This is a genomic window from Shewanella halifaxensis HAW-EB4 (genome assembly GCF_000019185.1).
In the GTDB taxonomy this organism is placed as follows: Bacteria; Pseudomonadota; Gammaproteobacteria; order Enterobacterales; family Shewanellaceae; genus Shewanella; species Shewanella halifaxensis.
In genome coordinates this window covers 3632210-3689880 of sequence record NC_010334.1, presented here as the reverse complement: position 1 = coordinate 3689880, position 57671 = coordinate 3632210, and the positions used below count along the sequence as shown (strand labels likewise).

The following is a 57671-nucleotide window of genomic DNA, read 5'->3' as shown; positions in this document are numbered from 1 at the left end:
GACGATGACCATTATCATGGCGGTAGTGTGTCGTTTGCCTCGCTAATACTGCTGCTTGGCTTGGTTTGTTTCAGAAGCGGAGCCTCGAGAGTTTATAAGTAGCCTGGCTTGACGCTTGCTGGTTCATCAAAGAGTGCTTAGGCGAGAGTTAAAAGGCGGCTCTCTCCTAACTGTGGTGCAGGAGTTCAGCGCAAGATTTGAGCATCCGTTATAGAAGAAGCTGACATGGAAGGAACGGATATGAATGGAGGTTGCATAGAAGTGCGTCAGGCTGAAGAGGCGATAACTAAGGTAAATGTTATCGGCAATAGCACCGATACGGTGCTCTGGCTATGGGAGATTTAGTGGCAGCATCGGGACGATGCCAAACCTTACAAGGTGAGGTGATTCGGGTAATAGAGCTGCTAGCTTGGGAAGCTCAAGCTAACCTTAATTGGGGCGCTAGCTTCGATGAGAGGTTAGTGTTCTTATGAAGGGCTTTCCTGTCATCGAGTTTCCCATTAGCAAAAATCTTCTCTATTGAGACTAGGCTGTCTATTGAGGCAGATATTAACCACCTCGCTCATTTTGTATTACCAACAGAACTCGACAGTCGTATTTACAGTGACGAACTGCCCTATATTAAAGATGATCTGTAAGATCGCCTTGCAGGGCATCTTGTGAGTTACTGTCGTCACTCGCCAAATCTATTGCCGTTAAAGGCTCCTTCCATATAGTCTGTGCGCGAAAGCTCGAGTGGAAAACATAAATACACTTTTTATATTTTGACTAAATTATCAACATATTTTTATATGGTCTGATATCAAGTGAGAAATAAGGCTGATTTTCGCACTGAAAATTTGTGACGTTGATCACCTATCTTATTGGTTTTAAAGTGTTACCCATGCATTTACTTTGTAAACTTTAACGATAAAAGCAAGTTAAAACAATCACAAGCAAGCATCTAATTGTATCGGTGCTGAAACAAGTATTGAAAAGATAATAAGAATCGTTATCATCTCGCCGCATAATATTAAAGTGGGGTTATTTGATGAGACATTTCCGTTATTCGGTGTTAGCAATTGCTTGTGCATCGACATTTTTAGCAACCAATGTTTACGCTGAGCAAACAGATGAATCGCTCGATAATGTTGAGCGTATTACTGTCTATGGGCGTCAAAATCAGGTTGTCATGAATTCAGGTTTAGCGACCAAGTCCGATATGTCGCTGATGGAGACACCTGCAGCGGTAGTTATTGTCGATCAAGAATTGATTCAGGCTCAGGCTTTGACCAATCTACAAGATTTAGTGCGTAACATCAGTGGTGTGACTCAAGCGGGTAATAACTATGGTATAGGTGATAACTTGGTTATTCGCGGGCTTGGGGCGAACTACACCTACGATGGTATGTATGGTGGAGCTGGGCTTGGCAACACTTTTAACCCTACGCGCTCGCTAACTAATGTCGAATCGGTTGAGGTGCTAAAAGGTCCGGCGACAGGCCTTTACGGTATGGGCAGCGCAGGGGGCGTGATTAACTTAATAGAGAAGAAGCCGCAATTCGAATCAAAGCATGTATTTACCGCTGAAGTCGGCCAATGGAATACTCATTCTTTAGAAGTCGATAGCACTGCGGCGATAACTGATGATTTAGCCTACCGCGTCGTCGCTAAAACGGCTCGTAGCGATGGCTACCGGGAGATCGGTACCGATCGTGATGAAATATACACTTCGCTTAAGTATGTGCTAGATGATAGCCAAGATCTGATGTTGTCGGCGAGCTATATAAGAGACGCGATTGCAGTAGACTCAATTGGTCATCCTATTCGCATTTTTAACTCAGCCTCAGTTGGCGGTAAAACCGCTGGTGAAGTGACTTGGGAGGATTTAATTAATGATCCAAACAACGCTGGAATTCAGCTAACAGAGGCCCAGCGTAAACAGTTAGCAGACTCGTTAGCCTCAAATGATGGTTTAACTCCCTACGCATTTGGCAATGCAGGCATTATTTCACCAATGGCCAAGGATAATGAGGGCGAAGAGCTGCGTTTTAAGCTGACCCATAATATCTACTTCACTGATAACCTATTTTTGAATCAACAATTGCAGTATCGCGATTACACCTCAGGCTTTGCCCGCCAAACCGGTGCTTACAACTATGTGTATTGGGACCGCAGAGGTGCGATTAATGCCGACCCACGAGCCCCACTGGTAGAAGATGGAGTGCTTTATCCCTTTGCGGCGCGCCGCCAAGAGTATCGTAAAGTTGATGCCGATGAATCATCTTGGCAGTATTTTGCCGATCTTCGTTATGACTTCCAAATAGGTGATATTGATAATGAATTGTTGATTAATGCCAATTTTGAGGATAGAAACATTGCGTTCAAGCAATACTCAATTTATGACGCTGATAAAGTTATCAAGAATAAAGCGGGTGAGGTGATCTACCAAGGCCGTCTGCCGTACATTTATGATATCCGTAATCCTAATTGGGCTGAAGGTAGCTTCGAAGATCATGATCCGCTACTAACCAGCAACTACGACAAGAAAGTCAGTGCTTGGGGCGTGGGTGTGCAGCATGTGGGCTATTTAGGTTATGGCTTTACTTCTCGCATTGGCGTAGCGTTTAATCAAATAAAACAAGCCTATGAGCACTTAGGTGTCGACTCTAGATACAGTGCAAGCCGCGCGCAGCCAACACCAGAAGCCGATACTACAGACGATGGCATGACCTATAATTTGGGTTTGACTTACATGCCAACCGACGATTTGTCGTTTTTTGTTAACCACTCGAAAGGGCGCACGGCCTATAGCATTCTTGGCAGCATTGCCGGAAACGATACTGATAGAGATGACAGCGAATCGGTCAGTGATGACTTAGGGATGCGCTTTAAAGCCTTTGACGATCAAATGTTGACTTCAATTGTGTTTTTTAAGAGTTCACGTACTAATTTGCAATACAGTAATGTGGATTATGAAGAAGGCGTGTCTGGGCCGAGCGTACCTAAGTATTTCTACAATGGCAGCGAAGAAACCACCGGTGTTGAACTGGATATGAATGCTCACCTTAATGAGCAGTGGATGGTTAACGTTAATGCGGTTTATCAAGATGCCCGCGACAAGAAAGATCCTAACCGCTCTAGCTATGATACCCGCCAAAAAGGCGTACCTTATGTCTCGGCAAGTGCTTGGGTAACCTATGGGGCTGATTGGTTCTCACTTGCGAGTCCAATTAACATCAGTCTTGGCGGTAAGTATGTTGATGACAGAAGTACCAATTCAACCTCATTTGGTATTCCTGACGGCTATGTATCAAGTTATACCGTGCTGGATAGCGCCATTAGTTATGATGTTGACAACTGGAAGCTGCAGCTAAATGTGAACAACTTATTTAATGAAGAGTATTACAGTAAAGCTATGTTCCTAGGCGGTATGCCGGGCGAAGAGCGCAATGCCAAGCTGACTCTGAGCTATCGTTTATAGATCCAGAACCAGACTCAGCGTGATTTTAACCCAATAAAAAATGCAGCCTAGGCTGCATTTTTTATTGGGTTATATCATCAAGCTACGCATTAGAACTGATAGTTCACGCTAACGTTGAAGTAGCGACCCGGCTGGGTAAAGTCTTCTTTTTCTAAATCCATGCTAGCACCTAGCAAGAATACCGATTGACCTGCAACATCGGCGTAATCGATATATTCTTTGTCAAACAAGTTATATACGCCAGCTCTTAGTTTCCAGTTATCGTTAACTCTTAAACCAAAGGTGAGATCCATGACGGCGTAACCGCTTGTACCGTAGACTTCATTAAATTGCTCTTTAGGAATACAGATCCCCATCGCGCAGATATCCTCCTCGGCTAGCTCGATATCATTGGTACGGCTCATATCATCCGCCCAGCGAACAACTGCGCCAAAATCGGCTTCCATATCGGCAATGTCGGTATACCAGTTAACACCTGCGGTCCCTTTGAGTGGACTGACACTGTTAAGGTAGTCACCATTTTCATCTTCACCATAGGTGTAAGAGATGTTACCCCATAGCTCAACGCTATCGGTTAGCCAATGATTGAGCTGAGCTTCAGCGCCGTACAAGATCACTTCATCGCGGTTGTAGTACTGGTACTTAAATTCCATTGGTTCCATAACAGGAGGCCAACCAGGAGTAATCACAGGAGGTTTAAAGCTCACATACTGCCAGTCGATAAAATCTTTTGCCAGAGTATAGAAGGCGGTTAGCTCATAATTGGTGTCACTATGATTACCACGAACACCGATCTCCCAAGTATGTGACTGCTCAGACTCCAGCTCATAGTTGGCCTGAATAAACACATCAGTCATCGAGCCTGCATCGACTTCCAACTCACCCCATTTTTGATCCGGCGTTGGCATTTTGTAGCCATAGGCATATTGACCATAAACGCTTACAGAATCTGATAATTGATAGACTAAGCCCAGTTTAGGCGACCAGAAACTATCATTCATTGGCTCAAAATTAGCTTCTTCGTATTTATCCCCTAAGCCTTCTTTAGCTTGGTTCTTATCAGGAGTGTTACTGAAATAGTCATAACGCAAACCCGCGATCAAGTTCAAATCGCCATCAAGCAGGGTGATATCATCCTGTACAAAAATGCCTAGGCGCTGGCTGTCGGTGGTGGCAAAGGTAAAGGGGGTCGTTGTCTCGCCCGTAACGGTATCATTGACTGTGCGATGACGTGACATAGTGGAAAACTCATAGTCCAGACCATAGGTGATCTGATGACCATAGCTATCGCCGCCCACATACTTACTGAAGGTGCTGTTGACCCCGATACGTTGATCTTCAAAGCTGTAATCGCGGATTTCGCTCAAACCGTAAAAAGTGCTAGCTTTGTTCCACTCAAAATAGTCTCTATGCTCTAGCTGTTCGGTTTGGCCAAAATAGGCCGTTACCGTTAGGGTGTCATGCATTTGAGTCGGTTTACTTGAGACCAACTGCAGGGCACCATTAATGACTTGAGTGTCGCGGTTGGTATCGATATTTTCCTCAAGAACATTATCTTTATCGAATTCGTATTCCCAGCGTTTAAGGGTCTGCTCTAGATAATCTAGGGTCAGCTGCACAGAGGTGTACTCGTTGAAATGGTACTTGCTCTTAAACAGTACACTGTCTTGCACTAGATCGCTGTCTGGCTGCGTGTCATAAAAATTAGGCAGTTCTTCACCTTCACGGTGCTGATAGGTCAGTAGGTTTTCAAAGCCACCGTAGGCTGCTGCACTGGTAAAACCGGCTGCGTATTCGTCGTTAATGCCCGCATATCCAGCATTAACAGACATATAATAGTCATCACCCATTAGGTAGTCACTTGCGTCTTTGGTGCGCATCACAACCACGCCACCCAATGCATCAGAGCCATACATGGTCGATGCTGCGGCCTTAACCACTTCAACTTGCTTTAGGCTTTGTACTTCGGTAAGACCGCGTCCGGTGCCTTCGGCTCCAGGCCCTAGTGGTGATGCATACTGGTTGTTAACGCGTACGCCATCTTTTACCATCATCACGCGGTTGCCACCGATACCACGAATAGTCACAGTGGTCGGTTTACCCGCACCGCCTTTAATACCGATGGCAGACTCATTTCTAAATAAACTACCAAAGTCATTACTCATGCTTTTTTCAATAGCTTCTTCATCAATGACCACAATCGAGCCGGCAACCTGTTCAATTTCCTGCTCCATACGCGAACCTGAAATAACGATTACCTCGTGCATTTGTGCACTGGCCTGCTGGTTTGATTGAGTCTCTACCGTGGCTTCTTGAGCCTGAGCATTGAGGGCTGTACTTACAGCTATCGCCAGTACACTAACTTTGAGCTTATTCATGACGCACCTTAACTTTTCACCAAATGAGAATTATTCTCCTTTTGAACGCGCGTTATCTTATACTCTAATTTAGGTAGGGTCTCGTTTCTATTGAGGGAATTAACAAGCTTTAACGGACAAAAAAACAAATCTTGAAAGTGGATCACATTTATCTTTTTCTTCACAAAAACAGGCGGTTATTAATTAGTCTGGCAGCTCATTGTTCTTAACAATTGTATTGAGTTGTTACCCTTTGCTGCCAAGAGTCTCCTCTTGGCATGATTAACTCAATACAGGGTAATTTAGCGTTCACTGGTTTATATATGTTGACACTGTGTTAACTTGGTCTACTAAGGGATGGTAAATGCGTACACAATGGCGTAGCCGAAAAATAAGAGAGATAAATCATGAGATTACTAACAGCCTCTTTGCTTACACTACTTATTAGTTGTAGCTGGACCACTTGTTATGCCACAGGTTTAGCCGACTCTACGGCTAAGGCGATGCCTAACCTTGAAGCCTTATATTTGTACCTGCATCAAAACCCCGAACTCTCTTACCAAGAAAAAGACAGTAGCGCTCGTATAGCGATAGAGTTAGCAAGTTTGGGTTTCCAAGTTACTGAAAATTTTGGTGGTTATGGCGTCGTGGCCATATTAAGAAATGGTGAGGGGCCAACAGTGATGATAAGGGCTGACACCGACGGCCTGCCGATTACCGAGGAAACGGGTAAAACCTATGCCTCTAAAGTCACTACTTTGGATGCCAATAACAATGAGGTCGGGGTGATGCATGGTTGTGGTCATGACATACATATGACCAGTCTTGTGGGCACCGCTCAGCAACTTGTGGCCAATAAAGCGCATTGGCAAGGCACCTTGATGATGGTGGCACAGCCTGCCGAGGAGGTGGGCGGCGGCGCAAAAGCCATGTTAAAGCAGGGATTGTTTGAGCAATTTCCCACACCAGATTATGTGCTTGGGTTGCATGTTAGTGCATCGATACCAGCTGGTAAGGTGGGGATCGTTTCAGGCTACGCATTGGCGAACGTCGACTCTGTCGATATCACAGTTAAAGGCGAGGGCGGTCATGGCGCCTATCCGCACCAAACTAAAGATCCTGTGGTGTTAGCCGCGAGAATCGTTGTAGCGTTGCAGACGATAGCGAGTCGAGAGGTGTCGCCGCTAGAACCTAATGTCATCACAGTCGGTTCGATTCATGGTGGTTCAAAGCACAATATTATCTCTAATGAAGTGAAGTTACAGCTTACCCTGCGCTCCTATAATCCCGATGTTCGCCTGCAACAAATTGCCGCCCTTAAGCGTTTAACAAAAGGGATTGCGATGAGTGCTGGGCTAGATGAAGCCTTGTATCCTGAGGTGTATGTGCATCAAGGCGAGAGTATTCCATCGACTTATAATGATCCTGAATTAGCAGCGCGAGTGCAGGCAAGTATCGAGTCTGAAATCGGCGCAGAAAACGTCATCGCTGCCTCGCCTGTGATGGCGGGAGAAGACTTTGGTTTATATGGTTTAACAGATGACAAACGCCCTATCATGATGTTTTGGTTAGGGGCGGTAGAGCCGAGTCTCTATCAAACGAGCCTCTCTTCCAGTAAGACACTACCGTCATTGCACTCCAGTAAATTTGCTCCCGATTACGCACCTACCATTAACACCGGTGTGAGGGCGATGACCAAGAGTGCCATGGACTTGTTTGTTCACAAACATGACGACTGAGTCATGCTTTGGAGCTAGATATTGCATCATTTGGACCTAGGTGTCGCATCAAAGGTTAGCTTGCAAGCTAAAAGCTAGCGTATGCGCTGTAGCTTATTTTCTATTTTGGCTAACAGTTTAAACGTAGGCTCACGAAGTTGAGTCAAGTCTCTTTGAGTCACTATTGCTACTGATTGATTAATCGCTTTGTATGCGAGCGAATAGTTATGTTGCACTACTTCAAGCTCCGCGAGGTTGTTTAGTGCAATGACTTGACCCGCGGGGTAGCCCGCTTTTTGATGATAGTCTAGAGAGTATTGGTATTGTGCGTTGGCGTTTTGATAGCGATTGAGCTGCTGGTAGATGTGCCCTGACCAGTTGGAGATATAGCCCAGATACAGCCAGTCCTGGCTATTGGCGGCTAATGTTCTTGCTTGAGATAACTGAGTAATCGCTAACTCCGGCAGCCCTTTTTTCAGCAGAAGTTGGGCTAATGCGAGCCTTAGTCTTGCTAACTGACGTTGGTTTTCACTCTCTAGCCCTAATTCTATCCCTACATTTAGCCACTCCTCGGCTGCTAAAAGCTCTTCATCGGCACTGTATAGCTCGGCTAGTAATCTTATTGCTACAAGGTTATTTGGTGTTTGGGAAAGAAGTTCGTTTAGGCTGATTTTCGCATCTGCGAGTTGGCTGTATTGGATCTGTTTAAGCGCTTCAAGGAGCAGTGGCTGAGTAAACCAAGCATCGGCGCCCCCCTTGATTGGGGAAGGGGTGAAGTCGACGAAGTTTTGAATCCGCATAGCCAGCCTTGTATTCGCCTCTGATAAAGATCTATCTACAATTGTTCCACTCTTTATCTGTTGTGTGCTTAATAAGCGGTAGTCGAGCTGGTAACTGTTTTCATTAACTGAGACCGTCGTTTCTACAATTAATGATGCCCCTGAAACGATAAAGAGTCGCTCAAGGTCTATAGCTTGCTGATCTTGGATAAAGCTAGAGGCCTGAGACAGCATGGCAATCACATCTTCAGTTTGTAGTACCGGATATTGGGCCGATGTGCCTAGGTTTGCGATCACTTGCTCCATCTGAGCGTACTCTTGCCAGTCGTTCGCGCCTACTACAGGCGGAGCTTTGATGGGTAAGACGATAATTGAGCCTGTAGGCACTGGCTGAGCTTGAAATTTATTGAAGACTAGAAGTGCAACAACCAGAATGGCACAAGTTAAGGTGACAAGTATGAGTAAAAGCCGTTGTTTTGAATTGATTTTTTGCATAAAAGCAAGCATGGCGCTCCTAGGCTGAGTCTAGTCTAACTAAAGTGGTTCGCGACATAGAGTAAAATAAATAGAGATAGATTAAATACAGGCAATAAGCTGAGTATAGATTAGCCGAAGCTGAATAAACTTAATAACTTAAGCTAACGTATGCGAAACGTATTGTAAAGAAAGTGTTATTTTTGCGGAGTGGGAAAGCAGCTTAGCGTTAAGCCGCTTTGTATGGCAGTAAGTTTTGATAAACGAGTTTGCTGCAGGCTGTAGAATAAGCGGCTTTAACAAGCCGCTAGCAGAAAGTTAGTTACAATCTCTGGAGAGTCACTAGTGGGTAAACTTTATAAGTTCCACGGATTTGGTGGCAGCTTATTAGGACTTTTACCGCTTTCTTTGCTCTCACTTTTATTATTCGCTTTATGGCTTATCGGCTCTTTAGCGTCGCGATGGGGCTTTTTATCACCGCCCGCAATTTGTTTGCTCTTAGGCTTATAGTTCAAAATTGAGACTGGCACCTCTTTACGCGGTGCAAAGCCTTCAATTTCTCTACGTTCAATCAGATGACCTAATCGGCTTTCAATCATACACAGATTTTTAAAGTCATCTTTCGATACCAAAGCAACTGCTTCACCGCTGGCACCAGCACGGCCGGTACGGCCGATTCGATGAATATAGTCATCAGCAGGGTAAGGCAGGTCATAGTTGATCACTAACGGCAACTCGTCGATATCCAAACCGCGGGCGGCGATACCTGTGGCGATTAATAAGCCTATCTTGCCCGCTTTAAAGTCAGCGAGTATTTGCTCACGTATCTCTTGGCTACGACCACCGTGAATGCATTCTGCGGTGATACCGCGCTTCTCAAGTTGGCTAACGAGTTTGGCTGCGCCTTGCTTAGTTTCAATAAAAATAAGCGCTTGTTGCCAGTTATTTTCTTGAATTAAATGACTTAATAATGCCGACTTCTTGTCTTTATCAACCGTAACTAACCATTGCTCAATTTTAGGCTTATTATCAGTATTGTGAGTGACAGAAATTTCGATTGGTCTAACAATCGTGGCTCTTGCTAGCTCTTTGACTTGTCTAGACAGAGTTGCTGAAAACAGTAAAGTTTGTCTGTCTACAGGCAGCTTTTCCATAATCTTGTTGATATCTTCGATAAAGCCCATATCCAGCATTCTGTCGGCTTCATCGAGCACCAGAATTTCTAGCTCATCGAAATGAATAGCGCGCTGAGTATACATATCGAGTAATCGACCCGGTGTCGCCACGAGAATGTCGACGCCTTCGATTAAGCGTTCACGCTGAGGCTTTGAGTCGACGCCACCATACATGGCCATAGAGGTCAGCGCTAAATGCTTACCGTATTGGCTGATGTTATCTTCAACCTGCACCGCTAGCTCACGTGTCGGCGTTAGGATCAGGGCGCGAATACGCTTCTTACGCTGGGTTTCGCTGCGGCTGAGCATCTCTAAAATAGGCAGAACAAAGCTGGCGGTTTTACCCGTACCAGTTTGCGCAGCGGCAATGAGGTTACGCTGACTTAAAATAACGGGAATGGTCTTAGCTTGAATCGGAGTCGGGCTAGTGTAGCCTTGTTCGGTAACGGCTTTAACGATAGGTGTGCTTAATCCAAGCTTGGAAAACGGCATGACGAGTCTCAATTAGGTGTCTGATTTATCTATTGCAGTTATCGACTTTACGCAGATAGGCGCTGATAACTGTGTTGCTGTTGCCATTATAACAGCTTGTCGCCCAGTAAGCTTTATCGATGTTATCGGTTGTTGCAGCAAACATAACCTGACATAGGGAAAGTAGTTACTTAGAACTTTTAACTCGGTTGACTCTAAAAGCGAAATCAAACTTCGTTTGATAAAGATCGTGAGCCTCCAGCTCACACTCGGCTAAGAAGGGGTCAACAGCAACCCCCTCTTGGCTCTCCCCTAGCTCTTCAGCCTAAATCTAAGAAGAAAATTACCCAGTGTAGATGCGGCTGAGGCCGTCGAAAACAGGGTGAAAGATAACCAAGTTATCACGCTCTTGAACGAGAGGTATGGATACCGAACTGGCCTTTTAACAAGGATGTTATTTGTTTTCGTTGAGCTCACAAGGATGTGCTTGTCGCGTGCCTCAGCAGTATCTGCACATACCCCGCTGGAGGCGATTAGCAACCATGAAGCTACCAGTTCAAAAACGCCACTTGGTAACACCAAACAATAAATGTAACCAGCCTTCATTCGAAGACTACCTACTTCATTGTGACCTTACCGCCAATCATCTTAAACGCCGGAGCACCGCGAATAAGCGTATCGCGCGCGAATACTTGCTCACAGCTTGGGCACTGGCAGGGCGTTTGAGTGTAGTCATCGACAATGCGCTCCTTAAAACACTTAACCAGTGCACCTTTGCCACCTTTTCGGTACTTAAATAGCTGGGTTTTACATTTAGCGCAGAAGATCTCGACCGTTTGTGTCGGCCCTTTCTTATTGGGTTTAGCCATATTACTCCCTAACTTGATTGGGCTATTTTGCCATAAACCTGCCACAGCTGGTGCACCTATAGCCTGCTATTTTTCTGGTCACCCGAAAAGTTCAGTTCGCTGTCATTGCGAAAATCGCTAGCATGATGCGCTGTATTTGATCGAGATGAGGATAAAACTCAAATGGCTATTTAACATTTATGTAACCGGGTTTATGATGCATTAGGTTAATTTTTTAGCGCAGGGATAGCTAACTCAATGCATAAAATAATAAAAATAGCACTCATTGGAACATCATCAATTGTCGTCGCTACTGTTGGTGGCTTGTACCTAGCGTTATCTTTGAGCTTGCCTGCACTGGATCAAAGCGTGGCAAGTGACAGGGTTAAGCACAAAGTGACTCTTGAGCGAGATAGCTTAGGCACTGCCATTGTTCACGCCAGTGACCGACAAGATGCCGCCTATGGCTTAGGTTATGCTCATGGGCAGGACAGATTCTTTCAGATGGATCTGTTGCGTAGAAACTCCGCCGGAGAGCTGGCTGAGATCTTCGGTGAGAAAGCCGTTAATTTAGATAAACGTCGCCGTTTTCATCAACTACGTAAACGTGCAGAGCTGATTGTTGCAAAGCTGGATGCTGATCATTTAGCGGTGCTAACCACTTATGCTCAAGGGGTGAATGATGCACTTGCTGCCCAAACATTCTCTTCGTTCGAGTATATAGTGACTGGCGCCAAGCCTAAGCCTTGGCAGCCGGCCGATAGTTTGCTGGTGATCTACAGCATGTACCTCGACCTGCAGGGCAACACCATTAAGCGCGACTTAGCGCTAACTCAAATTCAAGTCTTGTTTGGCGAGGCGATGCTCGATTTTCTCATTCAACCAAGCCAATATCAGGCGCCCCTCGATGGCAGTCGGTTTGCATTAGAAGCCTTACCTGTTCCTACATTAGCCAAAGACTTACTCGCTCACGCCAAGACTCGTGATATTGCCGAGCCACTGGATATTGGCAGTAATAACTGGGCGGTGACGGGTGAGTTGACCGAGAACGGTAATGCCATGTTATCCGATGATATGCATCTCTCTTTTGCCGTGCCAATTATCTGGTATCGGGCCCAGCTTAACTATCAAAAAGGCGGGGCAGAGCGTCAAGTTACCGGTGTGTCGCTGCCCGGCACGCCAGCGATTGTCGTGGGCAGTAATGGCAAGGTGGCATGGGGCTTTACTAACGCTTATATTGACACTGCCGATTGGGTGGCAATCGACGAGAAAACTCCAATCTATTTTGAAAATGAAACCATCACGCTGCCTGACTCCGAGGTCGTTTATGCAATAGAGATGTCGCCCTATGGCCCAGTAAGAGAGGTTGGCGGGCAAAGGTACGCCCTGTCCTGGGTTGCTCACACCGACTATGCGGTGGATATGCAGCTGATTGATCTCGATAGCGTCGCCAGTGTTGAGCAAGGTATTGAGATTGCTGAAACCATGGGGATCCCGGTGCAGAATATGCTTCTGGTAGACAGTTCAGGCAGTGCGGCTTGGAAACCCGCCGGCGCCTATCCAGCGAGAACCAACCCAAGTGATGTTGCGATGGTGACTGAGGATTATCAGAGCGTTAATTGGTTGCAAGAGCAAGCTGCGCTACCGCAGGTTATTGACCCCAAAAGTAACCGGTTATGGACTGGTAATTCACGTGTGGTGTCGGTTGACGCGCATAAGCAGCTAGGTGATGGTGGCTATGCGCTGGGTGCGCGCAGTACGCAAATAAGAGACCGATTACTTGAGGCCGAGAGTTTCTCTGTGGAGGATTTTTACAAGCTACAGCTGGATAATGAGGCGCGATTTTTAGTGCCTTGGCAGCAATTGCTACTCAAGCAATTGAGCACCCAGCCAGAGCGTTTCGCTGAAGATATTGAGTATCTGAAATCATGGCAAGCCTGTGCCTGTAGCGATTCTGTGGGGTATAGCCTTGTGCGTTATTTTCGCACTCAAGTTATCGACAGAACTTTTGCACCACTGGAAACTGCGCTAGCTCAGTATGATCTTAGCTTATCGCCAATTAAGCGTTACTTAGAGCCAGGTATGTGGCAATTAATCAATTCTCAGGCACAGGATTGGTTACCACAGGAGCAGCATGATTGGTCTTCATATTTAACGGATATGTACCTGCAGAGTAAAGAGAGGTTACTCACTCAATATAGTGAGGATAACGATATGGCCGATCTGGCGTGGGGGAAGGTGAATCAGCTTAAAATTCAGCATCCATTTTCTAAGCAAATCCCCGCGCTGAGTGCGCTGCTCGATATGCCTGTTGTTGCAGGCTTTGGTGACAGCTTTATGCCTGCGGTGCAAGGGGCTTCTTTTGGTGCATCGCAGCGTTTTATTGTGCAGCCGGGCGATGAGAAAAATGCGATTATGACGATTCCTGGTGGTCAGTCAGGGCATCCGTTATCTGATTTTTACCGCTCTGGTTTTGATGACTATGTGACACAGCAAAGCACGCCGCTACTGCCGGGAGAGATTGTTCATCGATTAGAGATTATCCCCTCTGCAAAGCGGGTTAATGAGTAGCTATTTGCTTGAGGGTAAACAGTATTATTAAAGATAATGCTCTCCTTTGTTTAAGGAGAGCATTATGGCGAGTTTGTTACAGAACGTGTTTTACAAATACTGACAATTACGGATACTGGCAATTACTAATACTGACAATAACGGATACTGAGAGTGACTAATGTTGCATTGTACCATCTGAATTATAGAAAGCGTCGTTGATGGTAACTTCACCAGTGTTGAAGTCATAGTTCATTACCTTGGTCGTTTCGCCACGCTGAATAAAATAAAGATCACGATAGATACACTGATCGCTACGATAAGTATAGGCAATGTCGACATCTGAAGTCATTAGGTCTGCATCGGTCACATGCGCGATGGTAAAATCTGTTGAGGTAATACCATGCCAAAGCTCTTCACATGCGGTAAATACTTCTGTATTGACCCCTGAGGTTGAGTAGGGGTAGCCTGTTGGGCTCGATGACACATTACCTTCGCCAAAACTGGCGAGCTTATCAATCGCACCGGTATTTCCTGCTGCTTCCCAACCGCTATGGTAAAGAGTTACCGCGCTTTTAAAGGCTGAAAACTGGCCAGCCATTGCAGACATTCTGGCATCGTCTTGTAAGTTGATAAATTTAGGTATCGCTACAACAGCTAACACACCTAAAATGATGATGACAACGACCAACTCTATTAATGTGAACCCTTTTGCACTATGCCTCATCACTACTCGCTATTATTCTGTGTTGGGAATCTAAATTTGGGACAAGTTTACATCTTAAATTTTACGCTTTATTTGATCTATTCCTAAAAAATACACCTTTGTTTAAAGCTAAATGTGAAAGCGATTAAAGTTTTTTATCCCAAAAGAAGGGACTGACAAAAAAGGTATCAACTTTATTATCGCTGACAAAGCTTAATAGCTTTTACGCTAAATCGCTCGGATGATTGCTTTCTAATGTTTCAATTTCATCGATTGATATTGTGACTTTTTGGTATTGATTGCGGCCGTTGGCTTTTGCTTGGTATAAGGCTTTATCGGCAAGTAACACGGCCTGACGGCCGATAATATCTGCGTTATTTTTAAACTCAAAGTCTTCTACTGCTAGCACCTTGCACACCCCAAAGCTGATAGTCACATATTTAGCCGTCGTTGCACTAGGGTGAGGTAGCGCCAAGTCTTCAAAGGCTTGGATCATGGCATCGAGTTTGCGCTGCAGTGGCTCGTCCGGAATATCACGGTAGAGCATAATGAACTCCTCGCCACCGAAACGAGCGCATATGTCGTCTGCACGGAAAAACTGTTGACTCAGAGTTTGTGCGACTTTAATCAGCGCCTCATCACCGGCTAAGTGGCCTAGGGTGTCGTTATACTCTTTGAAGTGATCCACATCGGCAATAATCAGGGTAAAACCTATCTGCTGCCTCGCTAGGAGTTGGCAGTAGGTCTCAAGCCTTTGCTCAAAGCCACGACGATTGGGGATATTGGTCAGTTTATCGATATAAACCTGCTCGTTGAGCTGTTTTGTCTGCTCTTGAATTGTGCCCATAAGCGCGTTGAAGTGGGTGGCAACATTCACCAACTCTGTAATGGGGTAGCGGCATCTTAGCTTCTTGATCTCTCGACTCCTCCCCATCTCTTCGATATCGATAGCGAGCTTTCTTACAGGTTGTACTAAGAAGTACGAGTATAGAAAGTAGGCTAATAATAGTAGAATCGACATTTCAGCCAGTAGTATGTAGATATCGCTACCGAGTATGGAAGGTGGTGCTGAATTAGTGTGGTAGAGAGTAAACTTTATCAGTGGCCGACCGTCAATATTGCGAACCAGACGCTGAGAGGTTGGCGCTAGTTTAGTTAGATCAAAGCCAGAACCCAGATAGGGGATGTTAGCGACATCGTCAGAGATTTTGACTTCACTAAGTTCAACTCCCGCGGAAGTAAACCTTGAAAGCTCAGCCATAAACTCATCGTCAATCAGTCGAATAAAGACAATGTAACCCATTATCGGTCCTGTGCGATCAGACTGCAAAATACTACTGGAGCTGTAAAGGGCTGGGCCATATTTAGTGGCGATAACTCCTGTCTTTGTTGGCACGCTACTGGGGTTATTAAAAGGCTGAGCTTGAGGAGGATAGGCTGTTTTTTTCAGCGGTGATAGCAGTCTACTTTCAGGGTGCTTCAAAAGGTCCATCAATTCAAACTGTAGTTTTTGGGCATTGCTACTGTGGCGTACCCCTTTACTAAATACGGCATTTTGATCGTTATCGAAGATAAAGATGCCATCGACTTTTAGACTTTTAAAGGTGTCATCGGGGTATTCGTGTTGCTCATAGTATTCTTTAGCCACTGGGCTATTTGATTTCATGTAGTTGTAGGTTTGATCCCAAACCGCATAATCGTAATTGATGGTATGTAGAGGCTTACTCATCTGCTCAAAGGCAAAGTTTAACGCGACTAGCTCCTGCTCAGAGACTTTTAATAATGAGCGTTCAATAGCGGGAACTTGCACCCAGATCCGGTAGGCAAACGCGGCGCTAGCGAATAGGATAAAAATGGCGACTGAAATCTTAAGCTGCAGCTGATTAAAGGTTTGAGATTTTAATTGAATGATAGCTAGAAACCTTTTAAAACAGAGTATTAATCTAGTAAAGCTCAATAATCGATGAGTATCCAGATTTTTACAGCAGGTCTGCTTACTTTACGGAGAATTATTTGCTTTGAACCTCAATAGTATGCGTTCCTTGTGTGATTAGCTTCCGTGATCTGACAACGGGTTTTGTAAAATAGTCATCAATAAAAAAGCCACTAATGAAGATGAGTGGCTTTTAGGTTGGTTTGTCTTTTTATAAAAGCCGCTCAAGGCTGACTCTCTACTTTCTACGAGCCGCTCAAGGCTGACCTTAAGCCATTCTTTGAGTTGGCTTCCAGCGCAGTAGCTGTGCTGGCAGTTTAACACCCTGAGCCTTATGTTGTGAAAGGTTGAGTTAATACGGCTTAGGTATGCAGCGCCGTACATCAGGTGCTTCTGGGCTTTCCCCGGTTCTGAGTTGGCTGGTGAACTTATACTAATAAATATGGCTACCTTAGTTTTCAGTATCTATGCTTTTAATGTTATTCATGGACGAGTAATGGTTTGGGCTTTAGGTCGGTATCCAAATACTCAATAATTATTGATTTATATCATTAAATAAAAGGAATTTTTAATGATTAAGATAATAGCTTTATTACTAACTTTTCCCTGCATTGTTCTTGCTCTCGATTATACCGAATACCCCAAGTTTGATAGTGCTCAATACTATAAAAGAGGCGATATAGTTTCGCATCAAAACTACATGTGGGTATCCAAACTCCCTAGTGTTAACCGCGAACCCGCTAAAAATTCATGGAGGTGGAGTCAAGTTGCTTTGACCAACATAGAGGAATGGCATTACGGTCAGTTTTATCTTCTAGGCAATGCTGTCAGTCACCAAGATAAATTCTATTTCGTCAAAAAGATTGGCTTTGGTAAGCCTGATACGAATAGAGGTCGTTATCAATGGGAAGAGTTTTCCCATCCAGCAATTGGATATGCACTACCAGATATTGATTACGAGAATGTTCATTTAACCGTTGATGGAGTTGACTCAAATTTCAACGGTATTAGGGATGATTATGAAATTTTTGTGGTAATGGAGCACACAGATCCTATGTTACGCCATCTAGGCCTGCAGGCTGCACAACTGTATCGAAAACTATTTGATATTGCGCAGATTGATATCAGTGAAATATCTATTCAAGAGGTGGCACTTCTTACTGACCAGCTTGTTTCTTTACGTGTTTGCAACCGCCAGAACATTAGAATTTGGGAGGGATTTAATGGATATCAGCATAAATATGTAAATACACAGGAGCGTTTTCAAGAGTTTTTAATGGCTCAAAAGTTGTTATATGAGGTACTTGGCGATGATTATGAGCCCCAAAAACCGAGTGAACCCTGCAAATATATTGCAAACATTGGAGGTGAGTAAACAAAAGATAGCAAAAGATAGGACAGCCATATCTTCATTTGTGATCAGCGAATGGTAGAAAAACAAAAAGCCACCAGAATCTCTTAGTTAAATAAGAGCTGTTCGGTGGCTTTTTCTTTAGCTTGTTTTTTTATCAAAGCCGCTCAAGGCTGACTCTCTACATTCTACGAGCCGCTCAAGGCTGGCCTTAAGCCATTCTTTGAGTTGGCTTCCAGCGCAGTAGGCTTGCTAGCAGCTTTACGCCTTGAGCCTTATGTTGTGAAAGGTTGAGTTAATCCGGTTTAGGTATGCTGCACCATACATCAGATGCTTAGCCACATCGACCGCATTACGCTATTGCTTGCTTTTTGAATGAGTTATCTAAGTAGCTGCCTTTAGCCTACTGGTTGAAGGCGCCGAATGCTGAGCCTGAAGTGGATCTTCAGTGTCAAAATAGAAAAGCCACTAATGAAGATTAGTGGCTTTGATGGCTTAATAAGGCCATTTTGCAAGAGAATAGTATTAAGCCATTCTTTGGCTCGGCTTCCAGCGCAGTAGCTGCGTTGGCAATTTAACGCCTTGGGCTGTGAGTGAGTTAATCCGGTTTAGGTATGCTGCACCATACATCAGATGCTTAGCCACATCGACCGCATTACGATCTTGGTAATTATCTAGGTAGCTGCCTTTGGCCCACTGGTTGAAGGCGCCCAGTGCAGGACCCGCCCAGATTTGGTAATCCATCTCACGACCGACTTCGCCAGAATTAGACCAGCGGCTAGAAAGGCCTAGATACCAGCGGAAAATCAGTGCCATCTTACGCTTAGGGTTACCTTCGGCGCGCTCAATCTGCTTTGGATCGCGTTCATTAAAGTGCGCAACCGTACCCGCCCAGATTTCATTAAGGCTTGAGCGAAAAACTTGCTTCTCTAGTTTTTCTCGCTCATCCGCTGGAATCGCTTCGATTGAGTCATAACGAGTGTAGAGCTCATATAGCTTGTTAGCACGCATTGGGAAAAGCGTACCGCGCTTAACCACCTGTAGTTTAACGCCCATCTCGAACATGTCTGCCGCTGGAGCCATGGTCACATCGGCCATCTCGGTTGTGGCGAGTAGCTTACGCGTATGGTCACTGGCGCCCGCTTCGACACAAGCTTGGTTAACCGAGCCCGTTACGATATAGGCCGCGCCCATGTTAAAAGTAGCAAGTGCGGCATCGGGCGTACCGACACCGCCGCCACAACCCACGCGGATAGGCGTTTCGTATTGATACTTGGCTTGGATCTCTTCCTTTAGTGCCAAAATAGTCGGCAGAAGTGTCACCAATGGACGGTTATCGGTATGACCTCCAGAGTCGGCTTCTGCGGTAATGTCATCCGCCATGGGGACAAGTAGCGCAAGCTCCATCTGCTCAGGGGTGATAGCGCCATCATCGACCAGCTTTTGCAGCATCTTGGCTGGCGCAGGCATCATAAACTTCTCGGCAACCTCGGTGCGGCTGACCTTGGCGATAACCTTGTTACCGACAACCACCTTACCGTTCGCATCGCGGCTTAAACCCGCTGCGCGGTAATAAACGATTTGTGGCGTTAAGCCTAAGAAAGCCGACGCTTCGACGGTGCGCACCTTATGCTTTAAAAATAGCTCAACGCTACCACGCTCCAGAGCTGGCTCACTTGGGCTATGGATCAGGTTAAACATGTATGGGCCGTTTGGCAGCGCCGCTTGAATGCGGTGAATAGCCTCTTCGACACGACTCGGAATAAGACCCGCTGCGCCGAACGAACATAAAATACCGGCTTTACCCAGTGCGATAACCAGCTCTTCAGATGAGATCCCGTTAGCCATAGCGCCTGCGTAGTAGGCATACTTTACGCCGTGAACGCGGCGGAAATTACTGTCGCCTAGGCTTTCGGTGCCAAGAGCAGGTGCAAAGGCACTCACTGGCAAGCCTGACTGATTAGCCGCTTGCTCTGTGACGATCTCCGCCGACTGGGCGATACCAAAGCCTTGTTCGCTGTGGTTGACCACGTAACAGCCACGGCTAAAATCTTTTAACTGCTGCTCCATCACTTGCACATCAAAGCTAATGTTTGACTCAGTCACAGCCCATGGCCACGGTGAAAGCATTTCGCTGGTTGTAGTAGGATTCATTATTTGTAGACCCTTAATTATTTGAGCTATCAGCTCTTATCTATTCTTTTAACTGTTCTTTTCTTTAAAATCATTCATGCTTTAATGGTTTAGCGCGCAGCTAGCTCCTATTAAATCATTCGATTTTATAAATCGAGTTAGGACGCAGATACTTTTGCTCAATTTCTAGGAAAAAGCGCGCAGCCTATGAATATAGGTGAGCACTTTTGACACAGAAATTGAGTAAAATAGCCAGTCACTCACTCCGAGTTAAAGAGATTCTTCGATACAGATGGCAATATCGAAGACTTCGTATATGCGCAGGCCATCCTTACTCAGGCTGGCATTACCCGTGATCACCTTCTTACCGTTCTCGTCTTTAACCGAGATGATGCTGACATCCATCGACATCTGCTTGTTTAGCGGGTTGATCTGACCGCGATACTTCCACTTGATGTTCGATAAAATCTGGCCAAACTTAGGATTTTTAAATCCAGCGCCTAAATCTTTACTAATGGCGTAAGTCTGCATGGTTTCGATAATCGCTTCAACACCTAAGGAACCCGGCATCACAGGATCTTGGTGGAAGTGGAACTGGAAGAACCAGTCACTTGGATCGATAGTACGCTCGGCGTAGAGGTAACCTAATCCCTCGCTGCCGCCGTTATCGACTATTTCTACAGAGTCGATAAAGTTCAGCTGACCACCGGCTAAGCGGTAGTGTGGCTGGTTAGCTGGTGCACTAAAGTGACGACAGCTCTTATCGAGTAGGTTCACTTTAGTGGTCGCTGCAACGCCATTAGCCACATGCCAAGGCTGAGTGACTTTGCCGTTATCTAGACCGAGTTGATCTTTAAGGGCTTCACCCTTGAAGTAACCAAATACCGCTGTGCCGCGATAGAAAGGCTCACCATCGGTGCTTAGCTCGAAGCTAAAGCTCTGGATGATGTTGGTGCCTGCCATAACGGTTGATAACAGACGCGAGTCGTTACGAATCGTCTTACCACGAAGGTCCACATCACGCAGCAGTTCGCCGCTACCATCTAAGTTACGGAAGAACAGCTCAAGGCCTGGAAAACCTAACGTTGTGCCCATGTAACCCGAGATAAAGCCGTTAGGCTGCAGGGAGATCTCCATCAAAATGGAGTAAGGCATTACTGACTGATGGCTATTCTTATCGAAGTACCATGCGTCTGCGGGCACTTCATATTCGGCGATACAAGATGATGGTTTCTTAAACTCACCACGCTTACCGTTCACCTCGATAACGCGAGTCGTCACCTGCAAGTCGCCACAAGGCGTGCGTGGTGGGATCATGCCGCGATAGATTGAAAACTCCGGACCAAAACAGTTTTCGATGTTACCCGTAGCAAACTCAAACATGTGATACGGCGTAAAGGGTACGGTATCTGGTACGCGGTTCGGGTAATCAGGGGTGATTGGCGCTTCAACGTGAGAGATTGGAATAACGCCCTTGTTTGGCTCTTTGGTCAGATCGGGGATTTGTGCCATTAACGGCGCATTTACCGATGCAGGCTTATATACCTTCTTTGCACTTGTCTGAACATTAGTTGCCTGTTGAGCGTTAGCGGCTGTCGCTGGAGCAGTAAGAAGCGGGTAACGAGTACACTCATCTTCCTCTTTGATCATCACCCCTAGATTTTGGAAATCCACTACGGCTTTGCCGTTAAGTAAGATATCAATATTCGCCTTAGCGTATGGGCGAGGGCTGAAACCAACTTCAGTCACTTCCATACGGTAAGTCAGTGTGCCAGATTGTGGCAATACCTGTCCGCGACAACGCACCTTCTGAGAGGCATTCTCAAGCGGTTGGAAACGACCATTCTTGGTTTGAGTATGCATACCAAGATGCAGCATAAAGAATTGTAGCAGCTGACCACAACCTTCAGCCATCAAGGAGCCTGCCATCACTTGGTCGCCTTGGAAATGACAAGGGAAGTACCAGTGGTCCGGCTCGAGTTGCTTATGACCTTCGATAAGACCTAAGCCCCAGGCGCCCCCATTGCGTTCAACCTTGCTGACTTGTTCGATCATCAAGAATTTTTCTGATGCGAAACAAAGCGATGGTTGCGCTGGGCCGTTATGACTTGGGCCAAAGCAGCCTTCGATATCGGCGCTGAGTAGCTTATGGATCTCGCCATAGCTGAAGCTGGTTTTCGGGCAGTCTAGCAGCGGGTTGAAGGTCTTTTTAACTGCTAAGTTACGCGCCTTGATTTCATCTTCGGTGCGGATAACGCCCTTACCATCGGCAAGCTCTTCATCGGTGAAGAAGCCTGCACAGCCACCATCCATTTTAAGGATCATGGTGTCGCCAACGAAACACTCGTATGAGAAGAAGAATAATAGTGTTTCGCCGTTACGAGCGTAGTTATTGATCTTGATGTCATATCTTAGAGTGTCGCCGCCACGTGGCAGGTCGCCTAAGAAGGTGAGGGTACAATCGAGCAGACGATAGACACGCTCGCCCTTGTTCTCAAAGTCGATACCTAGGTAGCTAATTAGCATTAAATCGCACTGACCAGACTCGACCGCTACTGCCCATGGGATCTGACCATCGACAAGATAAGGTGCATCAACCGGAATATCATACTCAGTGGTCATTGAGCACGGCTTAAACTCGTTGATGGTGGCATCGAGCTTAGTGACGCGTGACACCAATAGGTAGTCTGTGGTCGGAAGACGTACGCGGCGAGAGTAGCTGTCGATAATCGCGTAGTCTGAGCCAAATACCTTGGCAATGTCCCCTTCGGCGTACTCGACTAAGTCGGCATAGTTCCAGATACAGGGCTTAAGCTCAGGTGTCGGCGCTGTGTATGGTGCTACGTTAGCATGATCAGGCTTGAGCTCCTTATCCTTGGGTAAAGAACCAAGAATCGACGCAGGTGCTTGCACTTGATTTGAAGGAGCAGTGTTCAATGTATTTGCATAAGAAATAGCTGCAGGTGCTTGACCTGTCACTTGAGCAAGCTGCTGCTTTAATAGGGCATCGGCAACCTTCATACCTGCTGAGCGGCTTTCTAAGAATGCTTGGTGAGCCGCTTGAGTCAGTTGCTGGTTCTGTTGAAATGCGCTTAAGTTGCCAGCAGACACATCGATTGCTGCGGTTTTAGTCGGCGGCGCTTCAGTTGTAATAGTTTTAGTTTGATTGGTCATAGGGTTACCTAATACTGGTGTAGGGCTAGCTGGTGCAACAGTGCGGGTAATAAGTGGCTTATCTCGCTTGATAACAGAGGAGGCTGTGCCTTGGGCAAGCTTGCTCTGAATTGAGCTTAAGCTTGCCAGTGGTGTGTCGATGATATGTTGATAGATATCACGGCCGCCTAGGGTGACTTGCTTTAATAGTTGATGCTTAGCATCAGACTTAAGCTCATTGCTTAAGCGCGATGTGAGCGCACGCTGTTGGGGTGCACTTTGGCTAATCAATAGCTGCGAGGTTTGATCTTCGTTCGTGTTGCTGACCAATGCGCATTGTGGCGCGCCTCCCTGCTGCTCTTGCAAAGAAAGGTTGAGTAGACCATGAAGCAGACTCGCCATTCCCGCTGCAGCAAAGCTGTGGCCCACGCGCTCCTCTGCACAAGTGCTGGTGACGTGAGGCAGTAGATTGTTTACCGGTGAGTGTACACTGCTTCCTGGTGCAACACTGGTTTCAACCAGCTTGATGCTGCTAGGCTCTGCACCGACTTGAGTCAGTAGCTTATCCGTGACGTGTCTCGCCTCTGTTGCTTTGCCAAAAGCGAGGGCGCTTATCTCTCCATAAGAGCCTTGGCCATACGAGTCTTGACTATCGGCAGCGCTAGAATTGCTCGGTACCAGTACGATAGCGCCAGCGCCTTCACCCACATTCCAGCCATTACGGTTTTGGGTGGCTGTGGCATCGATTGATACTGGCTCGACACTGTTTTTCAAGATAACCTGCTCGAAGCTACCCGAGAGATCCACCGCGGCGATAACTACAGCGTCCAGTGCTTCGCTTGCCATCATATTTTGGGCGACATCGATACAGCGGCTCACCGATTGCTCTGCGGCCGAGATGGTAAATGCCGGGCCGTTAAAGTCCCATAGTGAGGCGATGCGTGAGGCCATGATATTGCCGATAAAACTGGTGTACTGGTTCAGCTTGGCTGCATCGAGGACACTGTCCATGGTGATCGCTTCTAAGGCTTGATACTCATCAGCACTTAAGGTCACGCCCATGGCTGATAGGCTCTCTTGCAGCTGAGTGTGCAGGTTAACGCGGCCGCGGAACTGATGTAGCTCTAGATCGGTTTCCATAGCGACTAATATTGCTACTTTTTGACCCGGATTTAGCTTGGCATCACGAATCGCCTCATCGGTCACCTTCATCAACATCAGTTGTTGTGAGATCAGGCGATCATCTTCATTTGGCGGCAGCTTAAAGCGCAGAAAATCGAGCTCGAAACTGTCGATATAGGCTCCTTTTGGCGCTACGTTTAGGCCAAACTTTGCCAGCAGTTCGCTATGCTTCTCTAGACCCTTCCAGCGCTGTTTTGGTAGCGAAATAAAGCCGTTACTATTGCTGCTGATGGCGTCATTGAGCTGGTTGATACTGCTTAGCGGACCAAAGTGGGAGGCAAGACCTGTGATCTTCATCGACTCAGGTTTAGTTGCTGGTACAGCTTGATGACCTACAGCTTGCTTGCTTGTAGCTTGTGAGCCAGCGGCCTGAACCGCTGAGTATGACTCTAGTAAAAGGTGGGCATTACAGCCACCAAAGCCAAATACCGACACGCCTGCATGACGGTGTTTTACGCCATCGACATTGTTGGATCTTTTATCCGGCCAGCCCTGAACCATATTGGGTAGGGTCGGCTTACCAAAGAGCTTATTAGGCGAGGCGATAGCGTCGCTGATATTGATACTCGGTGGTAAGAAGCCCTCTTTCATGGCGAAGATCATCTTCATGATCCCCGGCATGCCAGCGGCAGTCAGTAGGTGACCTAGGTTAGATTTTGCCGAGCCAATTAATGGCGCATCGCTACCGCCAAGCTTATCTGCAAAGAAGGTCTCCATCGAGGTTAGCTCAATCTTGTCGCCCAGCGGGGTACCTGTGGCATGACATTCAATCACTTCGATATCTTTAGGCTCGATATCACTGGCCGCGTAGGCGCGCTCGAAAGCTTTTACCTGACCTTTGGGGTTAGGGCTAAGGACAAACTGTCCCTTACCATCGTTAGACAATCCAACGCCACTGACGACAGCATAGATTTTATCGCCATCACGCTCGGCATCTTCAAGACGCTTTAGTACTAAAACGCCTGCACCTTCGCCAGCGAACAGGCCCTTGCTGTTGGCATCGAAGGGGACTGATACACCGTGATCGGGATAGGCATGAAAAATTGAGAATCCCATATTAATAAAGAAGGGATCTGCACCCGATACTGCGCCCGCTAACATGATGTCAGCTTTACCTGTGCTTAAGTAGTCACAGGCAAGTTTGAGTGAGTAAACCGAGCTGGCACAGGCGGCATCTAGGCTAAGCTGCGCGCCGCCAAGGCCCAATGCATCGGCAACGATTTTAGAGGCGTTATGGGCTATCGCACCGTTGGCGTTGTCTAGACTCATTTCGCTTTGGGCGCGAGTGGTGTGAGCATTGGTTGGGTTTAGCTTAAACCCTTGATGACCTAATTTATCCTGCAGCGCTTTTTCAACGGCGCTGTGATAGATAGGTAGAAACAGATCATTTGAGCGAGTCGTTGGGAATGACAGTGCTCCCATAACGATACCGGTGCGCGTTAATACGTCGCTGCTTAAGGCGATACCCGCATCATCGAGAGCCTTACGGCTAGTATCTAGTGCCCATAGAAAGCTACTATCGAGTCCGCTTAGGCTATCACTTGGCAGTTGATAACCGCTTGGGTCGAAGCTGAAGTTTTCTATGTAACCGCCTTTATCGCAATAAAAACGGTCCGATTGGCCTTGAACGCCTTGATAATCGCTGCTATTTGCCCCCAACTTTTCATTAGTGAGGGTTGTGCGCGAGTCGCGTTTATCGAGTAAGTTCTGCCAAAATTCCTGTGGAGTTTTAGCATCAGGGTAGAGGGTGGCGAGACCGACGATGGCGATCTTGCTTTGCATACCTGCGGGTATTTTTTTATCTGAAGAAGACATTAGACTTCTCCTTGTAATGTTAGGGTTGTCATCTGCTCGGCTGTGACTTGTTGTGCGGTCGATACAGCTTGCAGTTGAGTCAGTGCTATCTCACGATTTAATCCATCGATAAGTGGTTGAGTCGTGAGTGGCACGCGATGACTAATGAGTTGGCCTAATGCCTTGAGTAGGGTCGTGATATCATTACCGCCTTTGGCATTGACGGGGACAGTGCAAGCGCCCGCGGCGTCTTTTTGAGGTAAAGAGTTTGCTTGAGACTCTTCAGTTTTCTTTGACGTTAAGAAACTTTCAGCTGTACCTGCATTCGTATTTCTATCGAGCTTGGCTATCTTGTCGATAAGTGTGCAGTTTTGTCTGTCTGCACCTAACTCGACAAATAGCTTGGCACCTTGCTTTTGTGCACTATGAATAAGCGCGGTAAAGTCTAAGGTGTTGCAGAAGGTATCGGCAATGGAGCTTGCGACTACTTGACTATCGAGGCCGCCATGGCTGTTTGTAACCTTGCTATCGCCAGAAGCTGCACTGATAAATTTAATCTCAGTCGGTAATGACTCTTCAAGGGGCTGCTGATAGAACAGCGCTACGTTGTTATGCTCTTCCATTGCTGGAGTCGTATGCATCGCAGTGACACGGTTTGCAGCGATGCCTCGCTTACCTAACTGAGTTAGTAGCTCGCGGCACTGAGTTTCACAGCCTGCAATCACACAGGTATCTCCCTGAACAATCGCAAGGTAGGCATGGGGGAACTTTGGTAGTAGCGCCTTAATCGGTGCAGCGGCTGAGCGCACCACAAAACTGTTCCACATAATATCCGCATCGGTTTCATCTAGCTGCCACGCCCTGCGAACAGCGGTGAGCTTGCCTGAAATCGCGTGAGTAAATAGCGGATCCGTTTTGGTTTTTTCAATCAAAGCGTGTGGGTCTTTCCATACACCAAGACTTGCCCACATTGAGGCTTCACCCATGGAGTAACCTAAGGCAAAGTTAGGCGTGATGCCGAACTCTTTCACCAATAACTGAGTCAGTAGGTAGCTGCTTCCCACACCCGCAATAGCCAGATCGCCAAGTGGCATGGCAGGCGTCACTTTAGGGTCTAAATTATAGATAGCATCGGCTTGGAACATGGATTTTAAGTCACCTTCACGCTCTAACTGTGAATAGAGTGACGGGAAATATCCATGTAGCTCACTGAACATATCGCTATAGACTGTGCCTACGCCAGGGTAGACAAAGGCAAGACCACTCTGGTCAGTTGTACCGAGAGGCTCAGCCGTGAAATAACTTCCCGCGGGTGTCTTATATTGTGACGAGTGAGCTTGGCCTTTTTCACTCATCACCTTAGGCAGAGCTAGGCTTATTGCGTCAATCTCTTGCTGCATGCCCTCAAGAGAGCTGGCTTGCAATATGATGGCGTATTCACGGTGAGTGCTGGCTTCAAAGGCAAGTAAGTTATCACGCATCAAAGTCAGCAGTGAGCCTCTGTCTGCGGGCTTTGATATCAGCGCTGTTAGTTTAGCTTGTAGTGTCCCAAGCTCTGCGGTAAGGCCTGCTTGGCTATCAGCACATATAACAAACTGCAATCGCTGTTCATTGATAATCGATTTTGCCGCGATAAAGCCTGTGCCTTGGGAGACAACGAAGCTGATACAGTTTGCTGTTGGCTCAGCCGCTGAGCTGCTTTGTGAAGCGTTAGTCAGATTGATCGCCAGTACGCGTGCTTGATGGTGCTCAGTAAACCAGTAGTGACTCGTCGCTTGCTTAGGGCTAATCGATGCTGGATCTCTATGGTGAGTACGAGAGGCCAGATTTTTGATCTGCTCACACACAGCATCAAACTGCTCTGTGCTACTTAGCTCAGGCAGGTCGATACGTTTGCTAACACTCGCTTGCTTACGCTTGGCTTGGTTTAAAGCACTCTTCATACAAGAGTCAGCCATACAAGAATCAGCGATACATGTGTCTGTGAGGGCGGAGGTCACTGAACCTGATCCTGTTTGGATCTGCATTGCAGCAAGTACCGCATGAGGGTGAATGCGATTTTGTGCGGCAGTTAGCGCCGGCATCATCAGCAGAGAGCTTGTTTCCGTTGATATTTGCACTATCTTGCCTTGCTCAATCGACTCGATAGTGGCTGTTAAGTTAGCCTCAAAGTCATCGACCTTGATAGAGACAAGTTCAGTTGTCTCAAGCAATTTTGAGCGATACAGCTCAGGCAATAAGTGAGGCAGTAGCTTAGCGTTTTCTGCGTTATAAAGTCTTAGGTCTAGTGGCGTAGGTAGCACCAAGAGTGCGATGCGCAGTGGCATCTCACTCTTGATAACTTGATCACTGACGCTAACTGCACTGGCGCTAGGAGACCTAACGTTAGCTGTCGAGTTAACCATTAGGCGCGTTCTCCTTTGCTCAAGGCTGCTTCATTCAAAAAAGCGCTGTTGAGGTTCTTGCTGATAGTGACTTTCGCCCCTTTCATCATCGCGCTAAGCTCACCATTTTCATGGTAAAGCGCGACATTCGCCTCAAGTGAACGAGCACTTGTCTTAACGACCTCTAGCTCCAGCATCCCTTTGTCACCAAATGCCAACGGCTTGTGTGAGATAAACTCGCCAATACTTGATGGCAAACTCGCAGCCCCGTACTTAAGCCTTGCCCAGACCAGCATCGCCTGCAGCAGCAGATCTTCAGCAAACGGCTGACTGCCGCCGATATGCGTTGTTGCCACAAACTGGCCGCAATCACTGTCACTCACCTGTGGTAGTTGGCAGCTGGCTAATAGGCCTTTGTCATCAAAGTTAAATACCTGCTTTATGCCCTGCAAACGTGGCCCATGGAATAGGGTACCGTTGCTGTATAGCTCATCAGCCGATGTGACTGCATCACCAAGCGCCGCGAATGATTTCGATGCTGCATCAAGGCTGCCCTCTGCACTGACTAGGGTCGCCTTATATTGCGGGCGTCCTTGGTTAGTGATTAGAGCCTGCAACTTTGGAGCTTCACAAGCTTTAAGCTCGCTATTTGCAACTACTGCCGTCAATTCAAGCGTCATCTCTTGAATATCGTCGCTTTCGAAGATGATCCCTTTGAGCAGCTTATAATCGAGAACTTTAACCTGAGAGCCGAGCATTTTACTCGCGGCCTCGCGCATCCACTGAATTGCGCATACAGTGGGGAGCACAGGGTTACCGCTAATGCGGTGGTCTTGGATAAAGACCATCGCATTAGGGTTTAAGGCTCTTGTTAACGTCATAGGCGCAAGACTCTGCGGGATCAGTGCGCTCGGCACCTCACCCGCATTAAGCTTTTTTACAGAAGCAGCCTCTTTAGAGCCTTCAGCCTGAGAAGAGCCGTCAGCTTTGTTTGAGCCATCAGCTTTGTTTGTATCTGCACCGCCTTGCATCGAGGTACCGATCAGTAGCTGAACGCCAGTCTCACTAAGCAGTTGGCTAGCAAATAGCTCTGCCCCTGCTTTTAGTGGGATAACGTACACGCCACGCTCGGTAAACATCTTCTTCAGAGCATCGGTGACCATGCCGCCATCCCAAGGACCCCAGTTAAAGCTCATCACTTTAGCTTGTGGATTGCGAGCAGTGAACTGCAGCGCCGCCTTGTTAAGGATGTCGTTAGACATGGCGTAATCGCTCTGACCTGTGTTGCCGTAGAAACCGGCTGCAGATGAGAACATGGCAAGTAGTTTCACCTTGCTTGAATCAAGTGCGGCTAACAGGGCTTTAAGGCCATTAACCTTAGTGCCGTAGACGCGGGCCAACTCTTCTATTGTCTTATCTTGAATATGCTTGTCGGCAAGAACGCCTGCACCGTGGATAAGGCCTGTGATCTCATTTGAGCGACCGTTTAGTGCTGCTGTGATAGCGGCGCTGTCGGTCACATCCATGCTGACATATTCGGCACTTGCGCCAACTTGGGCAAAAGCCTCAAGGGCAGTGTTGATCTCGATTGAACTCTTTACCGTCCAGACTAAGGCTTCAACCTGTTTAGGGGTCGGCTTATTACCTGTTGAGATGATATGGGCAATGGCAGCGGGTTTTAGCTCGCTAATTTGCTTGTTTTCAGCCCATGTCGGGATAGCAAGCAGCTCACTACGGCCTGCAAGGATAAAGTGAGACTGAGTGCGCTTGGCTAAGGCAAGGGCACATTCGAAGGTCACACCTTTTGCACCTCCGGTCACCAGTATTTTATCTGAACTATTTAGCTCGCAAGCCGTATGTTTTTCACTCGCATCGCCTGCAATTAAGGTTGTACGTGAAACGTTCCCCTTAGCATCGACAGCGATCCCCACTTCTGGCAGTTGAGTGCTGCTATCAAATAGCTCAGCTGTAATCGCATCGGCGAAATGAGTCGCGTCGACATCGGCTGCAATATCCAGTGCGCGGCAGAAAACCTCAGGCCATTCATGGCTTAGGGTTTTGGTTAAACCTGCTAGTGCCGCTTGGTTTAGTTCAGCACCTTTAAGTGCATCGGTATTTAGGTAACCAAAGCCACCATCGATACGACTGACGGTAACAAAACAGCGGCGCTTATCACTTGAAGCTGTAAGCTTAGGTTGCAACAGTTTTGCCCATAAAAACGCGTGGCTTACATGGGTGAAACTTTGCGCATTTAGGTTAACCGCATTCGCTTGCTCAGTTGCATTAACTTCTGGCTGTAGGTGGATGAAGCCACCAATAGTGCCAACCTGTGTTTCAATTTGTGCGATAACTGCAGCAATACTGGTTTCAAGCTCTGAATCCTTGCCTGATGCTAGCTCAAAGCTGGCTACGTCACTTGAAAGTGGCGATTGTGGCTGGCCTTCAGGTAGACGTACTACAGCAACGTTAAGACCTTGTTTTGTTAGTTTCTCTGCTAGGACACCTGCGTTATGACCATCATCGTTGATCACAACAGTTGTATCTGCGGCGAAACAGTCTTCAAGTTTGTTCGCCGCATTAAGCTTTTTTAGCGCTACCTCGCTATGAGGAGGAAGTTCTAAAGAAGAGGTGATCGTCTCTGCAACTGACTTAACTGCACCTGATACAGCTGCGACAGTTGTAGACAGCCTAGAATTCATATAGCTAACGATTTCTCCAAGGGTACGGCACTCGGCTAAATCTTCAGGATTAAGCTCAGGCAAGCCTGGCAGCTCATCTTGCACTGTGCCAAGAATTTCAACGCGCTTGATAGAGTCGATGCCTAAATCAGCTTCCATATCCATGCTCAGTTCAAGCATTTCAGTTGGGTAGCCGGTTTTATCGGCAACCACTGACATCATAGTGTTTTGCACCTGAGTTGCAGAGAGTGAGCCTTTAGCCGTACTAATATTAACAGCAGCACTTGTATCAGCAACTTGAGCGCTTACTGTAGGCAATTTGCTATTCATGTACGCTACGATTTCGCCAAGGGTGCGACACTCAGCCAAATCTTCAGGATTAAGCTCAGGCAAACCCGGTAGCTCATCTTGCACCGTACCAAGAATTTCAACACGCTTGATAGAGTCGATACCAAGGTCTGCTTCCATATCCATGCTCAGTTCAAGCATTTCCGTTGGGTAACCGGTCTTTTCGGCAACTACCGACATCATGGTAGCTTGTACCTTTTGTGCGCTCAGGGCTGTCTCACCGCTCAAGGCTGTTTGCGAGCTCAAGGCTGTTTCAGCAGAAAGTCCGTTTGCAGCTGGTGCAGCACTCACTTGAGCAACTTGCGCCGCGGCGGCACTTGTAGAGAGTTTACTGCCCATATAAGCCACGATTTCGCCCAGTGTGCGACACTCAGCCAAATCTTCAGGGTTTAGTTCAGGTAGACCCGGTAGCTCGTCTTGTACCGTACCAAGAATTTCAACACGCTTGATAGAGTCGATACCAAGGTCTGCTTCCATATCCATGCTCAGTTCAAGCATTTCCGTTGGGTAACCGGTCTTTTCGGCAACTACCGACATCATGGTGTTTTGTACTTGAGACGCGGAGAGTGAACTAACACTAACATTAACAGCCGCGCTAGAGGCCTCAGCTGCACTTGTATCAGCAACTTGAGCGCTTACTGAAGGCAATTTGCTATTCATATAGCTAACGATTTCGCCAAGAGTACGACACTCAGCTAGGTCTTCAGGGTTTAGCTCAGGCAGACCCGGTAGCTCATCTTGCACCGCACCTAGAATTTCTACACGCTTGATAGAGTCGATACCGAGATCGGCCTCCATATCCATCTCAAGCTCTAGCATCTCTGTCGGGTAACCGGTTTTATCGCTAACCACAGACATCATCGTCGCCTGTACCTTGTCAGCGCTAAGACCAACAGTCGCAGCGTTGTTATTAACAACCGCAGGTGCAGCGCTTATTACAGCAACTTGAGAATCAACAGAAGGCAATTTGCTATTCATGTAGCTAACGATTTCGCCAAGGGTACGACACTCAGCCAAATCTTCAGGACTAAGCTCTGGTAAACCCGGTAGCTCATCTTGCACTGTGCCAAGGATCTCAACGCGCTTGATAGAATCGATACCTAGATCGGCTTCCATATCCATCTCAAGCTCTAACATCTCAGTCGGGTAGCCAGTCTTTTCAGCCACAACTTCAAGCATGGTGGCTTTTACCTTGTCGGCGCTCAGGCCGTTTGCTGTGGCCACAGCTGCAACAGTCGCAGTCGTAGAAGCAGTAACAGGAGCAGATGATAGCTTAGAGTTCATATAAGCCACGATCTCGCCAAGAGTGCGACACTCGGCTAAATCTTCAGGGCTTAGCTCAGGTAGACCCGGTAGCTCATCTTGCACCGTACCTAAGATCTCTACGCGCTTGATAGAATCGATGCCTAAATCGGCTTCCATATCCATCTCAAGCTCTAGCATCTCTGTTGGGTAACCGGTCTTTTCAGCCACAACTTCAAGCATGGTTGCTTGCACTTTTTGCGCACTAATATTAAGAGCCGCCGCGGCGCTAGAGCCTTCAGCGGTACTTGTGTTAGTCGCAACAACAGGCTCGACCTTGGCAGGTACCACAACAGTTTGTACTGGTGCAGTCTGACGGCTAACTTGTGGTGCTTGCACTTGAGGAGTTGTAGCGATAGCAGCGGTCTGTAGCGCTGTAGTCTGAACAGGTGCTGGCGCAGCAGCTGTCACTGTGATGGCTGCAGGCTGTGTTACGACTTGGCTTTGAACGACTTCGCTTTGAATCAGTGGCGCATAAGTGGTGGTCGGAGTGCCATTAAGTAGGTTTAGCGCGGCAATGTTGCTGCCAGCTTGCATCTCAAGGAACTGAGTGTGGCTTTGCAGTGTTTGAGCTTGTAGCTGGTGGAACTGCTCCATAGAGCGTTGCAGGCTTTCTGGGATAGCCACACCTGAACCTGCCAGTTTAGTTTGCTCTGTCATCAAGGTGGTGAAGGTCTCGCCATACTGCTGCGGGATCTCTAGGAACTGTTGATGAAGCTGGGCTGTTTGCTGCTGCGCGGCAAAGAAATTGCTTAGCGCATCGCTGCTAATGCTATGAGCTGCTGGCTGACTGTTTTTAGGCACTACTTGATTCTCTTTAACTGAACTGGCTATAACTGAATGAGCCTGAACTGGATTGGTATTCACTTGATTGTGAGCCGCTTGTTCATTACTCGGCTGCTGAACAGCCACTTCAATAATCTTCTCTACTTCAACTATTTTTTCGACTTCGACCACTTTCTCGACCTCGATGACTTTCTCTTCAATCACTCGCTCAATTTGAGAGGTGATGATGCCAGTCTCTAAGGATTTTGCCATCTTAGCGCGTGTTGCCTTGCTGATATGGTTAGCAGCGTTAAGCGAGATGCTCATTGGAGACTTCTTCTCTGGCGCTGCGATATCGGCTTGGTATGGGTCGATTTCGCTTAGCACTACGCCTGATACAGCGAGTTGCATAGCAGCTTGTTTAAGCTGTAGATCGCTATCACCCTTAGGATTTGGGTTGATAGAGATGGTGCAAACTTCACTTGCTTTGTTTGCTAGGGTGCCTTGTACCAACTTTTGTAAGATGTTCTTTGGACCGAACTCGACAAATACGCGTGCACCAGCGTCATACATGGCTTCAAGTTCAGATGTAAAGCGTACCGATTGCAGCATATGTTTCTTAAACGAGGCTTTAATCTTAGCGGCGCTCGTATCGTAAAGTGCGCCAGTTGCATTGGAGTAGAGTGCACGGCTAGCTTTAGTAAACTTGGCGGCATCAATCGCTTTAGCAAATGGTGCCTGGGCATGGCCTACAAGCTCGGTGTGGAAAGCGCCTGATACTGGTAGGTTAATCGCCTTGTAACCAAGCTCAGCGAGAGCCTTAGCAGCATCGCCTGTTGAATCGGTAGGGCCTGCAATTACAGATTGGGTTGGTGCATTGTAGTTGGCCACTTTAACACCATTGAACTTGGCAATGGTTGCTTCAAGGGTTGCTAGATCTGTAGTGCCTTTTTCTTGGTGAATAATAGCGTACATTGCGCCGCTATCAGCCTCTAGACCATCTTTCGATTCTGCTTTAGTGGCCATAGCATCGCCACGGGCGAAGGCAAGCTGGTAGTAATCATCGGCTGAGATCACGCCTGCGGCGCATAATGCGCTTAGTTCACCAAAGCTGTGACCTGCTACCATGTCGGCATTAAAACCGGCAGCAGTGAACAGTTCATACTGACCCATAGAGATAGCGCCGATTGCACTTTGTGCATTGGCGGTATTGGTCAAAATCGCTTCTTGGGCTTTCAGATCGTCTTTGTTAAATACAGGCTTTGGATATAGCGTTTGTGAAAGCGGTGTCTTGTTGTTAGTGGCAAAGACTTTATCGGCAGTTACAAATTGCTGACGCATCTCTGGGTAATAACAGGCAAGCTCTCGGCCCATATTCAGGTATTGAGAACCTTGGCCAGCAAACAGTGCAGCCACTTTGCCTTCAATCGCAGCAGCGCGGTAGCTGGTGCCACCCGGTAGCTGCCATGAGGCGTCATCACTTGAAGATAGCTTGGCAATGGCTTGCTTAATTAAGTTTGCTAACTCATCAGACGTTGCAGCCACTAAACCGATACGTGGCGCGGTCGAATTTAGTTGGCGAACAGCATAATTTGCTGCAGCATCTTTGAGGATAAATTCTGCTTGAGTGCTGGCACTAGCAAGCTTGGTTAGCTCGCTAATCAGTGCTGACTTATCGGCAGCGCTGACTAAGAAGCTTTGTGCGACTTGACGCTGACGGTACTTGGTTTTCTCGCTATCTTCACGTCTATGCTCACTGTTGTACTCTTCCAATACGAAGTGGAAGTTAGTGCCACCAAAACCAAATGAGCTAATACCTGCACGGCGCGGCGTACCATCGACGCGAGGTAGCCATGGGCGGGTCTCGGTATTGAGGTAAAACGGTGAGTTTTCGATATCAAGCTTAGGACTTGGCTGACTGACGTTAATTGTTGCTGGTAACACCTTGTGGTGTAGTGCCAATGCCGCCTTGATAAGACCCGCAGTCCCCGCAGTCGATTTAGTGTGGCCAATTTGTGACTTTACTGAGCCCAGCGCGATGTGCTGCTTAGTGTCGTTCTCATCGCGAAATACTGAGCAAAGACCTGCGAATTCGGCGGCGTCACCTGCAGCAGTACCTGTACCATGAGCTTCGATAAGCCCTAGAGTGTGCGGCGCAAAACCTGCGTCATCATAGGCACGGTTTAGCGCTTTTGCTTGACCTTCAGGACGCGGTGCATAGATAGACTTGAATTTACCATCTGATGATGACCCCACCCCTTTAATAACTGAGTAAATACGGTCGCCATCACGCTCTGCATCCTCAAGGCGCTTAAGTGCCACCATGCCAATACCTTCACCAATCATCATGCCTTTAGAGTCGATATCAAATGGCTGAATGGTTTCGTTAGTGGTGAAAGCAGGTGTTTTTGAGAAGCTCATGTACATAGACGGTGAGTTATCGGTACAGACACCACCAGTGATCATCATCTCTGAGCGGCCTTCGGTCAGCTCGGTAAGCGCCATACGCATTGCGGCGAGTGAGCCTGCACAGGCGGCATCGACCACGCAGTTCATGCCACCGAAATCGAAACGGTTGGCGATCCGACCAGCAATCACATTACCTAATGAACCTGGGAATGAGTTCTCTTCCCAATGCACATATTGATCTTGGAACTTCTTGATCAACATTTCACTGTCTTGATCGCTAATGCCGCTGTTGGCGAACACTTTCTTCAGTACCGGATACTGTAGTCGTGCCGTTAGGCTGTGGCTAATTTTTTGACCGCCGCCCACGCCAAGAGTGATACCAATCTTATCTCTGTCGTAACCTTCTGGCAGATTGGCATCGGCTAATACTTCTTTGGCTACAATCAATGATAGCAGCTGCGATGAGTCGGTTAGCTCTAGGATATTTGGCGGCAGGCCAAACTCCATTGGGTTGAAATCAACGTCAGGCAAGAAACCACCACGCTTACAGTAACTCTTATCGGCTACGGTTTTATCTGCGTCGTAATACTCTTCTGGTTGCCAGTGAGTCGATGGCAATTCGGTGATGGCATCGATTTTCTCGCTGATTAAGTCCCAAAACTTATTCAAGTAACGAGAATTAGCAAAGATGCTAGCCATGCCAACGATGGCGATAGGCATATCTTTAAGGCGCTTATTTAAGCGTGAATCAGCTTGTGAGTCTTGTGCTTGCTCAGTCGCTTTAGCTGACTTTGTAGGTTTAGAGGTCTGGCTCATTATGAGTCTCCGCTGGGTGCCTGAGTGTCAGGCGTCTTGTTGTTTGTTTTAGGCTTATCTTTTGAGGTGTGGCGATTTGGCGTCGCACCAGGAAAGCGCTGTAAAAAAGTGTGATAGTTACGCACGAGTAACTTTCGTAGATGGAACGGCCCATGTTTAAGTACATAGGTCATGTAACGGTTGGTGGCTTGGGTATTGCCATCTTGATAGATGTCGAGATAGATCCAATCACTATGAGGATCGATGCCGAGCAGAATTGAACTGGGCGTTTCTTGGGTTAATTGCGGTGGGATGGTCAGTGAAACCACTTGGACCACATTGTCACCGTCGTTACTAGGCAAGGCTAGAGTTTTAGCCAGTGCTTCATAGTGCAAGGTATAGGTTTGTACATCGCAGCCCTGAGTAACGGGGATCTGGTTAAAATAGCGCATCGGTACATGGGGGCTTTCAATATCGCTAACCCTTGAAACCCCATAACGCTTTAAACACCTTGCTAACCCAGAGCGGGATACATTCGGATTAATAAATTTCTGTGTCGCCTGTAACAGCTTATCTAATGGCATTTTTAGCTGATAACGCAGCCCGACCACAACATACTCTTGCAGAGGGGTTAGCGTGGTATTGAGATGGTGGGGCGTATTAGGGCAGTTTTCGACAGAGTCGCGTTTGCGCCACTTACGAACGGTGGCTTCGCTAATGTTTAATATTTTTGAGAGTTGACTGACGCCAAGATCGGACTCTTGAATGAATCGGCGCATCTCAGGAGTCGTAGTGGCATTGCGATGCCTTGTTTCGTTGTCAACTTGCGTACACTTATTCGAGTTATTGTTTACTTCTTTTAAGTGGATGCTATTTATTTCTGCCATCAGTTTAGCGGGTATCCGTTAATAATCTGTCGGGACTTAATGGTCAAGCGGCGCTAAAAATCCAGTTCTAAGTCTGCTGCCATCACATTTTTGTCGATATTTTCAAGCTAATGGCAGAGCAGACTACCTGAGCTGGTAAGGCAATACAATCACCTGGGACTTAATAATGACTGATATGACCAGATTCGGTGAACACTTGTAAGCTAATTGGTTGTTTTAAGGGGGCTTTTAGTTGTTGTTAAAAAGAGTGATCTAGCTCAAACATTACTAGTTTACAGCGGTCTATACTGACTATAATTTGCTCAACTAAGACTGCAAATAGAAAATGGATTGACTAAATAATGTAAAAAAAGGAGGCCAAGATGGCTGAATTTACTACCGAGCAGATCCGAAATCTGGCTGTGCTTGGACACACTGGATCTGGAAAATCTTCTCTGTTAGAGGCGCTTCTTTTTCGTGCAGAGGCGATAACATTAAAAGGCAGGGTCGATAAGGGCACTAATCACGCTGATTTCACTGCCCAAGAAAAATCTCACCGCCATAGTTTAGAACCTTCATTCCTCAATCTCGATTACGCCAATCACCACATCAACATCATAGACACCCCTGGATTACCTGACTTCTTTGGTCGAGCCTTGTTGCCGTTACCAGGCGTTGAATCTGTTGTTTTGGTGATCCACGCAGGGGTTGGCATAGAGGCGATAACCAAAAGAGCCTTCGAAGCTGCCCGTCGTCAAGGTAAAGCGGTACTCATCGTTATTAATCATATTGATGGCAATGAGTCGGCGTTAGCGCCTTTGCTACAAACGATTCAAGCACAGTTTGGTCAGCGATGCTTACCCGTTAACTTGCCTAATGTTACTGGTGATGGGGTAGTGGATTGCTATTTGCACTGTGACCCACAAGCTCAAACCGCTTTTATTGGCGCCGAATGTGCCCGAGATGAATTGGTTGATACCGTGCTTGAAGAAGATGAGCTGTTAATGGAGCTCTATCTTGAGCAGGGCGAATCGTTAACCCCAGAGCAGCTGCATGCTCCACTTGAAACGGCATTACGCTTAGGCAACTTAGTCCCAGTTTGCTTTACCAGTGCCGAAAAAGAGATAGGGATCAGTTCGCTGTTAGAGATCCTTATTAAATTAATGCCTAACCCTCTAGAGGCTAACCCACCGCAATTTGTAAAAGGTTTTGGCGATAACGCTAAAGCTGTCACAGTCAATCAGAATCCTAACGAGCACGTACTCGCCCACGTATTTAGGGTCGCAGTTGACCCATTCTTTGGGCGTATGGGGGTATTTCGTTTATATCAAGGCACAATCAATGTGGGGATGAAGCTATATATCGGTCAAGGGCGTAAGCCATTTAAAGTGGCTCACCTGATTAAATTACAAGGTGAGAAGCATATTGATGTGGCTCAAGCGATACCAGGGAATATCTATGCCATTGCCAAAGTCGAAGAGCTTGAGATCGGTGTGGTGTTGCACGACAGTCATGATGAAGATGATTTTCACATGCCAGAGAACGCACTACCTCAGCCTATTTTCGGCCTAGCAGTTTCCCCTAAACGACGTGGCGATGAACAAAAGTTATCTGAGGTGTTGAATAAACTTGTGGCAGAAGATCCCAGTTTGCGAGTCACTCGAGGTGAAGCACTGGGGCAAACTCTGCTGCAGGGGCAGGGAGATCTGCATCTGCAAATTGCGCTAGAGAAGGCGCAAACTGTGTTCAATGTGGATATGGAAACCAATATACCTGCGGTGCCATACAGAGAGACCATCTTAGCCGAGGCAAAGTCACGTTATCGCCATAAGAAACAGTCGGGAGGCTCAGGGCAGTTTGGTGAAGTCGAGTTGATGGTTGAGCCGTTGGCCCGTGGCCAAGGTTTTGAGTTTGTCAGTAAAGTGGTGGGTGGTTCTGTGCCAAGCCAATATATTCCAGCGATAGAGAAAGGCGTGCGCGAAGCCATGTTAGCGGGAGGGGTAGGTGGTTTCCCGATGCAGGATATTAAAGTCACAGTATTAGATGGTAAACATCATAGCGTGGATTCTAAGGAGATAGCGTTTGTCATGGCGGGCAAGCGAGCCTTTATGGAGGCTGTTACCTCGGCACAACCTGTGATCCTTGAGCCTGTCGTTGATATGCAGATCTGCGTAGAGCAGGGCTACGTTGGGGAGATCACCGGTGATATCAGTGCTTCTAGAGGCATGGTGTGCGGCACTCAGGCGCAAACCAATGGTATGGTTGAGGTGAGTGTGGAAGCGCCGCTTGCAAATGTTGCCGACTATTCTACTCGATTAAAATCGATGACTGGAGGAGAGGGGCAGTTCTCAATGAGCTTTAGCCGTTATGATGTGGTTCCCGATAGGGTACAGGCTACATTAATGCGTTAATGGGGAGGTTTCGAGGAGTTTGAGCTATTGTGGCACCATTTGAGTTTGTGGCTGTTGTTTTGAATTAAAACAGGCCACAATAGCCCATATATCTACGTTCACATTTGAGCTGGTTTTGTCTGAACTCACTGCAATAAAATTGTATTTCTGTCCGTTAAACAGCACGGATCTCGATACTGAATCTGCAGCCTTGATTAACACTTGGCTACCGCAAGATGAAATTGATAAAGTTAATCGCTACATCAAGCAGGAAGCTAAAGAGCACGCCCTGATGGTGAGAGGCTTTCTACGTGCTTTGCTATCTAAACACAGTGATATTCTGCCTGCTGATTGGTGTTTCGAGTATGGTGACAAAGGTAAACCTAGATTAAGTGAAGCTCAGTTTAAACAAACTGGGATCCATTTTAATTTAAGTCATAGCGGCGACTGGTTATTGGTGGGGATTTGCCCGCCAAGATTAAAAGCTGAATACTGCAACGAGGCGGATGCTGTGGAGTTTGGGGTCGATATTGAGCGTTGCCGCAGCAGTACCAATATTTATTCGATTCTAAGCCATTACTTCTCTGAGCCCGAAAAGGCTGCTCTGTTGGCATTGCCAGCAGAGTTCCAGCGAGCGCGTTTTTTCGACTTATGGGCTCTTAAAGAGTCTTACATTAAAGCTAAAGGCTTAGGCTTAGCCCTGTCGCTTAAATCTTTTGCCTTTGATTTCTCGACCTTGGTTGAGACTTCACTTAAGCTTGGCGTCATTCAAGGTGTTAGCCCTTTAGCGTATGCTGCCACTAGTGAGCTAGGCTCGTCACCTATACGCCTTAAGCAAAACATCGCCCTCTCGACACAACAAGAGAGTGAGGAGGAGCAAGTTGCGAGTGAACAGCCGCTACAGAAGATGAAAGCCGCGCAAGATTGGCACTGCTGGCTTGGGCATCTGGATGTCGGGCACCTGAATGTTGGGCACTTAGATGTCGGGCAATCAGATGAGCAGTATCGTTTTGCAATCAGTGTAGGGCAGTGTAAGCAAGTGAGCATCAAGGCAATGAGTGTTGATTTGAAAGCACTGTTAGAAAGGGTTTAATAACCGTTAATGCTTAACAGCGAATAATAAAAAACGGGGCGCATCATGCGCCCCGTTTTGTCTGTAAACAGAGTAGAGTTAGGGTTCTTCAGTTACTTAACTGGTGTTGGCACAATCTCGAAGGCGGGATTAGACTCCACCATGCTGCTGGCAATTTTGCCAAAGGCATCTTTATCGCCTGTCAGCTTAGCCTCGCCACTTGCTAATAACGCCTTAAGGGTGGTCTGCCCAAGCAAAATGCGATTTACATCCGCCTTGTTGACCATAAGGTTGGCATCGGCTTGTTGCTCCTTGTCGACAACGACGTTACTTAGGTTGCCGTTGCTAAGTTCAATGTAAAGAATGTCCTTAGTGTCTGGGGTGATGATATTCATCTTCACTAAGCCGTGTTTCGCGGCGACTTGGCTGTCAATTTTAACCGCAAGGAAGTCGAACAGTGTCGGCATATCCATTTCACTTATCACGTCAGCCGATGCAGTTTTAGGGGCGCCAGCTTGAATACCGACTCTGAGCTCTTGTGCGCCTGTTAGGTAGATGTTTCTCCAGCCCGCGCCTTCCGATTGATAACCGAGTTGCTCATAAGTGTCGGCCAGTAGTTGGCGCGCCTTATCGTTTTCAGGATAAGCGGTTACCACCTTGTTCAGTGCCGTCGCCACGAAGCGGTACTCTCCTTGAGCATAATCGTTCTGTGCACGTTTTACCGCAGCATCGGCGCCGCCCATGTACTCAACAAATTTAGCTGACTCGAGCTTTGTTGGTAGTGGATTTAGATTGGCCGGATTCATATCGAAGTAACCTAGGTACTTGTTGTAAACCGCTTTGGCATTATGACTATAAGTGCCATGGTAGCCATTTGTGTGCCATGTCTTATAGATAGACTCTGGAATCGTGTCTTGAATTGCATCGCCAATATCCTGAATACCGACGCCATCGTTAGCCAGTCTTAGTGTTTGGTTATGGACTAAGCCGTAGTTATCACGCTGTAAGCGCAAGAACTCATTGATATCCTGATTACCCCAGACCGGTGCCGAGTGGGATGCAAAAAGTACTTCAACATCGTCACCAAAGGCATTAATCATCTCGTTAATATCTTTTGACCATTTCAGAGCATCGCGCACTTTTGCGCCGCGTAGGGTATAGATATTGTGCATGCCTTGGTAAGTCAGTTCTCCAGTCCAAAGCGCTTTTTTGGATGGAATATAGGTGATCATTTCAGATTCTGCTTCGGTACCTGATGCGTCCATAAATACCATCTCTAGGCCATCTATGGTGAGCGTTTCCCATTTTCCTTCACCGTTTAAGGTGTAGTCCGGCGCCACATAGGTGATCTCACCTTTCGATAGGCCTTTACCTAATGCTGCATCGACAATACCGTGATCATGCTTGCCCAGTGTTGCGCCATATTGGTAGGCTGCGCGGCGGCTCATGGCGTTACCGGCGAGTACATTCTCATCAACAATCTCTTTGGTGATGTTATCTGAGCCGTAGACTTTGACGTTAGGGAACATCTCTTGTATGCCGCGAGCGCCACCAAAGTGATCGGCATGGCTATGGGAGTAGATCATGGCGATAACAGGTAAGTCGCCATCTTTTGGCAGGTTCTTTAAGGCAAATTGCAGTGATGCTTTAGCAGCCTCTTTAGTTAGCAATACATCATAGGCTATCCAGCCATTATCACTGCGAATAAGTGTGAGGTTAGATAAATCGGTACCACGCACTTGGTAAATGCCATCGCTGACTTTATACAGGCCATTTGGCACCATATTAAGTTGTGCTTGGCGGTATAGTGATGGGTTAACCGAATCTGGGGTGTTATCGCTGATAAAGGCGAATTCGGCTCGTAAAATGTCAGCGGTCGCTTTATCGAACTTTGCCACTAAGTTTTTGGAAGATTGCTCGAATGCACGAGTATCGTCAAAGTTAAGAGTGTCTGCTACGGCCTTGTTATGAGCAATGGTGTGCTGCGTGGCATCTTTACCATGGTAATGGATTGTTATGTGGTCATGTTCATGCTGAGCGGCGGCAGCATTGAATGAAAAAACCGATAAGATTGAGAGAGTAAGTAGAGTCTGCTTCATGAGTTCTCCTTGGTAAATTGATTTGGTTCATAGCATTACGTCTTAATCCTTGGGGTAACTCTGCAATAAAAGACGTCTTTCGATTGAATGTAGCCAGTATAGCGAGGGAAATTCGAATAATAATTAGGGTGAACTTTACTTTTAATATTTATAATATGAATATTACTGCAGCCATTATTAACGCTAAGCGGAAATATTTATGTCACAGCAAAAGTCATTCGATCTTAATTTATTTCGCATTTTTACTGCGGTGTACCGTACGTCATCATTTAGCCGCGCAGCCGAGGAGTTAGACCTGACTCAATCGTCGGTGAGTAATGCCATTGCGCGTCTTAAGTTATCGGTGGGGGAAGAGCTGTTTATTCGCGTTGGTAGAGGAGTGAAACCTACGGCGAGTGCGATGAACTTATATCAGCAGCTTGCGAGTCCTGTGTCTGAAATCGAACAGGTCGCTTCAAGTTTTGAGGTATTTGAAGCCAGTACCAGTGAACGTACCTTCTATGTCTATGCCAGTGAGTCAGCAATTCAGCTACTGCAAGGCTTAGTTGAGCAAGCGTTAGAAGGGCTCTCAATCAATATTGTATTTCGTGAGCCGCCATTAATTGAGGAAGAGTTGCAGATGGAGTTGCAGCTTGAGAAAGTCGACCTAGCACTGGATATTTGGTTACCTGAATCAGCATCTTTTAAGAGCCAAAAGGTGATGCAAGATAAGTTGGTGTGTGTGGCCAGAAAAGGCCACCCGCGCATCACAGGGGCGATTACCCAAGAGCAGTATTTTAGTGAAAAGCATATTATTTTTAAGATGCGCCGCTATAACCTTAGCGTTGCAGATCTACTGACTAAACATGTTCTACCGGCGAGACAGATGCACAGTGAGCAATCATCGATTTTAAGTATGATGGCCGTGGCCTCTAAAAGTGATGCCTTAGCTATCGCCTCTCAATCCTATACCGATGAATATGCAGAATTGTTTGGCCTACAGGTATTTGAGTTGCCCTTTGATGTTGAGCCTATCGAATATTACATGGTATGGAGCCATAAGCTCGAGCAAAACCCAGCCAATATTTGGTTGAGAAATACGATACTAAAGTTAATTAAATAAGTAGGTTAATCCGAGTTTAGATAGTGTGTTAAAGTGAATTATTTGCTTAAATATGGTTCAACGGTTAAGCGCTAAGATAGAGGGAAAGCAATGACACAACAAAAGCAGTTTGATGTAAACCTCTTAAGAGTGTTTTTAGCTGTTTGTCGTACGGGGTCTTATACCTTAGCAGCTGAGGAGCTTGACTTGACTCAGCCCTCTGTAAGCAATGCAATCAATCGTTTTAAAGCCGTCGTAGGAGAGGAGTTATTTGTTCGTGCGGGCCGAAATATTAAACCTACCGCCATGGCGAACTATCTTTTTGAACAGCTCAATGATTCTTTCTGTAATATTGAACAGACAATCAATGGGTTAGAGGGATTTGATCCTAACACTTCTGAACGCCAGTTTGTGGTTCTCGCCAATGATGTTATTGCCCATATGCTACAAAGGCGGCTTGATGAACTGGTCAAAGATCTACCTATAGAGATTATATTCCGAGAACCACCTGATTTTGATAGTGAAATTCTTGAGTTACTTACTCTTGAACAAGCGGATCTCGTTATCGATATCGGCTTGCCTGAAGATAATCGCTTTGAACGTAAACTGTTGATACAAGAGGCGGCAGTTTGCGTTGCAAGTAAAGAGCATCCGAGGATACAGGAGTCGATATCTTGGGAGCAGTTTTTTGCAGAAAGGCATGTATTCGTTAAGCTGAGACGATTTAATCGCACCGCAGTTGATATTCTTAGTGAAGAGGTACTACCTAATCGTAAGGTTTATAGCAGTAAATCATCGATGTTGAGCTTGTTCTCGGCAGTTTCGACCAGTGATGCTATTGGGGTTGCTCCTAGAAATTATTCAAATGATTTTGAAAAAGTGTTCAATCTTCAGCTACTTCCACTTCCTTTTAATACTAAGCCACTAGATATTGAACTGGTGTGGAAAAAGAAGCATAACCGTAATCCTGCCCATATTTGGCTTAGAGAGCAGATAACGTCATTAGTAGATGAATGAACGACTAGATCTGGCTAAGGCCTGAACGTAATCAGGACAAAGCGAAATGCAAGCAAAAATTTAACATCAACGCTTCTATAGAATTGTTTCTATGAACCTGGCTACTGGATACGGTTTAATAAGTAAAGCCTCACATACTGATGGAATCCGCAATAAAAATCACTTTTTGACTCAACCTTTCAAATTAAATGAGGGGTTTAGTCGTTACCGTAAAAAATATATGGATATGATTGGTGAGTATATTAACCATAACTCTTTATATTGAACTCTTCTTTTTAAGCTCGTAATTCATTTATTTAGGTTTTATACATTCATAGTGTGAATGTGTTAAGCCTATCTGGCACTATTATTTTCCTGCTCTTATATCGTTAGCATATGTCTATCGAATAGTTAGCTGTGGTTAATTCCACTCGATCCTTTGGCTAAAGGCAATTTGCCTAGCGTTTTAACTTACTTAAGAGAGCACACATTATGAACTTTAAAAAGACAAGCCTAGTAAGCGCGTTACTTTCAGTGTTTCTATTATCAGCCTGTAGTTCAACATCTTCAGTTAAAGACAACACTGATCCTGGTTTTGATAATCCAGGCCTAGATCTACCAATAGAGATCCCCGGTACGCCGAGTAATCCCATTGAAATCGCTCCCGATAATGACTTACCTGAAACAGATCCTGATTTCGGCTTGCCAGATTTTGGTGAAACGCCAGATTGGGGTGCGAGTAAAGAACGCCCTGATATAGGTGATAAGCCAGCTGATAACTCTCCTGAGTTTGGTGAAGATGATGGCTGGGGGAATGCTAATAAACCTAAGCCTGATGTGAACCCATTCGAGCTCGTTATTGATGAAGAGAATGGGCAAGCCAAAATCTATCGTAAAGAGGATGGTAAAACTATAGCCATCATTGAACCAAATGGTGACGGTACTTATACGGTACGTGATGGTGCAATGTCTTGGGATAATACTTATGTGATCTATCAAAATGATCTTGGTCAAATCCGCATTGATTGGGAGAGGTCAGAAATCGATGCAGGTTGGGGGGGGAGGTGATAAAGCACCTAAAGTCGATAGCTTGTCACAAGCTCAACGACAGGCTATTAAGTCAAGAGTGAACACCTTGAAGCTGAAACCTCAGCATAAGCGTTAAAGTCAATAACGACTTTGTTATGAATCTAGGTACACCTTTTGTCTGCCTCACTTTGGGGCAGACGTGATTGATTTTTGAGAGCGACACCATATGAACATATCTGAATTTCTTTCAAAAAGGGTTAGGAAGCAAAGGGCTGTTAGCATCTGTGTGCTTATACTCAGTGTCTGCTTTGTCACCAATGCCCAAGCCACCTCTATCTCAAGTGATATCGAGCTTATCTTCCCACCGAAGGGAATTGAAATAGGTCAAGAAGATGACAGTGAGCCACTGTACAAGTCTGTCGGGCTAGATGTGAAGATGCAGGACGGTGAAGCGGTCTACACCTTAAACGCGAGTTTTGATATTGGTGAGACTTGGCGTGTGTTTGGTGAGTATGACAATAATGAGTTTTGGGAAGCAGGAGTAGGTAAAAGCTTCTATAACGCATTTATGTTTACTGAAGTCACTGCAAAGGCGAATCGTGGTGGCTATAGTGCAGGGGTGTTCGCTGGCATTCCGGTGAGTGAAACTGTGATTTTGATGGCTGATACAAACTACAACTGGTCTACCTTGAGCTATGACTTCCAATACGATGGAAAGTCTATCCAAGTCGATGGTTCATATTCACCTTCAGATACTATAGATTTTATGCTGGGATTTTCTTGGAGAGCTCTTGAACGATTGAACGTTAGTTATAGTTATAACCATGTATATGAGACTACAGGGGATAGAGTACAGCGAGAGATCCATATTCCTGACTTCGAATATGATGACAAAAGAATAAGCAGGTTAAGTAAAGGAAATTACAACTATCACGAAATTACTTTAACCACTGAGGTATGGAAGTTATCTCCTTATTTTACCTATACCTACTTTCCTAATAGCGAAAATTTCTATGAATTTGGCCTGTCATTTAAGTGGTAGTTTAATATTGAGGTAAAATATTGGCGACCATTGCGAACAATCTATTGCCTTGAGAGCAGGCTGTTTTATAAAAAGACCAAGAGCAGCCTCAGAGTTGCAGCGCTCTCTCACTCTCTCATTGGTTATCGCTGATGGGAGTTTTTTTGTCCGAAATTTATAATAAAAAACGGGTTAATGACACTCTGACCCGTTTTTTGTTTTCTTTATAAGCCGTAATGACTTGTGTTTATTGTCGTGCGAGGCGTTGATTCTCGGCTGGGTGTTCAAAATCGCTACGGTATGGATTGATATCTAAACCGCCACGGCGAGTGTAACGGGCATAAACCGTGAGCTTTGAGCATTGGCAGAAGCGTTTAAGATCGACGAAAATCCGCTCAACACACTGCTCGTGAAACTCATTATGTTGTCTAAATGAGATGAGATATCTGAGTAGCTTTTCACGATCAATCTTAGGGCCCTGATAGCGGATCATCACCGTGCCCCAGTCAGGCTGTGAGGTGATCAAGCAATTTGACTTAAGCAAGTTAGAAGTCAGCGTTTCGGCAACAATTGCTTTATTATCGACACTGTCGACTAAGTAGTCTGGATTGAAGCGATAGTCATCAACCTCAATATCGAGATCATCGATGCAGGTACCAGGTAGCTCAATAATTCGCTGGTGGCTGAACTGTTTTGGCTCGATAACTTTTACTGTGACTTCACCATCGGCGCAGGCGCTTAAATCTTGGGTTAAACGTTCTTGTACTGCTTGCAGGCTATCGAATCGAGTCTGGTTATAGCTGTTTAAATACAGCTTGAATGATTTTGATTCGATAAGGTATTTACTGTCAAAACTTAGGCTAAACTCTGCAATGGCTACCATAGGTTTGCCTTTAGCGTTGAGCCAAGAGAGCTCGTAGCCTGTCCAGATATCACAGCCATGAAATGGCAGCTCTTGAGTGAGGGCAATAGCATCACGGTTTAACTTACGCGGCACGCCTTGAAGTAAAGATGCATCATACTGCTCTTGATAACCTGTCGACTTTCCTAATGTTAATTCAGAAAGTTCGGGTGCGTTACTGTAGGGATCATGATGTTGTGTCATCAATACGGTTTCCATGTCAAAATAGACCCCTATTATAACTGATTTTGGAACTGGCTTAAGTGTCTTCTTTACCCGCTTTAGATCTTTTTTTATCTAAATATCAACAAGCCTATGTAGAAAAGCTTGATGAACAGCCACGATATTATGCCCAAGAGCAAGAGTCTGACTGCGTTGTAGGCGAAATGGATAGTGACGGAGCCGTGTTTTGGCAAGCGGTTGTTCGTCAAACTCCTGGTCAGTTTGATAACGTCGAAACTGCGCTTGAACTGACTCTGTGTGCTGAAATAAATGCATTTTATGGCCGTCACTTCTCCGCGCCGCTATTCTTTGACTCCAAGTGGGGCAGCGGTGAACTTATCCAAGTGTGGAACCAAACCGATTTTGAGTACCTGCAGCAGAACATCATCGGTCATTTGATGATGAAGAAAAAGCTTAAGCAGGAGCCAACTTGGTTTATCGGTGTGTTAGACGATGAAGATAAGATGCTAACAGTTAATAATAGCGACGGCAGTGTGTGGGTTGAGATCCCTGGCGAAGTTCAAAGCAGTAAGCTTGCAGAGTCGTTGAATGAATTTATTAGCTTATTAACGCCAAGAGTGACACCACCGGTAAAGTTGATTGAAGAGTCTATGCCTGAGCTTGATCACCCCGGTATTTGGCAGCGAATGAAATTGATGTGGCGTAATTTACGCGGCAAATAATTGATGCGCTAGATGCGATAACAAAAATGGCTCAATATTCATTGAGCCATTTTTTATGAGGACGCGATTTTATGGGGAAGATATAGTTTCTTATAGATGATCCCATGAGATGTTCGACACTATGCGGCAAGTCTCACAGCGAAAATGAAACATATCCAATAGCGGTTCATCTAACAGCCACTCTTTGCTACCGCATTTAGGACAAGGGCGCTGTTTTTCTGCCGCAAGACTCTCACCACCAACACGATATAGATAATAGTAGGTTGGGATTTTTGTTAGATACTCGACTCTGCCTCGCAGATTCCATCCGCGCCTAAATAGGTCACTCTGATGACTGGTTAGCTCTTCAAGTGCTGCAAATTCTGCTTTTGTGGCGGCCGCCATCTGCAGTTCATCGCAGGCTTGCCATTCGGTTTGCCAGCGGATCATGCGTTTATGATCACCGTTGGCAGTAGCCGGAATTTGGTACAGAGGAATGGGTTGCAGCGTATCGCCGTTTCGTAGTGGCGAGCACATATGGACGTAACTGGTATATAGTAGCTGCCAACTTGGCGTGTCTTGGCTCGAAACTTCTGAGTTGATGTCTTGGCCAATATATTTTTCGCGGGGAGCGAGTAGTTTGGCATCGGTTAGCTCATTTAGGGCGGTATCAACCCAAGGACTATTGAAACGCTTAGATAAGCTACTTTTCTCGGGCATTAACAGCCTAACTCTGAATTCAGCATCGTTAAAGGCAACAGCAAACTCACGTCCTAAAACTTGGCCATTGGCACGATAGGCCTCGAGTAAACCATTGATCGCTTTCTCTGCAGCGCTAATGGTGGTGTTATCAAAACACTCGAATCTTAACTCAACCACATGCATTCGTTTTATGTCCTTCGCTGTTATTACTGTGTTTTTCTAATTTGTTTAGCTGCTGTTTTATCAACTTAAACTCAGCTTTTAACTCGGCAAGCTCTTGTTCGAGTTTAGCTATCGTGTCAGCTTGTTGTGCCAACGCAGATGGCTCGGGAGCCTTATCTTCAGCTTGAATGGAACAATCTGCCGATAGGGCTTTAATCTCTTCGGTGCTCATGGATTTAAACTGCTGCAACCCTTGGATCAGTATCGGCATGGGGATGTTACTACCGAGTTTGCTCTTAACGAGTGCGAGGGTTGGCGTTCTACTTTCATCACTGATCTTCTTAGCAGCACTGAGTACTAGTTCTAATGGACTCATGGTTAGTCAAATTCCTTACTCGTTAGTCTTTTTGTTAATCGCAGCATAATACCCAAGGTCTTCTTTAAAATAAACACATGTAAAAACAGTAGCTTGGTGCTTGGCATGTTAATTGCTTTTTAAATAAAACTAAAAACAATGTTAATACAGGAAGTTAAAGTGAAAACAAAATTATTAGGTTTAGCGTTTTTTGGGATTGCAAGCTTAGGGCTAACGGGCTGTGTGGTCAATCTCGGTGATGGCGAATCGGATTGGGATAGTAATGGGTCATGGGAAAAAGTTCAGGATAAAAACCGCGATAACTTATCAAAAATCTCCTTGGGTATGTCTAAGGACCAAGTCGTAACCCTAATGGGGACAGCCGATTTTAATGAGGCCTATATCCAACAAGATAAAGACGTTTATGTTCTTTTTTATCGCACACAACGGACCCACAGCGACGGTAAAACCACCAAAGATGAATGTACTCCAGTAGTGATCAGTAATAACGCGGTCGTTGGTTGGGGGGAGGTGGCTTACAGTAAGATCTAACCTTAAAACCAAAACTAAGCCTAAGGCTTTCTCAACAGGGTGTCCAGATGGTCGATAACTTCAGACCACTGGGCATCTTGATTAAAAGACTCCACTAAAAAATGTTTCTGTGAAGCGGTCCAAAATGGGGCTTCATGTAGCTGCATTTTATCTGGTAGTGAATGTTCTCTTATAAATGCTTCAATAGCTGCTTCTTCGTTTTTTAGCCCCAGCTGCAAAAATAGGTTGGGTAAGTCATTTGTTGTCGTATCCATTTAGTCGCCTATCTATATCTGCGATTTATTCCTTTAATTATGGCTGATATATCCAAACCCACTGCAATTTTAATAATCGTTTTATGCTGTAAAGTAAGCGGCTCAAGTTTTTTGAATTGATTATTATTTGCACTTTTCCACGGGGTTGTTACATTGGTGTAGTGTGATCTAGATCAAGGAATATAAAATGGAGAATCAAGCCATGGAAGAGTGTCGTGCAGTTTATCTCACCGCTGAAGACCTACGTATTACCGCTTCTATCCTCTATAACGCTTACCATGATGACCCATTCTTTTTAGAAACGCTCTTTACCGGTGACCAGATACAATACGAACAAAAACTGCGCGGCGCGATTCGAGAGGAATTGAACGAGCTGTGGCAGCAAGAGCAAGCCCTAATCGGTATGTTTGTAGGGGAGCGTTTAGTCGGTGTGGCTTGTATCGTGACCCAGCAAGTACCACTAGGTGAGGCTAGATACTGGCATTGGCGTTTAAAGATGTTACTAAGCGCTGGCTGGCAGTCAACTCAAGCACTTATTCATAAAGAAAACGAAATAATAGACAATTTGCCAAGTAATCAATGTGGTATTTTGCAATTTATTGCGATAACAAATAATGAGCAAGGAAAGGGGTACGGTAGTTCATTGGTAAAAGCGGTTCAAAGTTGGTGTGATGAACAGCCGCATCTTGATGGTGTTGGCATTTTTGCCAACACTGCAGCTCATATTCGTTTGTTTGTTGAGCATGGGTTTGAAACCTTAGAGCAACTAGAGATTGGTAAGGTGAGTGGTGAGCTGCTTTTTTATCGAGGACTGAAAAATGAATAAACGTTTCGAGTCTTTTGGGGAATTTTATCCATTTTATTTATCACAGCATGTTAATAAAACATGCCGAGCACTACATTATGTCGGTAGTAGCCTCGTTGTTGTTATTTTGATTTATGCTTTATTGAGTCACCAATGGTGGATACTGGGACTACTGCCAGTCATTGGCTATGGCTTCGCTTGGATTGGCCATTTTGTTTTTGAAAAAAATCGCCCAGCGACTTTTAAGTATCCTTTGTACAGTTTTATGGCGGATTGGCTCATGCTATTTAAGGCTCTAACTTCTAGAAAGTAGTAAAAAATTCGCTTTGAGATAACTTTCTTGTGCGAGATCTCTCACCTTTATGTGGGAAATAGAGAGAGAGTCATAGAAAACTGATTATGTACTTATCTATAATTAGTTAAAATTCAATATTTTAACCTGACTTTTGCGTGTTAGCATATAGTTGCTTGTTTGTGTCTTTACTGTGAGCGCTAATAAAAATATAGAGTTAATAGTAGACTTAGTATCAGAAAGAAATAAGGGCTTAGGATGGCGTTTAATTCTTTTTAAAGGACGAATACAATTATCTAAAGACTTGCTGGTTTAGCGGTTTTTAGTTGAGTGTAATGGTTTTGCAGGATGCAAAAAGGACAACCTCAGGAAGAGGATTTTAGCTTAGGATAAGCTAATGAAAGGAGTCGGTACGTTTAGTACAGGGATAGAAATGGATTTACAAGGAAGATGCAGGAAGCAAGTTAACCAAGGATGATGCAAGGACGCAAATATATAGCGGGAAAGCTAAAATAAAGTAGTACTGGGGCGTACCGATTGGTACGCCCTTTCTTTATAAAGGATTGCGATAAGATTATTCGCTTAGTTTCGTGTGAGAGATCTCTTACAGACTCGTGAGAAATTCGTCCTAAATATGGCAGATTTTGCGCCAAAGTAACTGTGATCTATTTTAAATACAATTAGTTAGTTAAGTTGGTAATTAAAAGTGTCGCTAACCTGCATGTTACATAAATGTTTAATGCCATATTTTACTTGGATTTTGAATTATTATGTAGATGTGCAAGGAAGCATGCACGAGGCAAGGTTAAGGATTACCGTGTGCCGAAGGACAGGCACTTTAAGGACGATGCTCATGGACGATGCTTTCAAGGAATGATAGCCATGGCTACCAAGGAGCGGCTGAACACTCCAGGATGGAAGGTTTGCTACCTAGGAAGGTAGAGTGCTATGGATAGTAATTGAATGGATTCTCAGGGATGACATTGGACACGCTCAGGACAGAGCAAGCTTGGTAAATGGACTACCGAGAAGAAAGGATACGTATCGTAAGATACAGGGAAGAAAAGGTTCATGGAGGATGCAGGAGCAAAGTTACGCATGGATGGTGCAGGGAGCACTCATATAGCTGGATGAGCTTACACAATGATAGAAAAGGCGCGTCTCCTCTGGGGTCGCGCCTTTACTTCTTTATACGTCTTTCAGTTTTAATAGCGCCATGCTATTTACAGCCCCCAGAGCTGCAGTTACCTCTAGAACGACCACCACAACCACCACCTAGTGAGCCCTTCGCTTCAGGTGCTTCGTGCCATTCGGGCTCTGGAAAGATTGGCCATTGTATTTTTTGTATTTTCTTACCATGCATCCATAGATTGCCACGGTACTGATTGATACCGTCGGTGCTGAATTCAAATAGGTATTTAACTTTCCAAGTCAACCCACTGCTACCACCAAGGCTAGGTTTTGCAGACTCCTGAGCAATCGCGAGTAGTTGAACTTTTTGCTTTTGGCATTCTTTATTAGTAAAAACTCTGCTTATTTCTGCCATCTGCCTTAATTGCCAAAAAAATGCAGCAATCATAATCACAGCGGCAATTATTAAAAAATCTGTCATCATCCTTTAGTTACCTTAAACAAACCGCCAATTGCAGTTGCAAGCTCTGTACTACGATTTGGATTACGTAGTTGAGCGAGGAGCTGAGTGCGAATTAATGGAATAGCCACAATATCAGCAAAAATCTGGTTAAAGAAGTGTTGTGGCTGTTTTGCTAAGGCTTCTAAGTAGATAGTGAGAGTTTGCTCATCTTTTAAAGCCGACCAGTTTCGTGCGGCAATAGTTATGAGCATATCGGCAGATAAAGCGTCAGTGTCATTGAGTTGAGCAATGGCTTGCTGACTAAGCTTTGGATGAGACGCAAGAGCGCGTAGAAAATAGCTTTTATCTTTATCTTCTGCAGTAACTAGTTTAGCCAATATTGTCTTCGCAAGCGCTTCATCAATGTTCAAATGCTCTAAGCATTGACATACGGCGATCTGCACCTCTATAGCCCAATTGTTAAATCCGTTGGTCAGGTGAGTTTGATGGTCAAGCTCATTGGCTCTAACGCAAACATCGGCAATACCTTGCAAGCCTATACTTTGCCAGTTCTCAGTTGGATGTTGGCCCGATAGGTATTGGTACGCAAATTCATACTGAGGTGAGGCTTTGCCACCGAGCTGCTTGCGAACTAAGGCGTTAAATACTGCGAGCTTCTCTTGGCTTGGCTTAAAGTTAAACGGATGATTTGCTAATTGTTCTTGCTGCTGCTCTGTTAGTGCTTGGGTTGGATCTCTGCCGAGGGCCTCAATGATCATCTTAATAAATTGAGTACGTGGTGCTGGAGACAAGAGGCCACGTTCATCGAGCGGCAGTTTAATAAACCAAATATAGTGCTGCTGACTCGCATCCCAGAACACGATGGCAAATTGAGCATGCCCTTGAATGGGTGATGGATAAGCTGAGTTAAGCTCTTCAATTTGATGAAATGCCACCATATCGATATGTTGTACTCGACGGCCCATGTCATAAACTTGGAATTGAGTATTAGCAGTTTTTAAGAATTGGCTGAGGGTCGTTATTTCTGTCATATCGTTATCAAGTGTAGGTTAATTAGCGCATATTATAGGGATAAGTCTGGCTAGATGGTATCATCGCGCGTTAAATTTCCTGTGTTGTATTTACCTAAACAACATGAAGGTGCAAGGTTTTGGCTGTTGATAAGTTACAGAGTTGAAGGCGCTGAGTGATGGCTTATTGAATGACGGCTTATTGAGTGGCGTCCAAGAAACTGCGTCGAAGGTTAGTACCAATCACAATAGAGAACTCTATAGAATACACCTCATATCAACTAGAGAGGCTACCTTGATAGAAGTTGAGACAAACGAGAAACTAGATGCTTTAGAAGCTGAGTTGGCCAAACAAGATTTACTAAGCTCACAAGCCCCAACGGTAAAGGCGTTAGCCAGCACAACACCTTTTGCGTGCGATGTGATGCCCTTTGAGCATTGGTTACAGTTTATTTTTTTACCTAAAATGCGTTATATGCTCGATGAGAAAATGCCGTTGCCAAAAGCGATGGCCGTAGCGCCAATGGCAGAGCATGTTTGGGCAAGTCAGCCTGAGTTACAAAATTTAATTAGTATTTTAACTGATTTAGACACGCTATTGAGTCAGACAGAATAGCGCTGTTAAGAGAGATTTGAAATGAGTGATGAAACGAGAGAAGTAGCAGATAGCGAACTGCTTGATATTGAGGCTGAAGAGATCGCCCCTCATATTGAAGTGTTATTCGAAGATGATGATGTGGTGGCGATCCACAAGCCTGCCGGTCTTTTGGTTCACCGTAGTTACCTTGCTCGTCGTGAGCGCTTTTTTGCCATGCAGCTCACGCGCGATAAAGTCGGCTGTCATGTGTTTCCTGTACACAGGCTCGACAGACCAACATCGGGAATATTGTTATTCGCTAAAAGCAGTGAAATGGCCAACGCATTATGCGGGCAATTTGCCGATCATACAGTCGATAAAGAGTACTTGGCCATTGTCCGTGGCAATATGCATGAGGCCGGTACGCTCGATTATGCATTAAAAGAGGAACTCGATGAGCTAGGTGATAAAGATGTTGATCCGAATAAGGCTGCGCAAGATGCAGTGACAAGTTATCAGCCGTTGTTAAATAGTGAGATCCCATTCTCTTCTGGCCGTTATGCCACGAGTCGTTACGCGCTAGTTCAGCTTTCCCCCCATACTGGGCGTAAGCACCAGCTAAGACGTCATATGGCACACTTACGTCACCCGATCCTTGGAGATACAACCCATGGTGATGGAAAGCAAAATAAGTTTTTCCGTTCTCACTTCGGGATTAATCGGTTATGGCTTATCGCAAAGAAGCTGAGCTTTAATCACCCTAGAACAGGGGAGAGGATCGAGATTGAGACTGAACTAGAGACAGAATGGCTACAGCTATTTGAAGGGCTGGGCTGGCATGAAGACACTTTATCTGTCGACAAACAACCGCTTATCATCGCTAACGGGTGCAAAATCTAGTTGATTTATCAGTTAGCTGTTATTTGTCGAACCAATGTGGATTGCTGCTTAAGACATTTATTTTGTTGTGCTTTTAGTTTTTTCGCTAAGGCTTGGGGGGCTGATAGCTTGTATATCAGACCTTAGATTCTGTACCGTGTGGAAGTAACACATCCTTCTTATATGGGCACAGCGTTGCAGGTGTTTGCGGTGCCTTTGTCTACAAGAATGTCTCATTGCAGCGGATCCTTCTTAGCTATCACTTCAATATTGCTGTAAAGCTTGCAGCAATGTTTGTCGGTACAGTATGTTAAGGATATAACTAAATAGCTTTTAGGCGAAGTAAAACATGAAAAAAGTGAATCTAGTTTTTGGAACAGTTTATGGGGGAGCGCAGTTTGTTGCCGAGACGCTACAACAAGCGTTAATTGAGTTAGGGCGTGATGCTGTCTTGTATCAACCCGAACAGTTATCGGGCTTCGTGCCACCAGAAGATGAACTGCTATTGCTTGTGTGTTCGACGACAGGCCAAGGTGACTTGCCTGAAGATATCCAGCCTTGGTTCAATGAAATGCAGTCAAAGGCACCTTATTTACCCAATCTTAAATTTGGTTTGATTGCGCTCGGTGACTCCAGCTACGAAACATACTGTGGTGCGGGTGAACAGCTTTTAAATCTCTTTGAAGAGTTAGGTGCCAAGCTGCTAGGGGAGTTTTTAAAAATTGACGCAGGTGAAACAATGGAGCCTGAAGTTGAAGCGTTAACTTGGTTACCGAGTTGGAATAAACTCATCGATACCGAGTTGGCAGCTTAGGCAAGGGTTTTATCTACTCGTGATAATGGCTACAGCCACTCATGGCTTAGCCATTTTTGTTTTAATTTTCTTTCCCTTAATTTATCGATATCTCGATATGAGTTCAGCTATTGTAAATCGAATTACTGATCTAGCGTCAGAGTTGAACTAGCTGTTTGTCTGTTAACTGTATTTCCACTCACACTTTTCTCCGTAACAGTTTGTTCATTAATTGATATTGAAAAATACGATATCTTCAATATCAAGTGAGTAGATAAAGATATATCGGCTCAGGCTGTTGTAGGTATTTTCTAAGTTGATTAGTTTGGTGTTGATAATGAGTGCAGACTGAGAGGAAGAGGGTATATGCAACGGAAAGTATTGATAACAGATTGTGCGGATGCTCCAGGGCTGATAACCAAGATCACCCGTGTTTGTTTTGAGCATGGGCTTAATATTACAAAAAATAGTGAGTTTGTTGATCATGCTCATGGGCGATTCTTTATGCGTACAGAGCTAGAGGGGAGCTTCGAGGAAGAGTTATTGCTCAATAAGCTTCAGTCTGTTCTTCCAGAAAAGAATCACACTA

Annotated in this window: 39 protein-coding genes and 1 pseudogene (2 of these 40 running past the window's edge); 21 read left to right on the top strand and 19 right to left on the bottom strand. The window is 45.7% G+C overall.

Annotated features, from left to right (window positions below):
* From SHAL_RS15630 to SHAL_RS15620, 3 genes are all read left to right on the top strand, one after another.
* Positions 1 to 102, top strand: the 3' end of a protein-coding gene (locus SHAL_RS15630) for a choice-of-anchor H family protein (protein ID WP_041416048.1). The gene continues 825 nt to the left of window position 1, outside the view; only the last 102 of its 927 coding nucleotides appear in the window; the start codon falls outside the window, past its left edge; the stop codon is at positions 100 to 102.
* 230 nt (positions 103 to 332) lie between these two features.
* The gene (locus SHAL_RS23305; RefSeq protein WP_190273608.1) at positions 333 to 473 is read left to right on the top strand and encodes a hypothetical protein; all 141 of its coding nucleotides are present in this window, start codon (positions 333 to 335) and stop codon (positions 471 to 473) included.
* A 557-nt stretch (positions 474 to 1030) separates the two neighbouring features.
* A complete protein-coding gene (locus tag SHAL_RS15620; protein ID WP_012278096.1) occupies positions 1031 to 3463 on the top strand; it encodes a TonB-dependent receptor in 2433 nt (810 codons plus the stop codon).
* A gap of 89 nt (positions 3464 to 3552) precedes the next feature.
* On the opposite strand, the gene SHAL_RS15615 is transcribed toward SHAL_RS15620, so the two are convergent.
* Complete coding sequence (locus tag SHAL_RS15615; protein ID WP_012278095.1) at positions 3553 to 5841, bottom strand: TonB-dependent hemoglobin/transferrin/lactoferrin family receptor; 2289 nt, start codon at positions 5839 to 5841, stop codon at positions 3553 to 3555.
* A gap of 386 nt (positions 5842 to 6227) precedes the next feature.
* Between SHAL_RS15615 and SHAL_RS15610 the strand changes: the two genes are divergently transcribed.
* Positions 6228 to 7559 (top strand): amidohydrolase, encoded by a 1332-nt coding sequence (locus tag SHAL_RS15610; protein WP_012278094.1) that lies wholly within the window; start codon positions 6228 to 6230, stop codon positions 7557 to 7559.
* A 74-nt stretch (positions 7560 to 7633) separates the two neighbouring features.
* Here SHAL_RS15610 and SHAL_RS15605 read toward each other — a convergent pair whose 3' ends face one another.
* Together SHAL_RS15605 and SHAL_RS15600 are read right to left on the bottom strand one after the other, a co-directional pair.
* Positions 7634 to 8824: a tetratricopeptide repeat protein gene (locus SHAL_RS15605; protein ID WP_012278093.1), complete on the bottom strand. Its 1191-nt coding sequence runs from the start codon at positions 8822 to 8824 to the stop codon at positions 7634 to 7636.
* 323 nt (positions 8825 to 9147) lie between these two features.
* Positions 9148 to 10458, bottom strand: a complete 1311-nt coding sequence (locus tag SHAL_RS15600) for a DEAD/DEAH box helicase (RefSeq protein ID WP_012278092.1) — start codon at positions 10456 to 10458, stop codon at positions 9148 to 9150.
* Positions 10459 to 10474: 16 nt separating this feature from the next.
* Between SHAL_RS15600 and SHAL_RS23300 the strand changes: the two genes are divergently transcribed.
* Positions 10475 to 10615, top strand: a complete 141-nt coding sequence (locus SHAL_RS23300; protein ID WP_190273607.1) for a hypothetical protein — start codon at positions 10475 to 10477, stop codon at positions 10613 to 10615.
* A 439-nt stretch (positions 10616 to 11054) separates the two neighbouring features.
* Here SHAL_RS23300 and SHAL_RS15595 read toward each other — a convergent pair whose 3' ends face one another.
* Entirely contained in the window at positions 11055 to 11306 is a 252-nt protein-coding gene (locus SHAL_RS15595) for a hypothetical protein (protein ID WP_012278091.1), read from the bottom strand.
* Between the two features lie 237 nt (positions 11307 to 11543).
* On the opposite strand from SHAL_RS15595, the gene SHAL_RS15590 reads away from it, so the two are divergent.
* Complete coding sequence (locus SHAL_RS15590; protein WP_012278090.1) at positions 11544 to 13856, top strand: penicillin acylase family protein; 2313 nt, start codon at positions 11544 to 11546, stop codon at positions 13854 to 13856.
* Between the two features lie 157 nt (positions 13857 to 14013).
* On the opposite strand, the gene SHAL_RS23615 is transcribed toward SHAL_RS15590, so the two are convergent.
* Positions 14014 to 14562 carry a pilin gene (locus SHAL_RS23615; protein WP_012278089.1) on the bottom strand — a complete coding sequence of 183 codons (549 nt, stop codon included), beginning with the start codon at positions 14560 to 14562 and terminating at the stop codon, positions 14014 to 14016.
* A gap of 202 nt (positions 14563 to 14764) precedes the next feature.
* Positions 14765 to 16498 (bottom strand): sensor domain-containing diguanylate cyclase, encoded by a 1734-nt coding sequence (locus tag SHAL_RS15580; protein WP_012278088.1) that lies wholly within the window; start codon positions 16496 to 16498, stop codon positions 14765 to 14767.
* 547 nt (positions 16499 to 17045) lie between these two features.
* Here SHAL_RS15580 and SHAL_RS15575 point away from each other — a divergent pair.
* A complete protein-coding gene (locus SHAL_RS15575; RefSeq protein WP_012278087.1) occupies positions 17046 to 17849 on the top strand; it encodes a hypothetical protein in 804 nt (267 codons plus the stop codon).
* 187 nt (positions 17850 to 18036) lie between these two features.
* Here SHAL_RS15575 and SHAL_RS23685 read toward each other — a convergent pair.
* From SHAL_RS23685 to SHAL_RS15550, 6 genes and pseudogenes are all read right to left on the bottom strand, one after another.
* Positions 18037 to 18261: pseudogene (locus tag SHAL_RS23685) on the bottom strand (2-nitropropane dioxygenase); the annotation flags it as partial.
* An 89-nt stretch (positions 18262 to 18350) separates the two neighbouring features.
* A complete protein-coding gene (gene pfaD, locus SHAL_RS15570; protein WP_012278086.1) occupies positions 18351 to 19979 on the bottom strand; it encodes an eicosapentaenoate synthase subunit PfaD in 1629 nt (542 codons plus the stop codon).
* 249 nt (positions 19980 to 20228) lie between these two features.
* Positions 20229 to 26108 carry an eicosapentaenoate synthase subunit PfaC gene (pfaC, locus tag SHAL_RS15565; RefSeq protein ID WP_012278085.1) on the bottom strand — a complete coding sequence of 1960 codons (5880 nt, stop codon included), beginning with the start codon at positions 26106 to 26108 and terminating at the stop codon, positions 20229 to 20231.
* Positions 26108 to 28492, bottom strand: a complete 2385-nt coding sequence (locus SHAL_RS15560) for a PfaB family protein (RefSeq protein ID WP_012278084.1) — start codon at positions 28490 to 28492, stop codon at positions 26108 to 26110. Before SHAL_RS15560 ends, pfaC begins: the two co-directional genes overlap by 1 nt.
* Positions 28492 to 36789, bottom strand: coding sequence for a type I polyketide synthase (locus tag SHAL_RS15555; protein WP_012278083.1), 8298 nt, complete (start codon positions 36787 to 36789; stop codon positions 28492 to 28494). Before SHAL_RS15555 ends, SHAL_RS15560 begins: the two co-directional genes overlap by 1 nt.
* Positions 36789 to 37655, bottom strand: coding sequence for a helix-turn-helix domain-containing protein (locus SHAL_RS15550; protein WP_012278082.1), 867 nt, complete (start codon positions 37653 to 37655; stop codon positions 36789 to 36791). The genes SHAL_RS15555 and SHAL_RS15550 overlap by 1 nt, the downstream gene beginning before the upstream one ends.
* A 362-nt stretch (positions 37656 to 38017) precedes the next feature.
* Between SHAL_RS15550 and fusA the strand changes: the two genes are divergently transcribed.
* Positions 38018 to 40045 (top strand): elongation factor G, encoded by a 2028-nt coding sequence (gene fusA / locus SHAL_RS15545; RefSeq protein ID WP_012278081.1) that lies wholly within the window; start codon positions 38018 to 38020, stop codon positions 40043 to 40045.
* A gap of 115 nt (positions 40046 to 40160) precedes the next feature.
* Positions 40161 to 41117 (top strand): 4'-phosphopantetheinyl transferase family protein, encoded by a 957-nt coding sequence (locus SHAL_RS15540; RefSeq protein WP_012278080.1) that lies wholly within the window; start codon positions 40161 to 40163, stop codon positions 41115 to 41117.
* A gap of 92 nt (positions 41118 to 41209) precedes the next feature.
* On the opposite strand, the gene SHAL_RS15535 is transcribed toward SHAL_RS15540, so the two are convergent.
* A complete protein-coding gene (locus SHAL_RS15535) occupies positions 41210 to 43195 on the bottom strand; it encodes an alkyl/aryl-sulfatase (protein ID WP_012278079.1) in 1986 nt (661 codons plus the stop codon).
* Between the two features lie 199 nt (positions 43196 to 43394).
* Here SHAL_RS15535 and SHAL_RS15530 point away from each other — a divergent pair, with 199 nt between their 5' ends.
* From SHAL_RS15530 to SHAL_RS15515, 4 genes are all read left to right on the top strand, one after another.
* Positions 43395 to 44297 carry a LysR family transcriptional regulator gene (locus tag SHAL_RS15530; RefSeq protein WP_012278078.1) on the top strand — a complete coding sequence of 301 codons (903 nt, stop codon included), beginning with the start codon at positions 43395 to 43397 and terminating at the stop codon, positions 44295 to 44297.
* A gap of 90 nt (positions 44298 to 44387) precedes the next feature.
* The gene (locus SHAL_RS15525) at positions 44388 to 45293 is read left to right on the top strand and encodes a LysR family transcriptional regulator (RefSeq protein ID WP_012278077.1); all 906 of its coding nucleotides are present in this window, start codon (positions 44388 to 44390) and stop codon (positions 45291 to 45293) included.
* Between the two features lie 471 nt (positions 45294 to 45764).
* Positions 45765 to 46340, top strand: a complete 576-nt coding sequence (locus SHAL_RS15520) for a hypothetical protein (RefSeq protein ID WP_012278076.1) — start codon at positions 45765 to 45767, stop codon at positions 46338 to 46340.
* Between the two features lie 247 nt (positions 46341 to 46587).
* Positions 46588 to 47343 (top strand): hypothetical protein, encoded by a 756-nt coding sequence (locus tag SHAL_RS15515; protein ID WP_223296201.1) that lies wholly within the window; start codon positions 46588 to 46590, stop codon positions 47341 to 47343.
* A gap of 226 nt (positions 47344 to 47569) precedes the next feature.
* Here the strand turns inward: SHAL_RS15515 and queF are convergent, their stop codons facing one another.
* Complete coding sequence (queF, locus tag SHAL_RS15510) at positions 47570 to 48427, bottom strand: NADPH-dependent 7-cyano-7-deazaguanine reductase QueF (RefSeq protein WP_190273606.1); 858 nt, start codon at positions 48425 to 48427, stop codon at positions 47570 to 47572.
* A gap of 59 nt (positions 48428 to 48486) precedes the next feature.
* On the opposite strand from queF, the gene syd reads away from it, so the two are divergent.
* Positions 48487 to 49128 (top strand): SecY-interacting protein, encoded by a 642-nt coding sequence (gene syd / locus SHAL_RS15505; protein WP_012278073.1) that lies wholly within the window; start codon positions 48487 to 48489, stop codon positions 49126 to 49128.
* A gap of 90 nt (positions 49129 to 49218) precedes the next feature.
* On the opposite strand, the gene SHAL_RS15500 is transcribed toward syd, so the two are convergent.
* Together SHAL_RS15500 and SHAL_RS15495 are read right to left on the bottom strand one after the other, a co-directional pair.
* A complete protein-coding gene (locus SHAL_RS15500) occupies positions 49219 to 49992 on the bottom strand; it encodes a Zn-ribbon-containing protein (RefSeq protein ID WP_012278072.1) in 774 nt (257 codons plus the stop codon).
* Positions 49979 to 50347: a hypothetical protein gene (locus SHAL_RS15495; protein WP_012278071.1), complete on the bottom strand. Its 369-nt coding sequence runs from the start codon at positions 50345 to 50347 to the stop codon at positions 49979 to 49981. Before SHAL_RS15495 ends, SHAL_RS15500 begins: the two co-directional genes overlap by 14 nt.
* 138 nt (positions 50348 to 50485) lie before the next feature.
* Between SHAL_RS15495 and SHAL_RS15490 the strand changes: the two genes are divergently transcribed.
* Positions 50486 to 50878: a DUF3192 domain-containing protein gene (locus SHAL_RS15490; RefSeq protein WP_012278070.1), complete on the top strand. Its 393-nt coding sequence runs from the start codon at positions 50486 to 50488 to the stop codon at positions 50876 to 50878.
* 20 nt (positions 50879 to 50898) lie between these two features.
* Here the strand turns inward: SHAL_RS15490 and SHAL_RS15485 are convergent, their stop codons facing one another.
* Positions 50899 to 51132, bottom strand: coding sequence for a DUF2789 domain-containing protein (locus tag SHAL_RS15485; protein WP_012278069.1), 234 nt, complete (start codon positions 51130 to 51132; stop codon positions 50899 to 50901).
* 187 nt (positions 51133 to 51319) lie between these two features.
* On the opposite strand from SHAL_RS15485, the gene SHAL_RS15480 reads away from it, so the two are divergent.
* Both SHAL_RS15480 and SHAL_RS15475 read left to right on the top strand, forming a co-directional pair.
* Complete coding sequence (locus tag SHAL_RS15480; RefSeq protein WP_041416046.1) at positions 51320 to 51958, top strand: GNAT family N-acetyltransferase; 639 nt, start codon at positions 51320 to 51322, stop codon at positions 51956 to 51958.
* On the top strand, positions 51951 to 52250 hold the full coding sequence (locus tag SHAL_RS15475; RefSeq protein ID WP_012278067.1) for an Mpo1-like protein: 300 nt from the start codon (positions 51951 to 51953) through the stop codon (positions 52248 to 52250). The genes SHAL_RS15480 and SHAL_RS15475 overlap by 8 nt, the downstream gene beginning before the upstream one ends.
* Before the next feature lie 1198 nt (positions 52251 to 53448).
* Here the strand turns inward: SHAL_RS15475 and SHAL_RS15460 are convergent.
* Together SHAL_RS15460 and SHAL_RS15455 are read right to left on the bottom strand one after the other, a co-directional pair.
* A complete protein-coding gene (locus SHAL_RS15460; RefSeq protein ID WP_012278066.1) occupies positions 53449 to 53844 on the bottom strand; it encodes a DUF3301 domain-containing protein in 396 nt (131 codons plus the stop codon).
* Positions 53841 to 54854, bottom strand: a complete 1014-nt coding sequence (locus SHAL_RS15455) for a DUF3549 family protein (RefSeq protein ID WP_012278065.1) — start codon at positions 54852 to 54854, stop codon at positions 53841 to 53843. The genes SHAL_RS15460 and SHAL_RS15455 overlap by 4 nt, the downstream gene beginning before the upstream one ends.
* 274 nt (positions 54855 to 55128) lie before the next feature.
* On the opposite strand from SHAL_RS15455, the gene SHAL_RS15450 reads away from it, so the two are divergent.
* From SHAL_RS15450 to purU, 4 genes are all read left to right on the top strand, one after another.
* Positions 55129 to 55449: a YqcC family protein gene (locus SHAL_RS15450; protein WP_012278064.1), complete on the top strand. Its 321-nt coding sequence runs from the start codon at positions 55129 to 55131 to the stop codon at positions 55447 to 55449.
* A 21-nt stretch (positions 55450 to 55470) separates the two neighbouring features.
* Positions 55471 to 56310 (top strand): tRNA pseudouridine(65) synthase TruC, encoded by an 840-nt coding sequence (gene truC / locus SHAL_RS15445; RefSeq protein ID WP_012278063.1) that lies wholly within the window; start codon positions 55471 to 55473, stop codon positions 56308 to 56310.
* A gap of 328 nt (positions 56311 to 56638) precedes the next feature.
* A complete protein-coding gene (locus SHAL_RS15440; protein WP_012278062.1) occupies positions 56639 to 57103 on the top strand; it encodes a flavodoxin in 465 nt (154 codons plus the stop codon).
* A 345-nt stretch (positions 57104 to 57448) separates the two neighbouring features.
* Positions 57449 to 57671, top strand: the 5' portion of a protein-coding gene (gene purU, locus SHAL_RS15435; RefSeq protein ID WP_012278061.1) for a formyltetrahydrofolate deformylase. 611 nt of this gene lie beyond the right edge of the window; the window shows 223 of its 834 coding nt (coding positions 1-223); it begins with the start codon at positions 57449 to 57451; its stop codon lies beyond the right edge, outside the window.

What these genes read in the sequence shown, in the direction of transcription:
- pfaD (WP_012278086.1), bottom strand. Translation starts at nt 19,979, where the DNA reads ATGAATCCTACTACAACCAGCGAAATGCTTTCACCGTGGCCATGGGCT.
- queF (WP_190273606.1), bottom strand. Translation starts at nt 48,427, where the DNA reads ATGACACAACATCATGATCCCTACAGTAACGCACCCGAACTTTCTGAA.
- SHAL_RS15475 (WP_012278067.1), top strand. Translation starts at nt 51,951, where the DNA reads ATGAATAAACGTTTCGAGTCTTTTGGGGAATTTTATCCATTTTATTTA.
- SHAL_RS15495 (WP_012278071.1), bottom strand. Translation starts at nt 50,347, where the DNA reads ATGAGTCCATTAGAACTAGTACTCAGTGCTGCTAAGAAGATCAGTGAT.
- SHAL_RS15455 (WP_012278065.1), bottom strand. Translation starts at nt 54,854, where the DNA reads ATGACAGAAATAACGACCCTCAGCCAATTCTTAAAAACTGCTAATACT.
- SHAL_RS15590 (WP_012278090.1), top strand. Translation starts at nt 11,544, where the DNA reads ATGCATAAAATAATAAAAATAGCACTCATTGGAACATCATCAATTGTC.
- SHAL_RS15490 (WP_012278070.1), top strand. Translation starts at nt 50,486, where the DNA reads ATGTTAATACAGGAAGTTAAAGTGAAAACAAAATTATTAGGTTTAGCG.
- pfaC (WP_012278085.1), bottom strand. Translation starts at nt 26,108, where the DNA reads ATGTCTTCTTCAGATAAAAAAATACCCGCAGGTATGCAAAGCAAGATC.
- SHAL_RS15560 (WP_012278084.1), bottom strand. Translation starts at nt 28,492, where the DNA reads ATGGTTAACTCGACAGCTAACGTTAGGTCTCCTAGCGCCAGTGCAGTT.
- SHAL_RS15525 (WP_012278077.1), top strand. Translation starts at nt 44,388, where the DNA reads ATGACACAACAAAAGCAGTTTGATGTAAACCTCTTAAGAGTGTTTTTA.
- SHAL_RS15485 (WP_012278069.1), bottom strand. Translation starts at nt 51,132, where the DNA reads ATGGATACGACAACAAATGACTTACCCAACCTATTTTTGCAGCTGGGG.
- SHAL_RS15480 (WP_041416046.1), top strand. Translation starts at nt 51,320, where the DNA reads ATGGAGAATCAAGCCATGGAAGAGTGTCGTGCAGTTTATCTCACCGCT.
- SHAL_RS15535 (WP_012278079.1), bottom strand. Translation starts at nt 43,195, where the DNA reads ATGAAGCAGACTCTACTTACTCTCTCAATCTTATCGGTTTTTTCATTC.
- SHAL_RS23305 (WP_190273608.1), top strand. Translation starts at nt 333, where the DNA reads ATGGGAGATTTAGTGGCAGCATCGGGACGATGCCAAACCTTACAAGGT.
- SHAL_RS15500 (WP_012278072.1), bottom strand. Translation starts at nt 49,992, where the DNA reads ATGCATGTGGTTGAGTTAAGATTCGAGTGTTTTGATAACACCACCATT.
- fusA (WP_012278081.1), top strand. Translation starts at nt 38,018, where the DNA reads ATGGCTGAATTTACTACCGAGCAGATCCGAAATCTGGCTGTGCTTGGA.
- SHAL_RS15530 (WP_012278078.1), top strand. Translation starts at nt 43,395, where the DNA reads ATGTCACAGCAAAAGTCATTCGATCTTAATTTATTTCGCATTTTTACT.
- SHAL_RS15600 (WP_012278092.1), bottom strand. Translation starts at nt 10,458, where the DNA reads ATGCCGTTTTCCAAGCTTGGATTAAGCACACCTATCGTTAAAGCCGTT.
- SHAL_RS15440 (WP_012278062.1), top strand. Translation starts at nt 56,639, where the DNA reads ATGAAAAAAGTGAATCTAGTTTTTGGAACAGTTTATGGGGGAGCGCAG.
- SHAL_RS15520 (WP_012278076.1), top strand. Translation starts at nt 45,765, where the DNA reads ATGAACTTTAAAAAGACAAGCCTAGTAAGCGCGTTACTTTCAGTGTTT.
- truC (WP_012278063.1), top strand. Translation starts at nt 55,471, where the DNA reads ATGAGTGATGAAACGAGAGAAGTAGCAGATAGCGAACTGCTTGATATT.
- SHAL_RS15620 (WP_012278096.1), top strand. Translation starts at nt 1,031, where the DNA reads ATGAGACATTTCCGTTATTCGGTGTTAGCAATTGCTTGTGCATCGACA.
- SHAL_RS23615 (WP_012278089.1), bottom strand. Translation starts at nt 14,562, where the DNA reads ATGAGGCATAGTGCAAAAGGGTTCACATTAATAGAGTTGGTCGTTGTC.
- SHAL_RS15550 (WP_012278082.1), bottom strand. Translation starts at nt 37,655, where the DNA reads ATGGCAGAAATAAATAGCATCCACTTAAAAGAAGTAAACAATAACTCG.
- SHAL_RS15575 (WP_012278087.1), top strand. Translation starts at nt 17,046, where the DNA reads ATGATTAAGATAATAGCTTTATTACTAACTTTTCCCTGCATTGTTCTT.
- SHAL_RS15615 (WP_012278095.1), bottom strand. Translation starts at nt 5,841, where the DNA reads ATGAATAAGCTCAAAGTTAGTGTACTGGCGATAGCTGTAAGTACAGCC.
- SHAL_RS15610 (WP_012278094.1), top strand. Translation starts at nt 6,228, where the DNA reads ATGAGATTACTAACAGCCTCTTTGCTTACACTACTTATTAGTTGTAGC.
- SHAL_RS15605 (WP_012278093.1), bottom strand. Translation starts at nt 8,824, where the DNA reads ATGCTTGCTTTTATGCAAAAAATCAATTCAAAACAACGGCTTTTACTC.
- SHAL_RS15595 (WP_012278091.1), bottom strand. Translation starts at nt 11,306, where the DNA reads ATGGCTAAACCCAATAAGAAAGGGCCGACACAAACGGTCGAGATCTTC.
- SHAL_RS15555 (WP_012278083.1), bottom strand. Translation starts at nt 36,789, where the DNA reads ATGAGCCAGACCTCTAAACCTACAAAGTCAGCTAAAGCGACTGAGCAA.
- SHAL_RS15460 (WP_012278066.1), bottom strand. Translation starts at nt 53,844, where the DNA reads ATGATGACAGATTTTTTAATAATTGCCGCTGTGATTATGATTGCTGCA.